The organism is Bradyrhizobium australiense, assembly GCF_013114825.1.
In the GTDB taxonomy this organism is placed as follows: Bacteria; Pseudomonadota; Alphaproteobacteria; order Rhizobiales; family Xanthobacteraceae; genus Bradyrhizobium; species Bradyrhizobium australiense.
On the sequence record NZ_JAAVLX010000005.1, the window covers coordinates 173,014 to 227,643 of the forward strand.

Annotated in this window: 61 protein-coding genes and 4 pseudogenes (2 of these 65 cut by a window edge); 41 read left to right on the forward strand and 24 right to left on the reverse strand. The window is 62.5% G+C overall.

Annotated features, from left to right (window positions below; all coding sequences use genetic code 11):
• A protein-coding gene (locus HCN58_RS16925) for an EAL domain-containing protein (protein WP_171580535.1) crosses the window boundary here: on the forward strand, positions 1–244 show its end. 2,159 nt of this gene lie to the left of the window's left edge; the window shows 244 of its 2,403 coding nt (coding positions 2,160–2,403); its start codon lies off the left edge, out of view; its stop codon occupies positions 242–244.
• 20 nt (positions 245–264) lie between these two features.
• Here the strand turns inward: HCN58_RS16925 and HCN58_RS16930 are convergent, their stop codons facing one another.
• A complete protein-coding gene (locus HCN58_RS16930) occupies positions 265–699 on the reverse strand; it encodes a hypothetical protein (protein ID WP_171580536.1) in 435 nt (144 codons plus the stop codon).
• 71 nt (positions 700–770) lie between these two features.
• Between HCN58_RS16930 and HCN58_RS16935 the strand changes: the two genes are divergently transcribed.
• Entirely contained in the window at positions 771–1,403 is a 633-nt protein-coding gene (locus HCN58_RS16935; protein ID WP_171580537.1) for a hypothetical protein, read from the forward strand.
• 73 nt (positions 1,404–1,476) lie between these two features.
• Positions 1,477–2,082, forward strand: a complete 606-nt coding sequence (locus HCN58_RS16940; protein WP_171580538.1) for a YdcF family protein — start codon at positions 1,477–1,479, stop codon at positions 2,080–2,082.
• Between the two features lie 2 nt (positions 2,083–2,084).
• On the opposite strand, the gene HCN58_RS16945 is transcribed toward HCN58_RS16940, so the two are convergent.
• Positions 2,085–3,425, reverse strand: a complete 1,341-nt coding sequence (locus HCN58_RS16945) for an aminotransferase-like domain-containing protein (RefSeq protein ID WP_171580539.1) — start codon at positions 3,423–3,425, stop codon at positions 2,085–2,087.
• A 179-nt stretch (positions 3,426–3,604) separates the two neighbouring features.
• Between HCN58_RS16945 and HCN58_RS16950 the strand changes: the two genes are divergently transcribed.
• Positions 3,605–3,841, forward strand: a complete 237-nt coding sequence (locus HCN58_RS16950; protein WP_171580540.1) for a DUF1127 domain-containing protein — start codon at positions 3,605–3,607, stop codon at positions 3,839–3,841.
• Between the two features lie 37 nt (positions 3,842–3,878).
• On the opposite strand, the gene HCN58_RS16955 is transcribed toward HCN58_RS16950, so the two are convergent.
• Both HCN58_RS16955 and HCN58_RS16960 read right to left on the reverse strand, forming a co-directional pair.
• The gene (locus HCN58_RS16955) at positions 3,879–4,304 is read right to left on the reverse strand and encodes a universal stress protein (RefSeq protein WP_171580541.1); all 426 of its coding nucleotides are present in this window, start codon (positions 4,302–4,304) and stop codon (positions 3,879–3,881) included.
• Between the two features lie 159 nt (positions 4,305–4,463).
• Positions 4,464–5,018, reverse strand: a complete 555-nt coding sequence (locus HCN58_RS16960; protein ID WP_171580542.1) for a SixA phosphatase family protein — start codon at positions 5,016–5,018, stop codon at positions 4,464–4,466.
• 94 nt (positions 5,019–5,112) lie between these two features.
• On the opposite strand from HCN58_RS16960, the gene HCN58_RS16965 reads away from it, so the two are divergent.
• The 12 genes from HCN58_RS16965 to flaF (HCN58_RS17020) all read left to right on the forward strand — a co-directional run bounded on the left by HCN58_RS16965 (position 5,113) and on the right by flaF (HCN58_RS17020) (position 17,800).
• Positions 5,113–6,597 (forward strand): NAD(P)/FAD-dependent oxidoreductase, encoded by a 1,485-nt coding sequence (locus tag HCN58_RS16965; protein WP_171580543.1) that lies wholly within the window; start codon positions 5,113–5,115, stop codon positions 6,595–6,597.
• 63 nt (positions 6,598–6,660) lie between these two features.
• Positions 6,661–7,161 (forward strand): peptide-methionine (R)-S-oxide reductase MsrB, encoded by a 501-nt coding sequence (gene msrB / locus HCN58_RS16970; protein WP_171580544.1) that lies wholly within the window; start codon positions 6,661–6,663, stop codon positions 7,159–7,161.
• 187 nt (positions 7,162–7,348) lie between these two features.
• Positions 7,349–9,154 carry a flagellar hook protein FlgE gene (locus tag HCN58_RS16975; protein WP_171580545.1) on the forward strand — a complete coding sequence of 602 codons (1,806 nt, stop codon included), beginning with the start codon at positions 7,349–7,351 and terminating at the stop codon, positions 9,152–9,154.
• 53 nt (positions 9,155–9,207) lie between these two features.
• The gene (gene flgK / locus HCN58_RS16980) at positions 9,208–11,064 is read left to right on the forward strand and encodes a flagellar hook-associated protein FlgK (protein WP_171580546.1); all 1,857 of its coding nucleotides are present in this window, start codon (positions 9,208–9,210) and stop codon (positions 11,062–11,064) included.
• 39 nt (positions 11,065–11,103) lie between these two features.
• Positions 11,104–12,591: a flagellin family protein gene (locus HCN58_RS16985; RefSeq protein ID WP_171580547.1), complete on the forward strand. Its 1,488-nt coding sequence runs from the start codon at positions 11,104–11,106 to the stop codon at positions 12,589–12,591.
• A 186-nt stretch (positions 12,592–12,777) separates the two neighbouring features.
• Positions 12,778–12,978 carry a hypothetical protein gene (locus tag HCN58_RS16990; RefSeq protein ID WP_171580548.1) on the forward strand — a complete coding sequence of 67 codons (201 nt, stop codon included), beginning with the start codon at positions 12,778–12,780 and terminating at the stop codon, positions 12,976–12,978.
• A 111-nt stretch (positions 12,979–13,089) separates the two neighbouring features.
• Entirely contained in the window at positions 13,090–14,340 is a 1,251-nt protein-coding gene (locus HCN58_RS16995) for a flagellin N-terminal helical domain-containing protein (protein ID WP_171580549.1), read from the forward strand.
• Between the two features lie 279 nt (positions 14,341–14,619).
• A complete protein-coding gene (locus tag HCN58_RS17000) occupies positions 14,620–15,879 on the forward strand; it encodes a flagellin N-terminal helical domain-containing protein (protein WP_171580550.1) in 1,260 nt (419 codons plus the stop codon).
• Between the two features lie 228 nt (positions 15,880–16,107).
• Positions 16,108–16,485 (forward strand): flagellar biosynthesis repressor FlbT, encoded by a 378-nt coding sequence (gene flbT, locus HCN58_RS17005; RefSeq protein WP_171580551.1) that lies wholly within the window; start codon positions 16,108–16,110, stop codon positions 16,483–16,485.
• 3 nt (positions 16,486–16,488) lie between these two features.
• A complete protein-coding gene (flaF, locus tag HCN58_RS17010; RefSeq protein ID WP_171580552.1) occupies positions 16,489–16,857 on the forward strand; it encodes a flagellar biosynthesis regulator FlaF in 369 nt (122 codons plus the stop codon).
• 35 nt (positions 16,858–16,892) lie between these two features.
• Complete coding sequence (locus HCN58_RS17015) at positions 16,893–17,258, forward strand: hypothetical protein (protein ID WP_171580553.1); 366 nt, start codon at positions 16,893–16,895, stop codon at positions 17,256–17,258.
• A gap of 176 nt (positions 17,259–17,434) precedes the next feature.
• On the forward strand, positions 17,435–17,800 hold the full coding sequence (gene flaF / locus HCN58_RS17020) for a flagellar biosynthesis regulator FlaF (protein WP_171580554.1): 366 nt from the start codon (positions 17,435–17,437) through the stop codon (positions 17,798–17,800).
• 10 nt (positions 17,801–17,810) lie between these two features.
• Here the strand turns inward: flaF (HCN58_RS17020) and HCN58_RS17025 are convergent, their stop codons facing one another.
• The 4 genes from HCN58_RS17025 to HCN58_RS17040 all read right to left on the reverse strand — a co-directional run bounded on the left by HCN58_RS17025 (position 17,811) and on the right by HCN58_RS17040 (position 20,326).
• Positions 17,811–18,176, reverse strand: coding sequence for a hypothetical protein (locus tag HCN58_RS17025; RefSeq protein WP_171580555.1), 366 nt, complete (start codon positions 18,174–18,176; stop codon positions 17,811–17,813).
• 165 nt (positions 18,177–18,341) lie between these two features.
• Positions 18,342–18,827 carry a hypothetical protein gene (locus tag HCN58_RS17030; RefSeq protein ID WP_171580556.1) on the reverse strand — a complete coding sequence of 162 codons (486 nt, stop codon included), beginning with the start codon at positions 18,825–18,827 and terminating at the stop codon, positions 18,342–18,344.
• Positions 18,828–18,845: 18 nt separating this feature from the next.
• A complete protein-coding gene (gene flgJ, locus HCN58_RS17035) occupies positions 18,846–19,202 on the reverse strand; it encodes a flagellar assembly peptidoglycan hydrolase FlgJ (protein ID WP_171580557.1) in 357 nt (118 codons plus the stop codon).
• Positions 19,202–20,326, reverse strand: a complete 1,125-nt coding sequence (locus tag HCN58_RS17040; protein WP_171580558.1) for a flagellar basal body P-ring protein FlgI — start codon at positions 20,324–20,326, stop codon at positions 19,202–19,204. Before HCN58_RS17040 ends, flgJ begins: the two co-directional genes overlap by 1 nt.
• A 264-nt stretch (positions 20,327–20,590) precedes the next feature.
• Here HCN58_RS17040 and HCN58_RS17045 point away from each other — a divergent pair, with 264 nt between their 5' ends.
• Positions 20,591–21,004, forward strand: a complete 414-nt coding sequence (locus HCN58_RS17045; RefSeq protein WP_171580559.1) for a flagellar assembly protein FliX — start codon at positions 20,591–20,593, stop codon at positions 21,002–21,004.
• Between the two features lie 65 nt (positions 21,005–21,069).
• On the opposite strand, the gene HCN58_RS17050 is transcribed toward HCN58_RS17045, so the two are convergent.
• The gene (locus HCN58_RS17050) at positions 21,070–21,459 is read right to left on the reverse strand and encodes a winged helix-turn-helix transcriptional regulator (protein WP_171580560.1); all 390 of its coding nucleotides are present in this window, start codon (positions 21,457–21,459) and stop codon (positions 21,070–21,072) included.
• 113 nt (positions 21,460–21,572) lie between these two features.
• Here HCN58_RS17050 and HCN58_RS17055 point away from each other — a divergent pair.
• The 4 genes and pseudogenes from HCN58_RS17055 (at position 21,573) to HCN58_RS17070 (ending at position 24,429) form a co-directional block, all read left to right on the forward strand.
• Positions 21,573–22,183 (forward strand): annotated as a pseudogene (locus HCN58_RS17055) (NAD(P)-dependent oxidoreductase).
• Positions 22,184–22,385: 202 nt separating this feature from the next.
• Entirely contained in the window at positions 22,386–22,751 is a 366-nt protein-coding gene (gene dksA / locus HCN58_RS17060) for an RNA polymerase-binding protein DksA (RefSeq protein ID WP_141686941.1), read from the forward strand.
• A gap of 69 nt (positions 22,752–22,820) precedes the next feature.
• On the forward strand, positions 22,821–23,606 hold the full coding sequence (locus HCN58_RS17065) for a 2-keto-4-pentenoate hydratase (protein ID WP_171580561.1): 786 nt from the start codon (positions 22,821–22,823) through the stop codon (positions 23,604–23,606).
• Positions 23,607–23,616: 10 nt separating this feature from the next.
• Complete coding sequence (locus HCN58_RS17070; RefSeq protein ID WP_171580562.1) at positions 23,617–24,429, forward strand: hypothetical protein; 813 nt, start codon at positions 23,617–23,619, stop codon at positions 24,427–24,429.
• A 4-nt stretch (positions 24,430–24,433) separates the two neighbouring features.
• On the opposite strand, the gene HCN58_RS17075 is transcribed toward HCN58_RS17070, so the two are convergent.
• A complete protein-coding gene (locus tag HCN58_RS17075) occupies positions 24,434–24,862 on the reverse strand; it encodes a ClpXP protease specificity-enhancing factor SspB (RefSeq protein WP_171580563.1) in 429 nt (142 codons plus the stop codon).
• A gap of 636 nt (positions 24,863–25,498) precedes the next feature.
• On the opposite strand from HCN58_RS17075, the gene HCN58_RS17080 reads away from it, so the two are divergent.
• Positions 25,499–25,771: a hypothetical protein gene (locus HCN58_RS17080; protein WP_171580564.1), complete on the forward strand. Its 273-nt coding sequence runs from the start codon at positions 25,499–25,501 to the stop codon at positions 25,769–25,771.
• A 565-nt stretch (positions 25,772–26,336) separates the two neighbouring features.
• Here HCN58_RS17080 and HCN58_RS17085 read toward each other — a convergent pair.
• The 5 genes from HCN58_RS17085 to flgF form a co-directional block, all read right to left on the reverse strand.
• Positions 26,337–26,696 carry a PRC-barrel domain-containing protein gene (locus HCN58_RS17085; protein ID WP_171580565.1) on the reverse strand — a complete coding sequence of 120 codons (360 nt, stop codon included), beginning with the start codon at positions 26,694–26,696 and terminating at the stop codon, positions 26,337–26,339.
• Positions 26,697–27,112: 416 nt separating this feature from the next.
• Entirely contained in the window at positions 27,113–27,865 is a 753-nt protein-coding gene (gene flgH / locus HCN58_RS17090; RefSeq protein ID WP_171580566.1) for a flagellar basal body L-ring protein FlgH, read from the reverse strand.
• 5 nt (positions 27,866–27,870) lie between these two features.
• The gene (gene flgA / locus HCN58_RS17095; protein WP_171580567.1) at positions 27,871–28,950 is read right to left on the reverse strand and encodes a flagellar basal body P-ring formation chaperone FlgA; all 1,080 of its coding nucleotides are present in this window, start codon (positions 28,948–28,950) and stop codon (positions 27,871–27,873) included.
• A 10-nt stretch (positions 28,951–28,960) separates the two neighbouring features.
• Entirely contained in the window at positions 28,961–29,749 is a 789-nt protein-coding gene (gene flgG / locus HCN58_RS17100; RefSeq protein ID WP_171580568.1) for a flagellar basal-body rod protein FlgG, read from the reverse strand.
• Between the two features lie 17 nt (positions 29,750–29,766).
• Positions 29,767–30,531, reverse strand: a complete 765-nt coding sequence (flgF, locus tag HCN58_RS17105; protein ID WP_171580569.1) for a flagellar basal-body rod protein FlgF — start codon at positions 30,529–30,531, stop codon at positions 29,767–29,769.
• A 383-nt stretch (positions 30,532–30,914) separates the two neighbouring features.
• Between flgF and fliL the strand changes: the two genes are divergently transcribed.
• The 4 genes from fliL to HCN58_RS17125 are packed head-to-tail and all read left to right on the forward strand — an operon-like array spanning position 30,915 to position 33,840.
• Positions 30,915–31,406 carry a flagellar basal body-associated protein FliL gene (gene fliL / locus HCN58_RS17110; protein WP_171580570.1) on the forward strand — a complete coding sequence of 164 codons (492 nt, stop codon included), beginning with the start codon at positions 30,915–30,917 and terminating at the stop codon, positions 31,404–31,406.
• An 18-nt stretch (positions 31,407–31,424) separates the two neighbouring features.
• The gene (gene fliM, locus HCN58_RS17115; RefSeq protein ID WP_171580571.1) at positions 31,425–32,627 is read left to right on the forward strand and encodes a flagellar motor switch protein FliM; all 1,203 of its coding nucleotides are present in this window, start codon (positions 31,425–31,427) and stop codon (positions 32,625–32,627) included.
• Positions 32,624–33,061 (forward strand): DUF6468 domain-containing protein, encoded by a 438-nt coding sequence (locus HCN58_RS17120; protein ID WP_171580572.1) that lies wholly within the window; start codon positions 32,624–32,626, stop codon positions 33,059–33,061. The genes fliM and HCN58_RS17120 overlap by 4 nt, the downstream gene beginning before the upstream one ends.
• Positions 33,058–33,840, forward strand: coding sequence for a MotE family protein (locus HCN58_RS17125; RefSeq protein WP_171580573.1), 783 nt, complete (start codon positions 33,058–33,060; stop codon positions 33,838–33,840). The genes HCN58_RS17120 and HCN58_RS17125 overlap by 4 nt, the downstream gene beginning before the upstream one ends.
• A 41-nt stretch (positions 33,841–33,881) precedes the next feature.
• On the opposite strand, the gene HCN58_RS17130 is transcribed toward HCN58_RS17125, so the two are convergent.
• Complete coding sequence (locus HCN58_RS17130) at positions 33,882–34,247, reverse strand: hypothetical protein (protein WP_171580836.1); 366 nt, start codon at positions 34,245–34,247, stop codon at positions 33,882–33,884.
• An 83-nt stretch (positions 34,248–34,330) separates the two neighbouring features.
• On the reverse strand, positions 34,331–34,552 hold the full coding sequence (locus HCN58_RS17135; protein WP_171580574.1) for a hypothetical protein: 222 nt from the start codon (positions 34,550–34,552) through the stop codon (positions 34,331–34,333).
• A 389-nt stretch (positions 34,553–34,941) separates the two neighbouring features.
• Here HCN58_RS17135 and HCN58_RS17140 point away from each other — a divergent pair, with 389 nt between their 5' ends.
• The 6 genes and pseudogenes from HCN58_RS17140 to HCN58_RS17160 all read left to right on the forward strand — a co-directional run bounded on the left by HCN58_RS17140 (position 34,942) and on the right by HCN58_RS17160 (position 43,032).
• Complete coding sequence (locus HCN58_RS17140; protein WP_171580575.1) at positions 34,942–38,715, forward strand: tetratricopeptide repeat protein; 3,774 nt, start codon at positions 34,942–34,944, stop codon at positions 38,713–38,715.
• Between the two features lie 351 nt (positions 38,716–39,066).
• The gene (locus tag HCN58_RS17145) at positions 39,067–39,528 is read left to right on the forward strand and encodes a hypothetical protein (protein ID WP_171580576.1); all 462 of its coding nucleotides are present in this window, start codon (positions 39,067–39,069) and stop codon (positions 39,526–39,528) included.
• Between the two features lie 92 nt (positions 39,529–39,620).
• Positions 39,621–39,977 (forward strand): annotated as a pseudogene (locus HCN58_RS37435) (adenylate/guanylate cyclase domain-containing protein); the annotation flags it as partial.
• A gap of 147 nt (positions 39,978–40,124) precedes the next feature.
• Complete coding sequence (locus HCN58_RS17150) at positions 40,125–41,321, forward strand: hypothetical protein (RefSeq protein WP_235983677.1); 1,197 nt, start codon at positions 40,125–40,127, stop codon at positions 41,319–41,321.
• Between the two features lie 104 nt (positions 41,322–41,425).
• A complete protein-coding gene (locus tag HCN58_RS17155; protein ID WP_171580578.1) occupies positions 41,426–42,742 on the forward strand; it encodes a hypothetical protein in 1,317 nt (438 codons plus the stop codon).
• Between the two features lie 44 nt (positions 42,743–42,786).
• Complete coding sequence (locus tag HCN58_RS17160) at positions 42,787–43,032, forward strand: hypothetical protein (protein ID WP_171580579.1); 246 nt, start codon at positions 42,787–42,789, stop codon at positions 43,030–43,032.
• 72 nt (positions 43,033–43,104) lie between these two features.
• Here the strand turns inward: HCN58_RS17160 and HCN58_RS17165 are convergent, their stop codons facing one another.
• Positions 43,105–43,806 carry a TetR/AcrR family transcriptional regulator gene (locus tag HCN58_RS17165; protein WP_171580580.1) on the reverse strand — a complete coding sequence of 234 codons (702 nt, stop codon included), beginning with the start codon at positions 43,804–43,806 and terminating at the stop codon, positions 43,105–43,107.
• A 32-nt stretch (positions 43,807–43,838) separates the two neighbouring features.
• Here HCN58_RS17165 and HCN58_RS17170 point away from each other — a divergent pair, with 32 nt between their 5' ends.
• Both HCN58_RS17170 and HCN58_RS17175 read left to right on the forward strand, forming a co-directional pair.
• Positions 43,839–44,891: an enolase C-terminal domain-like protein gene (locus tag HCN58_RS17170; protein WP_311966835.1), complete on the forward strand. Its 1,053-nt coding sequence runs from the start codon at positions 43,839–43,841 to the stop codon at positions 44,889–44,891.
• A gap of 142 nt (positions 44,892–45,033) precedes the next feature.
• A complete protein-coding gene (locus HCN58_RS17175; protein ID WP_171580582.1) occupies positions 45,034–45,417 on the forward strand; it encodes a DUF1488 family protein in 384 nt (127 codons plus the stop codon).
• A gap of 68 nt (positions 45,418–45,485) precedes the next feature.
• On the opposite strand, the pseudogene HCN58_RS35845 reads toward HCN58_RS17175, so the two are convergent.
• Both HCN58_RS35845 and HCN58_RS37440 read right to left on the reverse strand, forming a co-directional pair.
• A pseudogene (locus tag HCN58_RS35845) lies at positions 45,486–46,267 on the reverse strand (FAD-binding oxidoreductase).
• 139 nt (positions 46,268–46,406) lie between these two features.
• Positions 46,407–46,496: pseudogene (locus HCN58_RS37440) on the reverse strand (hypothetical protein); the annotation flags it as partial.
• A gap of 568 nt (positions 46,497–47,064) precedes the next feature.
• Here HCN58_RS37440 and HCN58_RS17190 point away from each other — a divergent pair.
• Entirely contained in the window at positions 47,065–47,451 is a 387-nt protein-coding gene (locus HCN58_RS17190) for a hypothetical protein (protein ID WP_171580584.1), read from the forward strand.
• 253 nt (positions 47,452–47,704) lie between these two features.
• Here HCN58_RS17190 and HCN58_RS17195 read toward each other — a convergent pair whose 3' ends face one another.
• The 4 genes from HCN58_RS17195 to HCN58_RS17210 all read right to left on the reverse strand — a co-directional run bounded on the left by HCN58_RS17195 (position 47,705) and on the right by HCN58_RS17210 (position 51,190).
• The gene (locus tag HCN58_RS17195; protein ID WP_171580585.1) at positions 47,705–48,028 is read right to left on the reverse strand and encodes a copper-binding protein; all 324 of its coding nucleotides are present in this window, start codon (positions 48,026–48,028) and stop codon (positions 47,705–47,707) included.
• Between the two features lie 188 nt (positions 48,029–48,216).
• A complete protein-coding gene (locus tag HCN58_RS17200) occupies positions 48,217–49,200 on the reverse strand; it encodes a GGDEF domain-containing protein (protein ID WP_171580837.1) in 984 nt (327 codons plus the stop codon).
• A 224-nt stretch (positions 49,201–49,424) separates the two neighbouring features.
• The gene (gene fliP, locus HCN58_RS17205) at positions 49,425–50,180 is read right to left on the reverse strand and encodes a flagellar type III secretion system pore protein FliP (RefSeq protein WP_171580586.1); all 756 of its coding nucleotides are present in this window, start codon (positions 50,178–50,180) and stop codon (positions 49,425–49,427) included.
• Entirely contained in the window at positions 50,177–51,190 is a 1,014-nt protein-coding gene (locus HCN58_RS17210; protein ID WP_171580587.1) for a flagellar biosynthetic protein FliO, read from the reverse strand. Before HCN58_RS17210 ends, fliP begins: the two co-directional genes overlap by 4 nt.
• A 436-nt stretch (positions 51,191–51,626) precedes the next feature.
• Here HCN58_RS17210 and flgB point away from each other — a divergent pair, with 436 nt between their 5' ends.
• From flgB to flhB, 6 genes are all read left to right on the forward strand, one after another.
• On the forward strand, positions 51,627–52,037 hold the full coding sequence (gene flgB, locus HCN58_RS17215) for a flagellar basal body rod protein FlgB (RefSeq protein ID WP_171580588.1): 411 nt from the start codon (positions 51,627–51,629) through the stop codon (positions 52,035–52,037).
• A 26-nt stretch (positions 52,038–52,063) separates the two neighbouring features.
• Complete coding sequence (flgC, locus tag HCN58_RS17220) at positions 52,064–52,489, forward strand: flagellar basal body rod protein FlgC (protein WP_171580589.1); 426 nt, start codon at positions 52,064–52,066, stop codon at positions 52,487–52,489.
• A gap of 16 nt (positions 52,490–52,505) precedes the next feature.
• Complete coding sequence (gene fliE / locus HCN58_RS17225; RefSeq protein ID WP_171580590.1) at positions 52,506–52,817, forward strand: flagellar hook-basal body complex protein FliE; 312 nt, start codon at positions 52,506–52,508, stop codon at positions 52,815–52,817.
• 139 nt (positions 52,818–52,956) lie between these two features.
• Positions 52,957–53,220 carry a flagellar biosynthesis protein FliQ gene (gene fliQ / locus HCN58_RS17230; protein ID WP_057860162.1) on the forward strand — a complete coding sequence of 88 codons (264 nt, stop codon included), beginning with the start codon at positions 52,957–52,959 and terminating at the stop codon, positions 53,218–53,220.
• 14 nt (positions 53,221–53,234) lie between these two features.
• A complete protein-coding gene (gene fliR, locus HCN58_RS17235; protein ID WP_171580591.1) occupies positions 53,235–54,005 on the forward strand; it encodes a flagellar biosynthetic protein FliR in 771 nt (256 codons plus the stop codon).
• A 10-nt stretch (positions 54,006–54,015) separates the two neighbouring features.
• Positions 54,016–54,630, forward strand: partial view of a flagellar biosynthesis protein FlhB gene (gene flhB, locus HCN58_RS17240; RefSeq protein WP_171580592.1) — the 5' portion only. The gene runs 459 nt beyond the window's last position; 615 of the gene's 1,074 nt are visible here — the first part of the coding sequence; its start codon is at positions 54,016–54,018; its stop codon lies off the right edge, out of view.

A 54,630-nucleotide genomic window follows, 5' to 3' on the forward strand; every position in this document is an offset into this window, starting at 1 on the left:
CCGCTCGTTCGTCACCGAACTGGCGACGCGCGATGATTCGATGGCGATCGTCCGCGCCGTGACCGGGCTCGGCAAGAGCCTAGGTATTGTTACCACGGCTGAAGGCGTCGAGACCGACGCACAGTTCGAGCTCTTGCGCCAGGAAGGCTGCACGCAGGTGCAAGGCTATCTGTTCAGCCCGCCGCGTCCCGCGGCCGAGGTGGAAACGATGCTGTCGAAGCCACGGGCGCTGGTCGTCGCCTAGTTTCGTCAGGCCTTATTTCATTAAGCCTTGCGCAACGCGAAATGCGCGCCGCAGAATGCCATCACGGCGCCGAGGCACAAGGCCGCAAGGCCGGCCAGCACGCCCGACACGGTCGGGACCGGGCTCGGCGCCGAGGCGGCCTGTCCGGCGCCGGCAAGGATCAGCACGCCGACTGCGATCAGGAACTGTCGCATCCGCTGCGGAATTTGGCCCGAGGCCGCGCTGTGCATCAGGTTGGCGGTAAAATAGCCGCCGGAAAAGCCCACGGTCGCGATCAGCCACCACGCGATTGCCGCGCCCGCGGGCATGAATTCGCCCGTATTTGTTCGCCACAGGCCGCCGAGATCGAGCCCGTAACCTGCACCCAGCATGTGCACGGCCAGCGCCAGCAGCACTCCGGAAACAATCGCGCCGGCCAGGATCAGGCGACGCGGGAAATAAGTCGTATCGGCCATGGCCCGCTTGTAAGGTAAAGCCGGCTCGCCGCGCAAGCAGGCCGGCCTCAACCGACAACGGGATTTTTGGATTGTCCACCGCACGACCGGAACAGCCAACGACAGCAGGCGAGAGCACGCTCGGGACTCGCTACGCCTACAAGGCATCGCTGATCGGATCGGCGCATGAATTTGAGCTGACTGAACAAGGCCTGTCGTGGGAGGCGAGGGGAAAATCGGGGATGTGGCCCTATGCCGACATCGCCGCCGTGCGCCTGTCCTACCGGCCGGTGTCGATGCAGTCGCGCCGCTTCCGTGCCGATATCGAGCACAAGAGCGGCCAGAGCATCGCGATTTTTTCGACGAGCTGGCAGACGGTTGCGCTGATGGCGCCGCAGGACCGCGATTACCGCGCCTTCATCGAGCTGTTGCACGCGCGCCTGAGGGCCGCACAGGGCAGGATCGCGCTGGTCGGCGGCATCGGGCCGCTGACCTATGCCGGCGGCTGTCTGCTGCTGGCGCTGGTCGCGATCGCGATCGCAGGATTGCTCGCGCGCGCGGTCGCTACGGGTGAATTCGCCGGCGCCCTGTTTCTGGTCGGGTTCGCCGCCCTGTTTGGGTGGCAGATGGGCGGCTTCATCTGGCGCAACAAGCCGCGGCTCTACACGTTCGATGAGCTGCCCGAGACGTTGTTGCCGGCGCCGCCTCGCAATCCGGCGAAATGAAATGTGACTTCGCCGGACGCGTGACGCACGGCATGATCACCGGACCGCTTCCGATGTCAGACGAACTGCCGTGATGGATCGAAACTGGCGATCGCCAACCGAGGCCGAAATTGCCGCGATCAACGCGCGGCATCTGATAGAGACACCGTTACGGCCGGCCGATCTGCTGTTCGTGTTCGGCACGCGCGAGGATGTTGAGGAGCGCGTCGATCAAGCCTGCAAGCTGTGGCGCGACGGATATTTTCGCTGGACGATCGTGAGCGGCGGCGTGACGCCGGGATCGGATCTGTCGGAATGCGAGGTCATTGCGGGTGCGATGATCGGGCGGGGCGTTCCAGCCGACATCATCCTGAGAGAGGACCGCGCGACGAACACCGGCGAAAACGTTATCTTCTCGCTGCCGATCATCGACGCCGCGCTAGGCCTCGCCAACATCCGTAGCGTGATCTGTCTCGGCAATACCTGGACGGCGCGCCGCTATCCGATGACGCTGCATCGGCACTGGCCGGAAGTGGAGAAGATGCTGGTCATGGTCGACAGTTTCGAAACGCCGCGGGCGCTTTGGCACACAGACGCCGAGTTCAGCCGCCGCATGCTCCACGAATGGGACAAGATCGAGCCGTACAAGGCGAAGGGCTTTATCGCGGAGTGGCCGGCAAGCGGGGCAGGCGACCGATAGTTCTATTCGGTCGTATCGACATCCTCTTTCGCCGTCAGCATTCCCGACAATGTTCGCAGCGCCAGATCGAGCTGTTCGGTGCTGGGGGCGCCGAGCGCCAGGCGGACGGCGTTGGGGGCGTGGCCTGGACTCACCGCGAAGGTGGTCGAAGGCGTCAGCGCGATATCGCGCCGGGCTGCGGCCGCGACGAATGTCTGCGAGCGCCAGTGGTGGGGCAAGGTCAGCCAGAGATGATAGGATTTGACGTTGGCCTGAACCTCGAATCCGGCGAGGTATTTGGCCGCCATCTGCTGGCGCCGTGCCGCGTCGATCCGTTTCAGGCGCGACAGTTCGGCAACGGTGCCATCTGCCATCAGCCGCTGTCCGGCGGCAAATGCGAATCCGGAAGCGGTCCATCCACCCGATCGAACTGCGGCCATGATGCGCTCGCGCAGCCGCGGCGGCGAAACGATGAAGCCGAGGGCCAAGCCGGGCGCTACCTTCTTTGACAGGCTGTCCAAGGTGATGCAGCTATCCGGCGCCAGCGCGGCCATCGGTGTTTCTTCGTCGAGAAAGCCGTAGACCGTATCCTCGATGACGGTGAGACCAAGCTTCTCGACAACGCGCAGCAAATCGGCGCGGCGCGCCGCTGGCATGGTCATGCCGAGCGGATTTTGAATCGTCGGCTGAACGTACAGCGCCGACAAATGCGCTTCGCGGTGGGCTTTCTGCACCGCGTCCGGGCGAACGCCGTTCTCGTCCATCGCAAGCGGCACCAGCGTAATGCCAAGCCGGGCGGCGATGTCCTTGATGAAAGGATAGGTCAAAGCCTCGACGCCGCAGCGGCCGCCGCTCGGCACCATCGCCGCAAGCGCGGAGGCGATGCATTGCCTGCCGTTCGCGGTGAAGACGAGTTGATCGGGGGCCGGAGACCAGTCTTCGCGGGAAAGAAACTCGGCGGAAATGGTCCGCGCCGCCAGCGTGCCGGTCGTGGTCGAGTGCCGCAAGGCGAGATCGAGCACTTCGGGACGCTCCAGCCCTGCAAGGCTTCTTGCGATCATCACCGATTGCGTCGGCAGTATCGGATAGTTCACTTCCAGATCGATACGCGCGCCGCGCGGCTCAGTCGGCATGGCGATACCGCGCCGCGTCTCGCCTGAAACGAATGTGCCGCGCCCGACTTCGCCGACCACGAGGCCGCGGCGCAACAACTCGGTATAGACGCGGCTCGCGGTCGAGACCGCAATCTTGCGCTGATAGGCGAAGCTGCGCTGCGGCGGCAGGCGGTCGCCGGGCTTGAGCGCGCCATTGGCGATCTCGGCCGCGACGGTATCGGCAAGCTTCAGGTACTCGAACTTCGACATTATTGCACCGAGAGCAATGTTTTCCTTGCACCGAGAAATGTATCGGATCATTTTGGGACCATCAAGCCAGAGATTGCACTGAGAGGGGTGCAAACAATCGGTCCATTAGGGTGCAAGCGCTCTCGCAAGCGTTTGGGCCGGCGGCAGCGGTTTGCCGCGTGAAAGCAAGGAGAAGAACGATGACGACGATATCCCAGACGGCAGGTCAGCCTGTTTCCCGGAAGGGCCCGGTCGGATTTTTCGGCCTGCTCGGACGCTGGGTGAACGGCGTCGTCACCTATTTTGCGCATCGAGAAGCCGTCAAAACGCTCAGCGAACTTGACGATCGCGCGCTTCGCGACATCGGCGTCGAGCGCAGCCAAATCGAATCGGCCGTGCGCGGCATGATCGATCCGATGTACGGGCGGATGATGTAAGATGGCGGCGTCGCGGTTAGGCGGCGCCGTTATCTCCTCAGTGCCGGACCACCAGCACCGAGCACTTGGCATAGCGCACGACATGGCCGGCGTTGGAGCCGAGAAAATAGGTCCGCATCGCCGGGCGATGCGAGGTCATCACGATCAGGTCGGCCTTGATCGCCGCCGCCTCTTCGAGGATCTCGTGATAGATGCCGCCTTGGCGCACTGCGATAGAAATGCGTGGCGCGGCGATGCCGGATTCCCTTGCCACGATTGCGAGCGCTTCCTCCGAGGTTGCGCGCTGCTGGGCGTCGAAATCGGCCGGGACATATTCCGCCAGCATCACCGGCGTCATCGGCAAAACGTTGAGCAGTCGTACCGAGCCGCTCCAGGTTTGCGACAGCGTTGCCGCGGTCGCGATCGCGGGCTTGGCCAGATCGGTATCGGCCAGATCGATCGGCACGAGAATCGACTTGAACATCGGAGCCTCCCGCTGCAACCCGTCCGGTTCTGATTTGTCAGAACCGGATTCCAGCCCATTGTTTTTGACACGTTTTCTTTTACGCGAACTTGTTCTTAATTCGCTCGAAAACAGTGTCGTGGCGAGCTTAGCATGGGCGAGCTTGGATGTCCGCGCGCCTCAATCGTCCAGCGCCTGCTTCAGCAATTTCGGGCTGGTGAAGCGTACGAGCTTGCCGCGGCGGAACGCCACCTCGCTCCAGTCGTCGGTCGCAAAGTCGAGGATCGCCAGTCCCGCGGTCGGCAGATTGTCCTCGAGCGCCTTCTTCGCCGCCCCGTCGCCGCTGCCGGCGAGCATCAACGCCAGCTCATGCATGCCGGGATTGTGGCCGATCAGCATCAGGCGCGCGGGGTTGGTGGCCTCGGCCATGCGGATGGTCCGCAGGAGCTGCGTCGGCTCGGCGCCGTAGAGCTCGTCGAGCAGCTCGACCTGCGGCTGCGGCCGCCGTTCCCGCACTGCGTCCTTCATCGCATCGCGTGCGATTTCCCAGGTCTGTTGCGCCCGCACCGCGGTCGAAACCAGAACGGCATCGGGAAAGGGCGGATGCCGGCCGATCCAGGTTCCGATTGCTGCGGCGTCCAGCCGGCCGCGCTCGTCGAGACGGCGGTCCTGGTCATGGCCCGAAGGCGCGTCGTGTTCGGTCTTGGCGTGACGCAGCAGCATCAAACGGCGCATGGGCGCGATCTCGATTCGGTCTTAGTCTGGACTAATCTACAAGCTCATGTCTGGGAAAGGGTGACAAGCGCTGCAGCCGCCCGTAAGAAACGCCATGCTCGAGACTTTCTCAAGTGCGACCAACGGTCCCCACGACGCCCCTTTGCGCTCGCGTCTTTCGTTCGACCTGGATGTCGACATTTGCGTGGTGGGAGCCGGACTTGCCGGTCTTACGGTAGCGTTGGAGGCCGCGCGCCTTGGCGCCAGCGTGGCCGTGCTGGAAGGCCGGCATGTCGGCTGGAACGCATCCGGCCATCAACTCGGCACGGTCATGCCGGGCTACAGCCTTCCGATCGGCGACCTGATCGAGCGCGTCGGCATCGAAGACGCGCGCGAATTGTGGGCGCTGTCGAAGGAGGGCGCCGATTATGTTCGCGCCGCCGCCACCGAAGAGGCGATGCCGGGAATTGCGCTCACTGAAGGCGCGCTGGAGGTCTCCAACGTCGATGTCGGCGAGACGCTGATCAGCCGGCTGCAGACGCTGAGCGAGGATTTCGAGACCGCAGTCGAGGGATGGCAGGTCGATCGCGTTCGCGATCAGCTCGGGACGGCACGCTATTTCCACGGCATTTATTATCCGCGCGCATTCCAGATCGACGGCTACAAATACATCCACGGCCTTGCCGCGCAGGCGAGGCGGGCGGGCGCGCGCATTTTTGAGGATACTCCCGTTGTCAGCATTGATCCGTCGGGCATTCGCAAGCGCATCGTAACGCCGTCGGCGCGGCTGCGTGCCTCGCACATTGTGCTGGCCGGCAATGTTCATCTCGGCGCGCCGTTGCGGCGCCTGTCGGAGACGCTGCTGCCGGTCTGGCGCTATGCCGCGGTGACGGAGCCGCTCGGCGAGCGCCTCGGCGAGGTGATCGCCTTCAAGGGCTCGGTGGCCGACAGCGACGGCATCGATCATTTCCGAATCGTCGACGGCGACCGGCTGATGTGGGCGAGCCCGGAAACCACCTGGGAAGCGCGGCCGCGCCGCTTTGCACCCGTCATTCAGCGCCGCATTGCCACGATCTTCCCAAGGCTCGGCAAAGTCCCGATTGCTGACGTGTTCGGCGGCGCGGTCGGGGTGACCGTGCACGGCATGCCGCAGATCGGCCAACTTCGCAAAGGGCTGTGGGTCGCCAGCGGCTTCGGCCGCCACGGGCTGAACACGTCGGCGATGGCGGGGCAGGTCATCGCGCGCAGCATCCTGTGGGGCGAGGACCGCTGGAAACTGTTCTCGCCATTCGAATTGGTCTGGGCAGGCGGCGCCACCGGCCGCGTCGCCGGCCATTTGATCGGTCTGTGGGGGCGGGGCCATTCCGCTGCAGCGGGCGCTCTGGCCCGTTACCGCGAAGGCGCCCGCGCCCGGGAACGTGTGCGCGAGGCGCGATTGGTGGAGGCCAACCGGCAGGCCGGAACCAGGCCGCCGCTCCGTCCGGCGGTCGCGCCGCGCGCCTTGCGTCCACAGCCACCGCGGCCGGCAGAGGCCCGGGACGGCGGGATGCCGGTCGCTCCCTCGCAGGAAAGTGAGAAAGTCCGAGACGGATCGGTGTAACTTCGGCGCTTCGGGGCCGTACTTGATGGCGAACCGTTAGGCCCGCCTCGCACGGAGACTTCCATGTTCGACCGCCGTATCCTGCTCGCATCCGTAGCCGGCCTGTTTGGCCTGGCCGCTTTCCGCTGGCTGCGCACCACGCCGGCGCAAGCCGCCGAGAAATTCGAGGTGGAAAAGACCGACGCCGAATGGCGTGCCCAGCTCACGCCGCAGCAGTATGAAATCCTGCGCAAGCATGGCACCGAGCGGCCGGGCTCGAGCCCGCTCCTGAAGGAAAAACGCAAGGGCATCTTCGCCTGCGCCGGTTGCGACCTGCCGCTGTTCTCCTCGGATACCAAATATGACAGCGGCACCGGCTGGCCGAGCTTCTGGCAGCCGCTCGATAATGCGCTGGGCAAGACCGAGGACCGCACTTTCGGCATGCTGCGCACCGAAGTGCATTGCCGCCGCTGCGGCGGCCACCTCGGTCACGTCTTCGACGATGGGCCAAAACCGACCGGCTTGCGCTATTGCATCGACGGGTTTGGGCTGGTGTTCCACCCGGCGGGGCCGTCGGCTTCGTAACGGCGCCGCTCGGCAATTGTTGCCCGCCCGGCAAATGTGCCCCGGTCTTTGGACCGGGGCTTTTTTCATAAAGGGCTGATTTCAATTGGTTTTGTAGTTTGGCACAACGCTTGCGACATCTTCTCCCGACGCGGCCTGGGCTTACGTGGACCGGCGAGCCGCCCGGATCGAATTTGGAGAAAATGTCATGGGTATCTTCGGCGCTCTTACGACCTCTGTCGCGGGCCTGCGCGCGCAGTCCTATGCGCTGGAAAACATCTCCGGCAACATCGCCAACTCGCAGACCACTGCCTTCAAGCGGATCGACACCAGCTTCCTCGATCTGATCCCGGACACCGGCGTCAACAATCAGCTCGCCGGCAGCGTCACCACCGCATCGCGTGAGACCAACACCGTGCAGGGCGACGTGCAGGCCGCGTCGGTCTCCACCTATATGGCGATCAACGGCAACGGCTTCTTCGTGGTGCAGAAGCCGGGCAGCTTCAGCGACAACCAACCGGTGTTTTCGGGCGTCGACAATTACACCCGCCGCGGCGACTTTGCGCTCGACAAGAACGGTTACCTGGTCAACGGCGCGGGCTATTATGTCGAGGGCGTTCCGATCGATCCGGCGACCGGCAACATGACCGGCAGCGTGCCGCAGGTGCTGAAATTCGCCAACGACTTCCTGCCGGCTGTGCCGACATCGGTGGTGAGCTATCGCGCCAACCTGGCGAGCTATCCGCTGACCACCAAGCACGACAATTCGATTCCGGGGTCGGAACTGCTGCAGCCGGCGGATTTCGCGTCCGGCAATCCGCGCACGCTCGGCACGCCTGCCACGCCTTATGGCGACGCAACGATCACGGGCGCCGCCAAGAACAACAAGCTGAGCACGCCAACCCCCATCACGGGATCAACCCTGCTGAACGGCGGCACAAACACGGATTCGCTCACGACCAATTTCGTCCTCGGAGATACGATTACGGTGGACGGCACCGCGATCACCATCGTCAACACTCCAACCAATCTGGCCACCAACGAAATCAATCTCACCACCGGCACCATCCAGGATCTGTTGGCAAATATCCAAGCAATCACTGGTGTGGCGCCGACGATCAGCGGCGGTGCGATCACGCTGCATAGCGGCACCGCCGCCAACCTCACGGTCACCACCTCCAATACTACTGCATTTGGGGCCCTCGGCCTGACCGCGCCCGTGAATGTGCCGCGCACCGGAGGCGGCACTGCCGGCACCGGACAGGTGCTCGGCAGCGATCTGCAGGCCTTCATCAACGAATCCGTCAGCGGCGGAGCCGTGACGGCCTACGACATCTCCGGCTCGCCGGTCAGTCTGCAACTGCGCTGGGCCAAGGTTGACAGTTCATCGCTCGGCGCCGGCCACACCGATACCTGGAACATGTTCTACCAGGTCAACTCCAGCGCCACCGGCACCGACCTCGCCTGGCAGAACGTCAATACCGACTTCACCTTCTCGCCGAACGGCCAGATGACGCCGGCGATCGCCGGCATCACCCTGACGGCGCCGACCATTGGCGGCGTGCCGCTCGGCAATATCTCGATCAACTTCGGCGCCGGCGGCGTCACCCAGTTCGCCGATGCCAACGGCAACGTGAAGGTCAACCAGATCCAGCAGGACGGCTTTCCGGCCGGATCGCTGCAGACCGTGTCGATCGGCCAGAACGGCCGGGTGGTCGGCAACTATTCCAACGGCCGCAACATCGACCTTGCGCAGATATCGGTCGCAACCTTCAACGGCACCAACTTCCTCAAACGCATCGACGGCGGCGCGTTCGAGGCGACGGACCAGTCCGGCCAGGCGCTGTTCGGCAGTGGCGGGACGATCGTCGGCTCGTCGCTGGAAAGCTCCAACACCGACATCGCCGACGAGTTCACCAAGTTGATTGTCACCCAACAGGCTTATTCAGCCAACACGAAGGTGATCACCACATCCAACTCGATGGTTCAGGATCTGCTGAACGTGCTGCGATAGGTCGCGCACATGGACGGTCTGATCCGACAGGGAATTGAAACGAGCAGTTTGTCATGAGTCTCAGTCAAGCCCTCTCAATTGCCATGTCGGGGTTGCGCGCCAACCAGCTCGCGCTGTCGCTGACCTCGTCGAACGTCGCCAATTCCGACACGCCGGGTTATATCCGCAAGACCGTCAACCAGGTCCAGACGTCCTCCGGTTCGATCGGCGCCGGCGTCAGCATCACCGGTGTCAATCGCGAACTCGACCTGTATCTGCAGCAGCAGATCCGCACCGAGCAGTCCGGGGCGTCGTACGCCGACCTGCGCTCCTCGATCCTGAGTAGCCTGCAGTCGATCTACGGCACCCCCGGCGGCACCGGAACGCTGGAAATCGCGTTCAACAATCTGGTCACCGCGGTGCAGGGCCTATCGACCAGCTCCGACAGCCAGTCGGCACGGATCGGCGTGCTCAATGCCGCTCAGTCGCTGACGCAGCAGCTCAACAGCATGTCGGGCGGCATCCAGTCGCTGCGCAGCCAGGCGGAATCCGGGCTCAATTCGGCGGTCAACACCGCCAATACGGCGATGCAGCAGATCGTCAATCTCAACACCCAGCTTGCTAGCGGCGATACCACCGATGCTGCGGCCGCAGCCCTGAAGGACCAGCGCGACCAGTATGTCGACCAGTTGTCGCAACTGATGGACATTCGCGTCATCGACAGCGGCAACAATCAAATCCAGGTCTTCACCAATTCGGGCGTGCAACTAGTCGGTGCCGAGGCCTCGACGCTGTCGTTTAATCCGCAAGGCACGGTGACACCGAACACCCAGTGGGACGCCGATCCGACCAAGAGCACACTCGGTACCCTCACGCTCCACTTCCCGAACGGCGGTTCGCTCAACCTGATTCAGACCAATTCGATCCGCTCCGGCACCATCGCCGGCTATCTCGAGCTGCGCGACAAAACGCTGGTGCAGGCGCAAACCCAGCTTGATCAGTTTGCCGCCAACATGTCGAGCCTGCTGTCCGACAAGACCACGGCGGGAACTGCGGTGAGTTCGGGGGCGTCGAACGGCTTCGATCTCGATCTGTCCGGCCTGCAGACCGGCAATGTAATCCATCTCACCTACACGGATGTCGGCAACGTCCAGCATCAGCTGTCGCTGGTGCGGGTCGACGATCCGTCGGTGCTGCCCTTGTCCAACAACGCCACCACCGATCCCAACGATCAGGTGATCGGCATCGATTTCTCCGCCGGCATGGCTTCGGTGACGAGCCAACTCAATGCGGCACTCGGCTCGGCCGGCCTGCAATTCTCCAACGCTGGCTCGACGCTGCGGGTGCTCGACAACGGCGTCGGAACCGCGACCGTGAACGCCGCCTCCGTGACGTCGACCACATCATCGCTGCTGGGCGGCAGCGGCGAGGTGCCGTTGTTCACCGACGGCAACAGCCTTTATACCGGCGCGATCACCGCGGCGGGCCAGCAGTCGGTGGGGCTCGCGGCTCGCATCCGGGTGAACAGCCAGATCGTGGGTGATCCGGCGAAGCTGGTGCAGTACAACGCGACGACGCCGTCCGGCGACACCAAGCGACCGGATTTCCTTTACCAGCAGCTCACCGCCGGCAAGTCGCTGTATTCGCCGTCGACCGGCTTCGGTACCTCGACGTTACCGTTCCAGGCGACGCTGTCGAATTTCTCGCAGCAGATCGCCAGCGCCCAGGGCCAGGCGGCGGACACCGCCAAGCAGATCGCCGACGGTCAGGACGTGGTGCTGAGTACGCTGCAGCAGAAGTTCAACAGCCAGTCCGGCGTCAACATCGACGAAGAGATGGCGCATTTGCTGTCGTTGCAGAATGCGTATGCGGCAAACGCGCGGGTGATGTCGACTGTCAAGCAGATGTTCGACGCGTTGTTGCAGGTCTAGCGTTATCGGTTTGGCGCGACGGTTCTGGAGTAGGTCATCATGACGGTTAGCGGTGTAGGCATCAAGACGTCGATTCTGGCATCGCGAATCCTGGATCTGCAAAGCCAGTTCGACAATCTTCAGACTCAGCTTGCCACCGGCAAGAAATCGAACACCTATGCCGGCATGGGCACCAACCGCGGCTTTGCCGTCGCGCTGCGCGCACAGGTCAGCAGCATCGACGCGTTCGCGGATACGATGACCAACGTCACCACGCGCATCAACGTGGCCAACGCAGCACTGACGCGGATTGTCGCGATAGGAACCACGGTGCAGGGCGCGGCGGTGACGTCCTCGACCCAGATCACCAGCAACGGCCAGACCATTGCCCAGGGCACGGCGCGCAGTTCGCTCGACGAGATGCTGAGCCTGCTGAACAGCCAGTCGGGCGATCGCTATCTGTTTTCCGGACGTGCCACCGACACACCGGCGACGGCGGCGACCGATGACATTCTCAACGGCGTCGGCGCGCAGGCGGGCCTGAAGCAGCTGATCGCGGAACGCAAGCAGGCCGATGTCGGCTCCGGCACCGGCCGGCTGACACAGGCGACGCCGACGGCGACGTCGATATCATTGACCGAAGACACAGGTCCGTTTGGCCTGAAGCTCGCCTCGATCACCTCGTCGGCCGCAAGCGTCACGACCACCGGGCCGACCGGCTCGCCGGCCACCGAGTCGTTCGATCTTGGCGCGACCAACCTGAACACCGGCGATACCATCACACTGGCGTTCAATCTACCGGACGGCACCTCGGAAAACGTGCAGTTGACCGCGACCACCACGACGCCGCCGCAGGCCGGCCAGTTTCTGATCGGCGCCAACTCGACTGCGACCGCCGCCAACATCAACGCCGCGTTGTCCACCGCCGTCGGCGGCCTCGCCAACGGCGCGCTGGTCGCAGCGTCCGCGCTGAAGGCGTCCAGCGAATTCTTCAGCGGCAGCCCGGTGCCGCGCGTCAGCGGTCCGCCGTTCGCCACCGCGACGGCGCAGGTGCCCGGCACGGCTGCGAATACGGTCTCCTGGTATACTGGTGAAACCGGCACCGACCCCGGGCGCGGCACCGCGGTAGCACGCGTCGACGACGGCATCACCGTGCAATATGGCGCCCGCGCCAACGAGCAGGCGCTGACGGCGCAATTGCAGACCATCGCGGCCATGGCCGCCATGACCACCACGGCCGGCGACCCGAACGCCAGCGCCCAGATCGGCGCGCTCTACCAGCGGGTGGCGACAAAACTTCTGGCGCAGACCGGCCAGCAGAGCGTGCAGGACATTCAGGCGGATTTCTCCGGCGCGCAGGCCGCGATGAAGTCGGCAACCGATCGCCAGACCCAGACCAAGAACACCGCGGAGACCATGCTGCAATCGATCGAAGGCGTTACTGACGCGGAGGTCACGGCGAAACTCCTCGCCGTGCAGAACAGCCTCAACGCATCGTACCAGACGACGGCGATGCTGTATCAAACCACGCTGCTGAAATTCCTGTAAGGCGCGCTGCGCGATCTAGATTTGTTCAACACGTCTGGCTGGCTGATAGGCGTCGGCGCGCTGACCAGCGCATCCAGCTCTTTCCGCATTTCAATGGCAAGCAAGCCGAATTGCATTCTTCTTCAGAGGCCGAAGTCTTAAGAGTCCCAAGTCGGATAAATCCGACTTTGGCTGTCAAGCCCGGTAATGACGAAGAACAAGATCGTCCGCGTTTTCCCGCGGATTGAAAAGTACGACACGTTTCCAGCCGGGGCCGAAGTGCGGCGCCCCACGCGCAATGTTCAGATTTGCGTAAGACCTGGACGCCGGCTCGCCCGCCCGATCGCTTCGGATATTTCCCGCCATCTTCAGCCTTTTTTAACCATGATTTTGAAGCCGGCGCGGTAGCACCGCATCTGCCTGGTCCAATTTATTTTTCATTGATCATTTGCTTTCAGGGTCCTCCCCGGGTTCGGCCAAGAAGGCCGAGCTGTTGCGTACACCAGAAAGGTTGTTTCCATGTCTCTCTCCAACATCACCCTCTCGGCTTCGGTTCGCCAGAACCTGCTCTCGCTGCAGGGCACCGCCGATCTGCTCTCGACCACGCAGACCCGCCTCGCCACCGGCAAAAAGGTCAACAGCGCGCTCGACAACCCGACCAACTTCTTCACCGCCGCCGGCCTCGACGCTCGCGCCAGCGACATCGGCAACTTGCTCGACAGCATCGGCAACGGCGTGCAGGTGCTGCAGGCTGCCAACACCGGCATCACCTCGCTGTCGAAGCTGGTCGACACCGCGAAGTCGATTGCCAACCAGGCACTGCAGCAGCCCGGCGGCTACAGCACTAAAGCCAGCCTCGTCACTGACGGGCCGACCGGTGCCGGTGCGCTCGCCGTCGCAGGTACAGCGACCGATCTGACCAACGCCGGCACGAACTCGCTTCAGGGTAAGACGCTGGTCTTCAAGACTTCGGCGACCGCTACGACCACACTGACCATCGACAACACGGCCGGCGCCGGCAAGGTCAACTCGATCGACGCGATCAACACGGCGCTTGCGACTGCCGGCGTTCAGCTTACCGCAAGCCTCGGCTCTTCGGGTGCGATTACCTTCACATCGACCAACGATGCGGCTTCGCAGACGATCACCAAGACTGGCACCTACGCTGCGCCGGGCGCTGGTTCGTCGACCTCGGTGGATATTTCCGGCACTGTTGGCACCACCGCGTCGGTCACCGCGGCCGTTGTCGACGTCAACTCGCAGAATACCCGTGCAAGTCTGGTTGCTCAGTACAACCAGATCATCCAGCAGATCACGACGACGGCGCAGGACGCGTCCTTCAACGGCGTCAACCTGCTCAACGGCGACACGCTGAAGCTGGTGTTCAACGAAACCGGCAAGTCGACCTCGACGATCACGGGCGTGACCTTCAATCCGAATGGTCTCGGCCTGGGCTCGGCCACCGTGGGCACTGACTTCATCGACAACGCTGCCACCAACAAGGTGCTGACCGCGCTCAACACCGCCAGCACCACGCTGCGGTCGCAGGCGTCGGCCTTCGGCGCCAACCTCTCGATCGTGCAGATCCGTCAGGACTTCTCGAAGAACCTAATCAACGTGCTGCAGACCGGGTCGTCCAACCTGACCCTGGCCGATTCCAACGAGGAAGCGGCCAACAGCCAGGCGCTGTCGACCCGCCAGTCGATCGCGGTCTCCGCGCTGGCGCTGGCCAACCAGTCGAACCAGAGCGTTCTCCAGCTCCTGCGCTGATTTCGGCGAACCATTCGATCCATCACGGCGGCGGGGCTTCGGCCCCGCCGTTTTTTTTGTGTCTGGAGGTCCGGAACGGCATCGCAACAGGAGGATCAGATCGCTCGAAAACAGCGCCTTAAACCGTCGTGAGCAGGGCACCAGTTGTTAACCATGCCCAATAAGGTACCGTTAACCACATTTTAAAAGCTTTTGTTCATAACGTACTCGGGTGAAGTCATGTAGCCCGTCGGCGCGGGAGAAGGTGCCGGCGACGCACACTTGAGGAAGGCGTTGAATATGTCCGATATCGTCCTGACGGCGGCAGTCCGCCAGAACTTGCTCTCGCTGCAGGGCACCGCCGATCTGCTCTCGACCACGCAGACCCGCCTCGCCACCGGAAAGAAGGTCAACAGCGCGCTCGACAACCCGACCAACTACTTCACCGCGGCCGGCCTCGACGCCCGCGCCGGCGACATCAGCAATCTGCTCGACAGCATCGGCAACGGCGTGCAGGTGCTGCAGGCCGCCAACACCGGCATCACCTCGCTGCAGAAGCTGGTCGACACCGCCAAGTCGATCGCCAACCAGGCGCTGCAGCAGCCCACGGGCTACAGCACAAAGTCCAGCATTAAATTCACCGGCACGGGCACCGGGGTTGCCCCCGCAGGTCCAGCAACTGCCGCCGACCTCACGACCAGCAAGCTCAACGGTGGTGTTTTCACGTTCACCAATTCCGCGGGCACCGCTGTGACCATCACGATCGGCACGGCTGCCGCGGCCTTCGATCCCACGACCAAGACGGCGACTGTCAAAACTCTCGACCAACTCAATACGGCGCTGGCAGTGGCGGGCGTCAACCTGTCAGGCTCGATCACCGGCCCGGACGATCTGACCTTCACGTCGACCAACGACGGTGCAGGCCAGGTGATCACCGGCACAGCGTCAGCGACTGCGCCGACGGCGCTGGACGCGATCAACATCAGCGCCAACGCGTTCGGTGGCGGCGCCGGCGGTGCGGTCGTTGCAGCGATCCCCGACGCGGTGTCGCAAACCGCGCGCGCCACCCTGGTCAGCCAGTACAACCAGGTCATTGAGCAGATCAAGACCACGGCGCAGGATGCATCGTTCAACGGTATCAACCTTTTGGACGGCAACTCGCTGAAGCTGATCTTCAACGAAACCGGCAAGTCGACATTGACGATTGCAGGGGTGAGCTTCGACCCGAATGGCCTCGGCCTCGCACCGCTCGCCGCCGGCACCGATTTCATCGATAACGTGTTGACCGGCAAGGTGCTGACGGCGCTCAACAACGCCAGCAGCACGCTGCGCTCGCAGGCCTCCGCGTTCGGCGCCAACCTCTCGATCGTGCAGATTCGTCAGGATTTCGCGAAAAACATCATCAATGTGCTGCAGACCGGGTCGGCCAACCTGACCTTGGCCGACTCCAACGAGGAGGCGGCCAACAGCCAGGCGCTGTCGACCCGCCAGTCGATCGCGGTCTCCGCGCTAGCGCTCGCCAACCAGTCGCAGCAGAGCGTGCTCAAGCTCCTCCAGTAAGTGGAGAAACGTTTCGAGCCATCAAAACGGCGGGGCAGGGCCCCGCCGCTTTTCCTTGAAGCCGCGATGGAGCCGACGGACGACGCCCCAAACCCGCTCCGTTGATGAAGCAAAAGCCATTTTTTTGATGCAGTTTGCATTCGAATGTTCGGGTATTGTTCATGGTGATTCGTGTAATTGTTTCCGGACACGCGCGCCGCGACGCGGCGGTTTGCAGGGGATTAGGCGATGGCGCTGAAGGTTGAATTGAAGCCGTTCGAACGGATCATCATCGGCGAAAGCGTGATCACCAATTCGGAGACGCGAGCCCACTTTTTGATCGATGGCGCAGCGCCGATCCTGCGCGAGAAGGACATCCTGACGGCGGAGACAGCCAATTCTCCGGTGAAGCGGCTCTATCTCTGCGTGCAGATGATGTACCTGGAGAAGGACATCCCGAAGTACCAGGAGCTTTATATGGGCTTCGTCAAGGATTTACTGGAGGCGGTGCCGAGCTTCAGGCCGCAGATCGAGGCCGCAAGTAAGCTAATTTTAAGCGGCCAGCTCTACAATTCGTTAAAGGAAATCCGCAAGCTTGTCAGAATGGAAGAGGAGTTGCTGAGGTGACGAATGTCTAGTGCTGCCGCCAAGGCCTACGCGCGTGTTGCGACCACTACCTCCTCCCCCCGTGATATCGAAGCCCAGGCCTTGCTGAAGGCGGCGAACAAGTTGCAGGTCATCGTCACCGATGAAAATGCGACGATCGAGCAGATCTCCGAAGCGCTGATGTTCAATCGCAAGCTGTGGGCCATCTTTCTCAGCGACGTCTTGCGCGACGACAACCAGCAACCCTTGGAAGTGCGACAGAACATCGCCAACCTCGGTATCTTCGTTCTGAGCCAGACAATGGCGCTGCAGATCAGCCCGCAGGTCGAGCACATCAAGCCGCTGATCGAGATCAACCGCAATCTCGCGGCCGGCCTCAGCGGCCGCGCCTGAATGGCAACGAGGGCATCAAGCAGGAAGGTTGAGCTATGGGTGATATCTACAGCGTTCTTGCAGCCGGCTACACATCCAAACCCCCGACGCCTCCGTCGCATACGAAGTATGTCCCTGTCGATGCCACGCAGTGGGAAGGGACCTGGAAGGGGACCTATTCGACGGGCGAGAAGTTTTCCTTCTCGGTGTCCAACGTGGAGGGATTTCGCGCGAAGGTGAGATATCAGAGCGGCAATGGTCCGATCAAATACCAGGACATCCTGATCAAGGACAACGCCTTCAGGATGGGCGACTCTAAATTCTTGCTGTCGAAGGAGGGCCACGGCACGATCAAGACCGTGGTCACCAATCCCGCCACCGGGCAGTCGACCCTGAACTCGGCGCCAGTCGATCGGGTCTGATTGTCGTAGACTTTGCTTTTTGCTTCACGCAGTCAGCGAACAAAGCCAGGTAATGCCCAGACTCCGTCACATTTGGTAACCGTTGCTAACCACATTTAAAGGCACGGACTGTATGAAAGTTGGGCAGTCTTGAAGTCCCCCTGCGGTCCTGCGAACCGCTCCCATCGAGGTCGTGAATGTCCCATGCAGCCCAGGCCTACTCGCGCACGTCACATACAACGGCATCCCCGCGTGAAGTCGAGGCGCAGGCGCTGCTGAAGGCTGCGAGACAGCTTCTGGATGTCCAGGCCAACTGGGCGGGCCCCGACAAGAACATGCACAATGCGCTGCTCTTCAATCGCCGGCTGTGGTCGATTTTCATGAGCGCGGTGGAAGGCAACGACAATCCGCAGCCGCTGGAAATCCGTCAGAACATCGCCAATATCGGCGTGTTCGTGATGAAGCAGACGATCGACATGCAGCTGAATCCGGATCCGGCGAAACTGAAGTCGCTGATCGATATTAATTGCAACCTCGCCGCGGGCCTGTCAGGCAAGGCTTGACGGTTCGCGATCAAGCCTTGCGATCGGTGGCAAGAGCGCGCGTCGGCGCGCCGTTGGTCAGGTCGAGGGCGCGGAAATAGGCGCGGCGGCGCAGCACGGCTTCATCGGGAAATTGCTGCACCACCACGCTCGTCCTGGTATCGACGACCTGATAGACGATCGAGGCCGCGGCGCGGTCGAGAAACACCTGACGTGATCTGGAAACATTCACCGCATCGGACTCTGCGCGCGCGCGTGCGCTCGCGTCCGCCGCCGTGACGCTTTGCGTCACCGGCAGTTCGGTCGCGACTGCCTTATGCGCCGCTTCGCTCACGGGCTGCACAATCGGCGCGGCAACCGGTGCCCCCACCGGCTTGATGCTGAAATCTGTACTCACGGCAGCCTCCTGGCTTGCTTCGAGTCAAATCCCAACCCCTCTCGAATCGCAACTATGCCGCGGACCCCTCAATACAATGTTAGAGAATGCGCTGAATTTCGCGCTGAAATTGACGCGAAGTTTCTATTAAGATCGTTGGTATTTTAGGGAAGCGCCGAAAAACGCTTAGAGCGAGCGGCTGACCGAGAGCGGCTTGATGTGCCGCGGTCCGGGGACGGCGCGCTGGCCGGCAGCGGTGTAGGTGCTCGGAATATTGCGACGCTGGATCTCGGTGTTGACGCCGCGCACGATGCCCTCCGACACCGCGTGGGCGGTTGCAAGGACCGTGAGATTGATCTGCAGCATGGCACGGAAGGTGTCGTGATGGCGCCGCAGCGTGGTCAGCAATTCCGGCGAGACCTGAGTGAGATATTTTTGCGCGTTCTTCAGGCTTTCGACTGCGACCATGTAGCGGCCCGACAACTCGCTTTTCTGCTCTTCCAGCTGCATTGCTTCGCGGATCCAGCCGGCGCGAACCAGTTCGGTTTCGCGCTCGATGATGCCGAGCAGCGCGCTCATCACATTCATCAGTTCTTCCGCGAGCTTGCGCGCCTCGACCGGGGTGGAGATCGCCGGTGCCGGTGCGGGCTTGGCTTGAGGACGCTGATTCATGTCGGATTCCCTTTTGGATCAGCCGGCGCGGTTGGCTTGCTGCAGGATCAAGGTGCGGAAGACGTCGTTGGAAATGCCGATGCCGCCCGACTTGGCGAAGGATTTCGAATATTCGTCCGTCAGCATCGAGCGCCAGACGCCGGTGCCGGTCGTGTCGCCGAACGGCCCTTCGCCTTTGACGCCGGTGGTCATCTGCGAAAACATCGAGTTGAGGAACATCGCCTCGAACTCCTGGGCCTTGGCGCGCGTCTTTTTCTGCGCCTCGGGTGAAATCTTTTTCAGCGCGTCGGCAAGCTGCGGATCGTTGCGGCCGTTGATCAGCGAAGTCTTTTTCGTCGAATATGCGCCGATGCCATTGATAAGGCTCGTGTCCATCACATCACCTCGATGTCGGCCTGGATCGCGCCGGCGGCCTTGATCGCCTGCAGGATGCCGATCAGGTCGCGTGGACCGATGCCGAGACTATTCAGGCCGTCGACGAGTTGCTGCAGCGAGACGCCGTCCTTCACGACCGCGAATTTCTTGCCGTCCTCCGAGACGCTAACGCCGGTGCGCGGCGTGACGACAGTTCGGCCGCGCGACAGCGGATTGGGCTGGCTGACCTGCGGGCTTTCCGTAATCGTCACGGTAAGATTGCCCTGCGCCACCGCCACGGTGGCGACGCGAACGTCGCGGCCCATCACGATTATGCCTGAGCGCTCGTCGATGACGATCTTGGCGGCGAGATCAGGATCGACCTGCAATTGCTCGATCTCGGTGAGAAAGGCGACGACGTTGCCCTTGAATTCGGCGGGGATCGCGAGCTGCACCGTAGACGGGTCGATCGGCTCGGCGGTCTTGACGCCTAGGAAGTCGTTGACCGCCGCCGCGATGCGCTTGGCGGTGGTGAAGTCGGCGTTGCGCAGCGCGAGCCGCACATTGGGCAGGCGATTGAGCGCGAATTCGATTTCGCGCTCGATGATGGCGCCATTGGCGATGCGGCCCACGGTCGGCACGCCGCGCACGATCTTGGCGGCTTCGCCTTCGGCCTGGAAGCCGGAGATCGCGAGCGAACCTTGCGCGACCGCATAGACGTTGCCGTCGGCGCCGAGCAGGGGGGTAACGAGCAGGGTGCCGCCCTGCAGATTCTTGGCATCGCCGAGCGCGGATACCGTGACGTCCATCCGCGTACCTTGCGTGCCGAATGCCGGCAGGTTGCCGGTGACCATGACCGCGGCGACGTTGCCGGTGCGGATGGTCGCGCCGCGGATGTTGACACCCATGCGCTCCAGCATCGCCTGCAGCGATTGCTTGGTGAAGGGGATGTTGTTCAGGGTGTCGCCGGTGCCGTTGAGGCCGACGACGAGGCCGTAGCCGATCAACTGGTTCTGCCGCACGCCTTCGATATTGGCGAGATCCTTGATCCGCGACGTCGCGCCTGCGGACGAGGGCGATAGCGCCAGCGCCAACAGCGCGGCCCAGGCCACCCAAATCACTCTTGCCGAACGGATGCCGGGCATCCTGTGCTCCCCTCGAGGTATTCCACCGGACCGCAGGCGTCACTCCCATGACGGCGGTCCGGCATTAACTATGCGAGCAGCGTGCCATGTTGCGTTTCGGGTGCAACGCGCTGATATTGCTGGATGTTCGTTGGGGCCGATATCGCGACGGCTTCACCATGATGGGCGAAACTGCCGTGCGTCGGCAGATTCTGCCGGGCCGTTTACGTGTCATTAACCATAAGAAGGCGAAGGTCCCGCCATTCTCATCGCGAGATCACCACGATGCGCATCTACGGACCGAACGGCACCACGCTAGGATCGCCCGCGAGCCACGCGCGACGAACCAGTTCGACCGGCTTCTCGCTGCCGGAGACGCCGGCTACGCCCGAAGAGCCGCGCTCGGCAGCAGCGCCCAAGGCCGCCGGCAACATCGACGCGCTCCTTGCGCTGCAGGGCGTCGAGGATCCGACCGAGCGCCGCAAGCGTTCGGTGGCACGGGGCAGGGGCGCACTCGACGTGCTCGACGAACTCAAGCTCGGACTGCTCTCCGGCAATCTCGACGCCTCGACGGTGAGCCGGCTGCGCGATGCCGCTGCCAATCTGAAGTCGTCCTCCGGCGATTCCGGCCTCGATGCGGTGCTGGCCGAGATCGAGCTGCGCGTCGAAGTCGAACTGGCGAAGGCCGGTCGGTTCTAGCGCTAGAGCTTCGGCGCGCGTACTGGATGCCCTGCTTGAAGCCAGGCATGGCAGTGGTGGATGGCTCAGGCCGCTATGTCCTTGCGCGCCGCATCATAGCGGCGCTGCGCGTTCAGCACCTCCTTCAGGTTCATCTCCGCCCACTCCCGCAACGGATCGACCGCGTCGGCGAGCGTCGCGCCGAGCGGCGTGATCGAATACTCCACCGTGACCGGCACCGTCGCGATCGCGCGGCGTCTAATCAATCCGTCGCGTTCAAGCGATTTGAGAACCTGGCTGAGCATCTTCTGCGAGATGCCTTCAATGGTGCGGCGTAACGCATTGAAACGCATCGGCTCGTCGCGCACGAGAAGCAGGATGAGCACGGCCCATTTGTCGCCGACCCGATCGAGAATCTGGCGCGTCGGGCAATCGGCCGAATAGGCGTTCGGGGTTTTCGAATTGGCGGCCTTCACGGCGGTTACTCCGGCGTAATCAGGTGACCCAAAAGTGCTCTCTTAACACCTACCTTCTTTCCGCTATCTAGTCACCACTGGATACCAGATTGGCGTATCGCAAGGGAACCTCCATGAAAATCGCCGTCATCGGCGCGTCCGGCAATGCCGGTTCGCGCATCACCGCCGAACTCGCCCGCCGCGGCCACAGTGTGACCGCCATCGCCCGCCATCCCGAAAAGATCGCCGCCCAGCCCAACGTCACGCCAACCACGGGCGATGCCATGGAGCAGGCGGAACTGGCTCGGCTGATCGCCGGCCACGACGTCGCCATCAGCTCGGTTCATTTTCTTGCCAGCGACCCGGTCAAGCTCATCGGGGCGGCGAAGGATTCGAAGATCGGACGCTATCTCGTGGTCGGGGGCGCCGGCAGCCTTGAAGTGGCTCCGGGCGTTCGGCTGGTCACCACCCCGGGCTTTCCCGTGGCATACAAGGCGGAGCCGAGAAGGGCGCCGCCTTCCTCGATCTGCTCCGGGCCGAGAAGGAACTCAACTGGACCTTCCTGTCGCCCTCGGCCCTGTTCGCCGCCGGCAAGCGAACCGGCAAGTTCCGTCTTGGGACCGACCAGCTTTTGACCGCTGCCGACGGCAAAAGCTCGATTTCCTTCGAGGACTTCGCAGTTGCACTCGCCGACGAAATCGAGCGTCCGGCCCATATCCGCCAGCGCTTCACGGTCGGCTACTAGCGGGCGGAGGCGGTGCCGATAACTTTGCCTGTGCAAGGTCTTGGGGGAGGTCCCCCCTAAGGCATGGCCTATATTGTCTGTCACAACCCGCCGCTATATAAGGCCCGCGCGGACGGACAATTTTCCGCCCCGCCTTGCACGTGAAGATGGGCTGGCCTTGGAAAAGTTGAAGAATTATCGACCCTCCGAAAAAGAGCCTTTCATGAACGACCGCCAGCGCGAGTATTTTCGCGCCAAGCTGCTGGCATGGAAGGACGAGATCCTGAGGGAATCGAAGATCACCCTGCAGACCCTTCAGGAAGAGAACGTCAATCATCCCGATCTCGCTGATCGCGCCTCTTCCGAAACCGATCGCGCCATCGAACTGCGCGCCCGCGACCGCCAGCGCAAATTGATCTCCAAGATCGATGCGGCGCTGCAACGCATCGAGGACAACACCTACGGCTATTGCGAGGAGACCGGCGAACCGATCTCGCTCAAGCGGCTGGAGGCCCGTCCGATTGCAACGCTGTCGGTGGAAGCGCAGGAACGTCACGAGAAGCGCGAGAAGGTTTATCGGGACGAGTAGCGCAGAGCCTGGCGGCTGACCGCGGCCTGCGGTCAGCGCTGCAGGCTGCAACCATGAAAGCCGCCGCTGATGGACAGGATTCTCGCGGCCGCACAGACCATCGCTACCGCCCGCCGCAATCGCGCGCCGCTGGCCGCGCTGGCGCCTGAGCTCGCGCCTAGCGATGAAGCCGAAGGCTATCGGATACAACGCGCCGTCCACGACCTGCTGCTGCCGCAGACCGGCACCCTGATCGGCTACAAGATTGGCTGCACCAGCGCGGTAATGCAGGAATACCTCGATATCCCCCATCCTTGCGGCGGTGGCGTGTTCGCCAAGGGCGTGCATGACTCCGGTGCCAAGCTGCGCCACGGCGATTATGTCCGGGTCGGCGTCGAGTGCGAGATTGCGGTGCGGCTCGCACGTAGTCTCGCGCCGTCAGAAGCGCCGTTCACCGCGGAATGGGTGATGGAGGCAATCGAGGCGTATCACCCTGCAATCGAGATCGTCGACGACCGCTACGTCAAATGGGAGACCATGGGCGCGCCGACGCTTGTTGCCGATGATTTCTTCGCCGCCGGCTGCGTGCTCGGTAAGGCGGTGCCGCGCACCAAGGCGCCGGACCTGCTCACCGTCAAGGGCCGTGCCATTGTCAACGGCAAGGAGGCCGGTCGCGGCACCGGCGCGGACGTGCTCGACCATCCCCACAACGCGCTAGCCTGGCTTGCCAATCATCTCGCCGAAGAAGGCAAGGGGCTGCATGCCGGGCAGATCGTTCTCACTGGCAGTCTCGTGAAAACCGTGTGGCTCGACGCGGGCGATGCCGTCAGAATGGAGCTCGACGGGTTGGGTATGGCGGAAGCCAAATTCACATGAAATGACAGTTATGGCTGAGAGCGTTCCGTCGATTCTCGAATCCGAAGCGAGAGGCGAAATCGCCGACATCTATGCCGACATCCGCAAGGTGCTCGGCACCAGCGTGGTCAACCTGATCTGGCGCAACCTCGCGACCATGCCGGGCGCGCTGGAATGGACGTGGGCGACAGTGCGGCCGCTCTATCTCGGCGACGCGCCATTGCATGCGGAAGCCGTCAGGCGAACGATCGCACTGCCGGATTGGCCCGGCTTCTCCGCCGATACCCTGCTTGCCGCCGGTATCGACGAGACCGAACAGGCGCTCATTCGCAACGTGCTCGACAGCTATCAATACACCAACGCGCTCGCACTCGTGGTCGTGTCGGCGCTGCTGGCGCGTTACGAACCGCACCCGGCCGATGCGGTTGCGCCCGCCGATACCGCGCCAAAGCCGCCCGGCACGAAGATCCCTGAACTGCCGCCCATGGATGCACTGGACCCCGAGGTAGCGGCGCTGGTTATGGAGCTGAACACGTTCGGCGAAGACACCGAACCGCAACTGATCGCGAGCATGTACAGGCATCTCGCTTACTGGCCGTCGTATCTGGCGCTGGTGCGAACCTCGCTGGCACCGCTGCAGCGAGAGGGACGATTGAACGCACTCACGCAATCCACCCGCGCGCTGGGGCATGCCCATGGTGCGATGCTGGCTGCGCAACTGAAGCCGCCGGCGCCGCCGGACACGCTGAACGGCGCGCTCGCTTCCTGCCGCCTGTTCGTCGAACATCCGATCGCACGGATGACAGGACTCTGCGCCCTGATGCTGCGCGCGACGCCGGAGTGAGGCATCAGCCGTCGGAGCACTTCAACTCGGACTTATCCCAGAATGACTTGATTGCACTGAAGGGGACGGTGACCCGTTCCCGAGCCCCCCTTAATCGCAGCAGGACATCGAAGCGGTCGTCCTTTACGTTCAACTGCTCGAAGTCATTCTGCAGGATGATGGTCATGTCATCAGGATATTTTGACTTGAGGCCAAGTGACAGTTTCACGCCCTCGGCGCCGGTGCGGAACGTGAGATTAACCGGCCGCTGCTCAGAGGCGAGGCGGAGCGTCTCGGCAATCTTGGAGCGCGCCGTCGGCTTGCTGCACGGCTCGGCGAATACAGGGGAGGCTGGGGTGAGGGTCGCGAGGAAGAGAAGCAGCATTGCTCCACAAGAGATGGTCCCACCCTGCACCTGCGGAGTAGCCAGTACGCCGCGACCTGTCGTTTCCATCACTGCGGTCTCTGGAATACTCGATCGCCTGCTGTTCGGGCGAATGACAACTGGGGGGTGTTCGCGTTTCCGCGGCTCGCTTTGCCCGGGTCATGCTAACGGGTTCCCTCAAAAAAGAAAGAGGGCGCAGGGAGCGCCGGATGCCCGCAGCACCCGCAGTCCGTGTGTATTAGTAGTAAGCACACGGTAATCATTGCAGGTGTGTGCCGATCAACCGACGGTGCCTGCGCAATGAGTTTAACAGCCTATGTCGTGCCTTCCCCCGGTCACGATCCGTCTTGCCGTCATCGCCAGCGAGTTAATGGTTAATTGAAATCTTTGCCGGGCTCAAAAGACCTTCGTCCGCTTGACGCCAGCCGCGGGCGCCGGGGACTACGCGATGTCGTCCCCGCAGTTAACCAGTCGCATCGGCTGGCCCAGCGCCGCCGGCCGAAGGTCCGGCGAAAGTATTTGAGCGCCGTTCGTCTGCGCGCCGTTGCTCGTGGGCTGGGGCCGTCCTGCGACAAACTTGCACCCGCCGCCGCCGCGCCCAGCGCATTCTGTGCCGGTGTTTGTGGCGGATGCGGCTTACGAGCAGGAACGTAGTGCAGTAGCCGCAATTGGATTGGTGGGGCGTGCACCAGACGGGAAGCCACCATGAAGATGAAATCCATTTCGCTCGCAGCAGCCTTCGCACTCGCCTGCACCCCTGCGTTCGCGCAGGGCAATGCCGCGGGCGGCAGTTCCCAGGTCGGCGAACCGGCCGCGAAGGCGACCGGCGGAGCCGACATGAAGAACGGCGCAACGGGCACGACGACCAGCAATTCCAGGCCTTCATCGAAGGATTCCAGCACGCAAGGCGCGGGGACTGCAGGCGCCGTGGACAAGAAGGGCGAAGCTGCTTCTCCGGGAGGAACCATGAAGAAGTAAGGTTCGGGCGGGAACGATTCCTGGTCGGGAAAATTATGCAATCGTGTTTTCAGACACGCGGCAACCTTTCAGGCTCTGGCGCAATCTTCCCCCCGAGAGGCGCCGGAGCCTGCTTTTTGGCCGACCATTGTCCCCTTGTGGCGGGGACGCGAAGGCGTCCATCGAGCCCATGGCGCAGCGACGGCCACCTCCTTGAGACGGGCGCTCTTGAGAACCAGGTATCGAGACGGATGGCTTGGAGCGATTGAACCTGCGGTGACCGGAAGCAACCGACGTGCCGGTGGCCGATTACACGCTCGGCGCTATTTGATCGAGTTGTTGACAAGCCGCATCGCTGTCACAGGCTGATGACGTAGGCGCTCATTGCCAGCAGAACGGCGACGCTGATAGCGATGATGATCAAGAAGAATTTTCCCATTGCTCCGCCTTTCGCAGATCACAACGCAAAGCAGCAGGAATAGTTCTCGGCTGACTGGCGGCCGCAGGCCTGCGTTCGCAGTCGCTCCGGCCAAGCGTAAGGCCCGCCATGAAGGCGGGCCTTACGGAGGTTAGGGCGTGACCGCGATTACATCGCGATCCCGTAATAATCGTTGACGGCGCGGGCCCTGGTCGGGTCGCTCCAGTTCCAGGTATTGTCGTTGCCGTAATGCGGCGCGCCCTTGAGCTGCGATTCCGTCACGCCGGTAACATAGCCGCCGAGCGAGGTGTCGTATTTCAGCGATTGCCAGGGCAGCGGATAATGGTCGTCGCCGATGCCGAGAAAGCCGCCAAACGACAGCACGGCGTAAGACACTTTGCCGCTCAGCTTGTCGATCATGACGCGTTCGATCGAGCCGATCTTGTTGCGGTCGGCGCCATACACCGCAGTTCCCTCAACCTTGTCGCTGCCGATCAGGTTGCCGGTCTCGTTTGCTTCTAAGGCCATGGTTTTCCTCCAGTTGGGATTGAAGAACGGAAAACGAAGGCAGGAAGCGAACGTTCCGGGATGGAGAGCTACCCATCGACGCAGCGCAGGCGGATGATTCCCTCGAGCATCGGGTTCCTGTGTTAGGTTTTACCAGAAGGTTCTGCGCGCTGACGGGAAGCTTCGGATCGTCAGGTTGCCGATCTGCCGCCGTGCAGCATGTCTTCGCTATACAGCATGTCGCAGCCGGACTCGATAGCGACGATGAAGGCGTTTTAGAGTACCAGCCCCGGTATTCACGCGAGCCCTGGCGCGCGGTGCTTGCAGGTCGCTCCGGCGCGAAAACGACCACGGCCTCCGCCAGGGGAGCTGACGGAGGCCGTGTTGATACACTTCATCACGCCTAGGTTCGCAATGCAGTGTGGGAGCTCGGAGAATTAGAACGGCAGCAGCACGTCCATTACCTGTTGCCCGTAACGGGGTTGCTGCACGTCGGTGATCTGGCCACGGCCGCCATAGGCGATGCGGGCCTGGGCGATCTTCGAGGAATCGATTGTGTTGTCGCTCTGGATGTCTTCGGGGCGGACAATGCCGGCGACGATCAATTCGCGGATTTCGAAGTTGACGCGGATTTCCTGTTTTCCCTCGACAACGAGATTGCCGTTCGGCAGCACCTGCGTCACAACCGCGGCAACCGTGGTCTGCAGGGCTTCCTGGCGGTTGACCGAACCTTTGCCGTCACTCGACGACGTCGAGTCCGTGGTCAGGATGCGGCCGGGGAGGATCTTGTTTGCTTGCGTGATCGTCTTGGAGCCGACGAAGTCGGTGATTCCGGAATCTTCCTTGCTCGAGCGGCTGCGCTGGGTCTCGTTGGCGATGTTGGCCTTGTCGGTGATGTTGACGGTTACGGTCAGCAGATCGCCGACGCGGGCGGCGCGCTGATCCTTGAAAAAGGCGCGGGAGCCGTTCCGCCACAGCGAGTTGGCGTTGTAGGAAGCCTGCTCGGGCTTGGGCATCGGCATCTGCACCGGTTTGTAGCCGGGCTGCGTAGTCGGATTTTCGATCTCCGTCAGCTTCGGTTTTTCGCCGATCTGCGACAGACGGTCGATCGAGGAGCAACCGCTCGCCAAGGCGGCCAGCGACAGGATGGCGCCGGAGAGAACGATGCGGTTGAGACGGGTGACTGACATTTACATTACTCGGCTTTTGAAGCGGCTGGCGAATTGACGATGGCGACGGCAACGGGAGCGGCTGGGCCGAGCGAGGAGGTGGCGTCGCTGGTCTGCGCCGGGCGGGGCGCCACCGGCGTAATCGAGACCTGGCCGCGACCGGTCACGGTGCCTGATACCGTCCGCTTGGACTGCAGATTCATGATATTGACGACGTCACCCTCGGTACCATTGTCCAGCGCCTTGCCGCGCATGGTGAGATAGAGCCCGGCCGCCTCATAGATCAGCGTGACGTTCTGGTCGCGCTGCACCAGATCGGGTTTGGCGAGATCGGCGGTCCTGATCGCCTGGCCGGCGCGGAGTTGGCGGCGGGCCTGCATCCCCACCGCGCGATCACGCGCGGCGGCATCAGGACCGACTTCCGCTTTCGGGCGGCGCTCGATAACCACGTCGGACGATTTCAACACCTCATTGCGCTCGATGTTGCGCGCCAGCACCGCGGCCTCGACGGTCTCGACCGCTGTGCCGGTAAAACGCAGTTTGGCCGGGGCGGCGGCGTTCTCGTTGGCGATCTCAAAAGTGACGTCGAAGCGGCCGTTGCGATTGTCGTAGCGCGAGATGGTCGCCTGCAGGCTGCCGCTGAAGCCGGCGTCCAGCCTGACGTCGCCGGGATCGCGGTCGAAGGTCAGCGACAGATTGGCGGCGTCGCCGAGACCATTGCGGCGCTCCAGCGCGCGCGCGACCTGCAGTTCGATGTCCTTGCCTTCGAGCGTGCGGGCCAGACGCGTCACCGAAATTTCCCTGAGGTCGCGGGTATCGATGCCGATCACATGATGGGCGCGCAGGGTGTTGAGCACCTGCGCGACCGGGAGCGAGCCCGTGGTGCCCAGATCCGGCGCGCGGTAGATCGCGATCTGCCCGGCGCTGCCGGCATTATCGATGACATCGCCGATCCGCACCAGATCGCCCGATACCTGCACGTTGGCGCGCAGCACCGGCGCGGCGATCACGTTGCGGTTCGCGAAGGTTTCCTGAGTCTGCGCGACCGCGGCCGCGCTCGATGCGGCGATCAGGGCTGCGGCCAGGAGGTGGGCGCGGACGATCATGACCAGTCCTTTAGCGGAACATGTTGGAGGTGGATTGCAGCATCTGGTCGGCCGCGCTGACGACCTTGGCGTTCATCTCATAGGCGCGCTGGGCGGCGATCAGGTCGGAGATTTCGGTGACCACCTCGACATTGGCCTGTTCGAGGTTGCCTTGCTGCATGTCGCCGAAACCGTCAGTGTTGGCGACGCCGTCCTGCGGCGTGCCGGAGGCTGGCGTATCCGTGAACAGATTGTCGCCGATCGGGTTGAGGCCGGCCTTGTTGATGAAGCGGGTCAGGCCGATCTGGCCGACCAGGGTCGGCGTGGTGGAGCCCGGCAGCATCACGGTGAGCTGGCCCTGCGCGTTGATGGTGATCTGCGAGGAATTTTGCGGGATCGTGATCGTCGGCTGCACCGGATTGCCCTGCGCGGTGACGACGCGGCCCTGCGCGTCCATCATGAACGAGCCGTCGCGGGTATAAGCATAGGTGCCGTCGGGCACTTGGATCTTGAAGAAGCCTTCGCCGCGGATCGCGACGTCGAGGTCGTTGCCGGTCGGCGACAGCGTTCCCTGGCTCATCAGGCGCGGCGTGCCGACCGTCTTGACGCCGCCGCCGATATCGACGCCGACCGGCAGGATGGTGCCCTGGTCGGAAGCCTGCGCGCCGACGCGGCGCACATGATCGTAAATCAAATCCTGAAACGCCGCGCGCTGCTTCTTGTAGCCGGTGGTGCGCATGTTGGCGATGTTGTTGGAGATCACCTGAACGTTGAGTTCCTGTGCCGCCATGCCGGTCGCTGCTGTGTAAAGGGCGCGCATCGATCAATGCCTTACGGTTATGCCGGAACGTCGGCGAGTTTCTCGACTGCGGTTCGGTGCAAATCGTGCTGCTGCTGCAGCATCGCCGAGATCTGCGTGTAGGTGCGCGTGATCTCGATCATGCGGCTCATTTCGTGGACCGAATTGACGTTCGACTTCTCGATAAAACCCTGGCGGACCCGCGAGTTGGTGTCGGGCTGCGCGGCGCCGCCCTGGCCCGCGGAGTAGAGGTTGCCGCCTTCCTTGACGAGCTTCTGCGGGTCGGCAAACGAGACCAGCCGCAGCTTGCCGCGAACCGAGTCGGTGCGGCCGGTGCCCTCGAGGACCGTGATATTGCCGTCGGCTGCGATGTTGATCGCCTTGTCAGTCGGCTGGAATACGATCGGGCCGGAGTTGCCCAGCACCGGATCGCCGCTCGCGGTCACGAGCTGGCCCTGATTGTTGATCTGAAGGCCGCCGTCGCGGGTGTAGCCTTCGCCGGCGGCCGTCTGCACCACCAGGAAGGCGTTGCCGTCGATCGCGACGTCGAGCGGGTTTTTGGTCTGCTCGGAGGGGCCGGCCGCGAAATCGTGGAAGGTGGCGCGGTCGTGCACGAAGGAGACGCGGCGGTCGGCGCGCACGAAATTGTCTTCATGCGCCGGCGAGCGCAGATATTCCTCGAACAGCGAGCGGTCGGCCTTGAAGCCGGTGGTGTTGATGTTCGCAACATTGTTGGCGACGACATCTAACTGCCGTTCCAGCGTCATCTGCCGCGAAAGTCCGACGAGAAGCATATTCTCCATCGGTGGTTCTCCCCTTGATCGATCCGAAGCAGGCTCTCCCAAGCCCGTGGTCCGGATCCGTAAACCTTTGGGCTCTCCCAAGCCGGCAGGTCACGCCAGTTACTCAGCGAAAGCCGTGCCAAGTCGGGAAATACTGATTTTCTAATGGGTTAAGCGTTTTTCGGAGCGCAGGGCGGGCGGCAGAAAGGTCTTGTTGACCATGTTTGCCCGGCAGATTTTTCCTACTTGGGCGCTAATGGAAAGGTTCCGTTAACCATTATTACCCTAGCGTTGCACGTGTAGAGGGCGCGTGTGCGCTGGCGGCTTTTGTTTCGCGTTGTGGGGGCATCGTTACCCAGGCTGGTGGCAACCGCGTTCGTTCCCAGATGGAAGCGGGCGGGGCAATGGCTGACAATGAGCAGGCGGAAGGCGCAGACGGCGCAGAAGCCGCATCATCGAAAAAAGGTAAGCTCAAGCTAATCATTGCGGTCGCCGGATTCGTCGCTATCCTTGGCGCCGGTGCCGGCTGGTTTTTCCTGATGCGCGGCCATGGCGAAGAGAAGCACGCCGAAGCGCCGCCGCCGAAACCGCCGTCCTTCGTCGAAGTACCCGACATGATGGTCAACCTGGTCGGCGCGCCCGGCGAGCGGGTGCAATATCTCCGCGTCAAGGTCGTGCTCGAGATCAAGGAAGAGAAGCAAGTGGAGGCGATCAAGCCGAACCTGCCGCGCGTCACCGACCTGTTCCAGACCTACCTGCGCGAATTGCGCCCCTCCGATATCAACGGTTCGGCGGGCCTGTTTCGCCTCAAGGAAGAGCTGACTAAACGCGTCAACAACGCGGTGGCGCCGCAGCAGGTGAGCGCCGTGCTGTTCAAGGAAATCGTCGTGCAGTGATGGGGCGGATCTAGCATCATGGCCGGCAACCAAGACCAGATGGACCAGGACGCCATTGCCGCGCAATGGGAAGCCTCGCTCGATTCCGAGGATCCCGCGGCGGCCGCGGAGGAGGCTGCCGCAAATGAACTCTCCGAGAGCATGGCGCTGCAGTGGGCAGCCATGGTCGAGGATGGCGGCCGCGAATTCGGCAACAAGAATTCCGGCGAGCGGGTTCTGTCGCAGGAAGAAATCGACAATCTGCTCGGCTTCACCGTCGGCGATGTCAATCTCGACGACCATTCCGGCATTCGCGCCATCATCGATTCGGCGATGGTGTCCTACGAGCGTCTGCCGATGCTCGAAATCGTGTTCGACCGCCTGGTGCGTCTGATGACCACGAGCTTGCGCAACTTCACCTCCGACAACGTCGAAGTCTCGCTCGACCGCATCACCTCGGTTCGCTTCGGCGACTACATGAACTCAATTCCCTTGCCGGCCGTGCTCAGCGTGTTCAAGGCCGAGGAGTGGGAAAATTTCGGTCTTGCCACCGTCGATTCCAGCCTGATCTATTCGATCATCGACGTGCTGCTCGGCGGCCGCCGCGGCCAGACTTCGCTGCGCATCGAGGGCCGGCCCTACACCACGATCGAAACCAACCTGGTCAAGCGGCTGGTCGAGGTCGTGCTGGCCGATGCCGAACAGGCGTTCCGGCCGCTGTCGCCGGTGACGTTCTCGATCGACCGGCTGGAAACCAATCCGCGCTTCGCCGCGATCTCCAGGCCCGCCAACGCCGCGATCCTGGTGCGGCTGCGCATCGACATGGAAGACCGCGGCGGCAATATAGAACTGCTGCTGCCCTACGCTACCATCGAGCCGATCCGCCCGGTTCTGCTCCAGATGTTCATGGGCGAAAAGTTCGGCCGCGATCCGATCTGGGAAGGGCATTTCGCGACCGAAGTGGCGCAGGCCGAGATAGCCGTCGATGCTGTGCTCTATGAGGCCGACATTCCGCTCAAGCATTTGATGAAGCTGAAGGTCGGCGACACCCTGCCGCTGGAAATGCGCCCCGACGCGCTGGTGCAGGTCCGCTGTGGCAACGTGCTCCTGACCGAAGGGCGGATGGGCCGGGTCGGTGACCGCGTCGCCATCCGCGTAACCAAGCAGTTGCGTAAACCCAATACCACCTTCGCGATGTTCGAGAAGGCCGACGAACAAACCAAGTTGATGGAGGCACAATGAGTCATTCCCTTGGCATTGTGATCGAGAGTTTGGTGGCGGTGCTGCTGATGCTCACGATCGGCTATTGCATGCTGCTCAACAAACGCTTGAAGCGGCTGAAGGCGGACGAGCATTCGCTGAAAGCCACGATCGCGGAACTGATCACCGCGACCGAAATCGCCGAGCGGGCGATCGGCGGCCTCAAGCACACGGTGCGCGACGTCAACGAGAATCTCGGCAGCCAGCTCGCCGCTGCGACCCAGATGGCGGGGCACCTGAAGAACATGCTGGCCGAAAGCGACGGCGTCATTCGCCGGTTGTCCAAGATCGCGATCGCGGCGCGGCCCTCGCAAGAAGCCGAAACCGCAGCACCGAGGGTATCTACAGCCAAGGCGGTAGCCGCGGCGGCTGAAGCATTCTCCGAACGCCGAAGGGCCAGTGGCCTCGCCGCATGAAGTCGTTTCGCGACATCCGCGTCATTCCGGTCGTGCTGGTCGCGATCTTCGGCCTTGCTGTGCTGAAGGTCGCCGGCCTCGTGATCGATGGCGGATACGTATTCGATTATCAGGTCAGCCAGCCGGCCAAGCGCTCCTGGGCGCAGGACAATCTGGGCTACCCCGGCGGCCCCAGGTCTGAGCCCGCCGACATCACCGGTTCGGTCAAGAAGGAAGAGAAAAAGGAAGAGGCGCCGAAACCGGCCGCGCCGGCTACCGAGGCGCCCAAGTCCGACGGCGTCGTGGTGTTTCCCGACCCGAATCCGCAATCGGTGTCGCCGTCGGAACGCGCCATCCTGGAACGGCTGCAGGCGCGGCGCCAGGAACTGGAGCAGCGCGCGCGTGAAATCGAAATTCGCGAAAGCCTTCTGAAATCAGCCGAGAAGCGCATCGAGGGCCGCGTCGAGGAAATGAAGGCCACCGAGGCCCGGATATCGACAGCGAGCGGGCAAAAGGCCGAACAGGACGCTGCGCGCTTCAAAGGCATTATCACGATGTATGAGGGCATGAAGCCGAAAGACGCCGCCAAGGTGTTCGACCGGCTGGAAATGTCCGTGCTCTACGAAATCGCCTCGCAGATTGCGCCGCGCAAGATGTCGGACATTCTGGGCCTGATGCAGCCGGAAGCGGCCGAACGGCTGACAGTCGAACTGGCCCGCCGCGCCGGCACCGATAAGTCCACGTCCACAGCCGAGTTGCCGAAAATCGAAGGCAAGATCCTGCAGCAAAAGCTGAATTGACGCAGGATGGCGGCCCGGCAAAGGGTATTGACGCCGTCCGGTCAGAACCTGCGCGGTCCTGACGAGACGAACGAGCGGTGGGCTACGGCAAGCGCGCCGCGCTCGTTGGTTTCAAGGGCGATTTTCTGCGCCAGCATGACATCGCCGGCGACGAGGTCGCCATCGGGAACAAAGCACCATTTGCAGACATGCTGGCCGGTGCCGCTGATTTCCTCGATGTTCGTCTGCGTCCCATGATGGATCCGATAGCGCGTCCCGGTGTGGCTGCCGGTGACGTCGAAATATCGGAAACGCTCATAAGAGGCGCGCTGCTTCGGCGAGAGCCAATCCTTCAAGAGCGTCAGGGCTCGCGCCTCGGTCTCGAAGCGAAACGATTTGCTGCAGGAACCGGACCGCGCCACTGCCAGCGAAAGCGCTGACAGCAGCACCGTACCGAGCAACGCCAGGACGAACGAGCATATCGCAAGTACGATCTGCTGGGTCACTGCCGTCAGCCGCCAACAAGACGCGGATAAAACAGCGTTTCCTCCGCCGTCGGATCAAACGAGCGGATTACCCGTTGCTCGCCGGGCCCCGTTCGGACCGCGGCCGTAAAACCTGCACCGGTCAATTCCATAAAGCGCCGCTCGGCCTTTTCGACCTCTGCGCGGTCATGGATGTCGAATGTATGCCGGGTGTCGCCGGTACGATCCATCACGATCTGGGTTGCCATTTCACGCACTCCGAATTTGGCTGCCTGAGGAAGGTTGGCAGACCCGGGAGCTTTGGTTGATCGATTGGTGGCCGCACATCCCGGGTCCATGCCTCTCCTAAAACGGGACGGCCGAAGTTGGTTCCATTCATCGCGCGATAATGATTCTGATCATGGGCGTGGGGCAGTGTGATCACGATTACTGCAGCCGCGAGCCCCGCGACTGTCCGCGGGATGAGGCCGAAAAGAGACGCATCCCAATGTGCGACGCTCCGCCTGGGTCCGCGCCGGCGCCTTCAGCGAAATCAATGAGTTGACGTTAACAAAGCCTTAAGTCGGCCAATTCAAGATTCAAAACCGCAGGCGAGAGCGCTTCGCCGCAGAATCATTGAGGCCACGAGATTTCCGGGATGGGGCAAACGGCTGCCGCTGGAACTGGATCGCAGGGCCGCGCTTTGGCGCGGATGGCCCGGCTTTGCCTTGGCTGGCCGCTCGCTGTTGTCCTGTTGCTCGCCGGGTTCGCTATTTCGCAGCCCTGCCGGGCCGATGATCCCGTGAGGGGGGAGGCCACCTTCACGTCCGGAGGCGGCTTCGCGCGCCTGGTATTGAAGCTGGCCGAGGACGTCGAATCCGACGTTTCGACCGCGGGTTCGATCATTATCATCCACTTCAAGCGCCCGGTGGATATTCCCGTCGACAAATTGTCGGATGCCGTCCCCGATTATGTCGGCTCGGCGCGGCGCGATCCAGACGGCACGGCGATCCGGCTATCGCTGGCGCGGCGGGCAACCGTCAACACCATGACGGCGGGGGAGCGGATTTTCGTCGATTTCCTGCCTGATAATTGGACCGGTCCGCCGCCCGCGCTTCCTGCCGCGGTCGTTCGCGAACTGGCGGAGCGGGCGCGGGCCGCCGAGCGCGCGCTTCGCGCGCAGCTTGCGGTCGCATCCGCGAAAAAGAAGCCGCCGGTGCGTGTCCGCGCGTCGGTGCAGCCGACCTTCGTCCGCTTCGTGTTCGAAATGCCCGAGGGCGTCAACGTCTCGTCGGTGCTGAACGATCAGAAGCTGACGCTGCAGTTCAACAGCGTGCTCAATTTCGACCTGGCGGATGCTAAGGTGGCGGCGCCGCCGAACATCGCCTCGATCAACCAGCGGGCCGACGTCGACTCGTCCGCCGTCGACATCGTGCTGATCGGCGAGGTCGACGTGCATTCGTTCCGCGAGGAAAAGAACTATGTGATCGACGTCGCCTTCCAGCAGGTTGAAAAGCCCACTCTGGCCGAAACGCATGCAGCCAAACCGGTCGTGCCGGCCAAGCCGGGACCCGCCTCGCGAATTTCGCGCGACGAGGCGCTGAAGGAATCGCCGCCACCGCAGCAGCCGGCCGAGATTCCGCCAGTTACTTCGGAGATGATTGCCGAACAGGCCAGGATCGAAATCAAGCCCGCGCAGGTGAACGAAGCACCAGCCGCTGCGCAGGCCGCAATCCCTGCCATCGAAAAGGCGTCTCCGGTCAATGGCAACGCAATTCCCGCGACCGAGAAGATGGCTGCTGCACCGGAACAAACGTCGTCTCCGGCGGAAGCTGCGAAAGCGGCGCAGCCCGCCGAACCGATTCAGGCCGCCGCGGGAGCGCCAAAGCCCGTGGCTCCCAAGCAGGCTCAGCCCTCCGCGGAGCCGCCGACGAAGGCCGCGCCGGCAGCGTCCAGTCCGTCGCCGGAAAGTGGTGCCAAGGACAAGACGCCAAGCGTTGAGGCGAGGCGTGACAGCGACGGACTGCGCGTGACGTTCTCCTTTGCCGCGCCGACCCCGGCTGCGCTGTTCCGCCGTGCCGACACGGTGTGGCTGGTGTTCGATCAGACCAAGCCGGTCGATATCGAACCGATTCGTAGCAAGGGTGGGGCCATCATCGGCGATGTCAGCCGGCTGCCGCTGGAAAAGGGCCAAGCCATCCGTATCCGCCTCAACCGGCCGCAGATCCCTTCGCTCGACAGCGAAGGCCGCGCCAACGGCGCCGAGTGGACGCTGACTTTCGCCGACCGCGGCCAGACGCCGCCGCTCCCGCTGATGGTGCTGCGGAACATTACCGATCCCGCGCTCGCCAATCTCACCGTGCCGCTGGCCAATCCCGGCGCGATGCACCGGCTGGTCGATCCCGACGCAGGCGATACGCTGTGGGTCGTGACCGCGCCGCCACCGACCCGCGGCCTCATCAAGCGCCAGGATTTCGTCGAACTGTCGCTGCTGGAATCCGTGCATGGCGTGGTGGTGCATCCGAACTCCGACGATATCACCGCCGAGGTCGGCGCCGACAAGGTGATGCTCGGCCGGCCCGGCGGATTGACGCTGTCGTCCGCCGACGTCGCGGTCGAACGCGCCACCGCGGCAGTGAGGCCGCTGTTCGACGCCGATGAATGGCGCAAGAACCGGGAAGAAAAGTTTCTTGCCCGGCTGGATGCGCTGACCAAGGCCGCGGCCGCCGCGGGGCACGAGCAAAAGACGCACGCCCGCCTCGAACTTGCGAACTTCTACATGTCGCGCGGCATGTATCAGGAGGCGAGAGGGGTGACCAACCTCATCCTCTCCGAGACCGTCCCAGGGAACGAAGATGCCGCCGTGCTGATGGTGCATGCGGTGGCCAGCATCCTGATCGGCCATCCCGAGCACGCGCTGAAAGATCTTGCCAATCCGGCGGTCGGCAACGGCTACGATTCCCAATTGTGGAAAGGGTTCGCGTTCGCCCGTCAGGAAAAATGGGCGGATGCGCGTGAAAAGTTCAAGAACGCCGAATTCTCGATCGCCGCGCTGCCGCCGGAACTGCAGCGCATCGTTACGGCAGACGCAATGCGGGCTTCGCTCGAGGTGAAGGATTATGCCAGTGCCTCGCGGCGGCGCAGCGAACTCGAGGTGATCGGTATTCCAAACGAGATGAAGCCCGAAATGGCGGTGCTGCGCGGGCGCCTCGCCGAGGCGCTGGGACACGAAAAGGACGCGCTCGACGCCTACAGGTTTGCGGCGCAGTCCCGCGACCGGCAGGCGTCTGCGGAGGCGAGGCTGCTGGAGGCTCTGCTGCGGTACCGGCGCGGTGAAGTCGGCCGGACCGAATTGATGCGCGAAATGGAGACATTGTCGGTCATCTGGCGTGGCGACGAGATCGAGTTAAAGGCGCTGAACAAGCTGACCCAGATCTACGGCGAAAACGGCCGCTATGCCGAGGCGCTCGCCGCCGCCAAGACCGCGACGAAGCTGCAGCCCAACTCCGAACTGTCGCGGCAGGGTCAGGATGTCGCGTCCGCGCTGTTCATCGAACTTTATCTCGGCCAAAAGGCCGACGACATGAAGCCGATCGATGCGCTCGCCATGTTCTATGAGTATCGCGAATTGACGCCGATCGGCCGGCGCGGCGATGAAATGATCCGGCGCCTCGCGGACCGGCTGGCAGCCGTCGACCTGCTCGACCAGGCCGCCGAACTGTTGCAATACCAGGTCGACAAACGCCTCGAGGGCGCCGCGCGCGCGCAGGTGGCGGCCCGGCTGGCTATGGTCTACCTGGCCAACCGCAAGCCGGACCGGGCGATTACGGCGCTGCGCCTGACGCGGATCGCTGATCTTTCCGGCGAATTACGGCAGCAGCGGCTACTCCTGGAGGCACGGGCCCAGAGCGATGTCGGTCGCCACGACCTCGCGCTCGACATCATCTCCAACATCACCGGCCGCGAAGCGATCCGGCTGCGCTCCGACATCTATTGGGCGTCGCGGCAGTGGCGGGAGGCTTCCGAACAGATTGAACTATACTACGCCGACCGCTGGCGCGATTTCAAACCGCTGAACGCCGCCGAGAAGAGTGACGTGATCCGCGCCGTGGTCGGCTATGCGCTGGCCGAGGATGCGATCGGCCTGGCTCGTTTTCGCGAGAAATACGCGCCCCTGATGACCGGCGAGGCCGACCGGTTCGCGTTCGAGACCGCGAGCAAGCCGGCTGCGTCCAACAGCACCGAATTCGCTTTGATTGCCAAGATGGCCGCCAGCGTCGACACGCTCGACGGCTTTATCCGCGAAATGAAGATCCGTTTCCCGGATGCCACCGCCCGCGCGCCGCTATCGCCGGAAATCTCCAGGGGCGAGCCGGTCCACACCGGCGCGCTCCCTGCGATTATCGGCAAGAGCGCCAGCGCGGCGAGGTAACGGAAACCAAGCCTGCACCTCCGGTGAGAGCCGCAGCGGTTGCGCTAAACCTCCACGCGTTCATAATTCGTGAATTGAATTTGCCGCCGACCGGATCATGCTTGGGTCATCGATCGGTTCGCGTGTGACCGAATTTGACATCCAGATAATGGATGCCGGTTACCATCTCGGCGCCCCGAGTCGCCGTAATTGCACGCAACTTTCGAGCCGAGCTGACGCGGTCCCCTAGGTTATCAGTCAGCCCCACCTTCCTCTTTTTTGCGACGCGGAGATGCGTGCTAAATCGCAGCTATTGGCTGACTCGCGAAGTGCATTAATTTCCTCAGGTTTCTGCGGTCGCGCGACGCCGCGATGGCTATCGATGTCTCGAACTCCGGGACGAAAAACATGCTGAAACGATCACGTATCTTTTTCTTCGCGACTGCCGCGAGCTTCATCTTCATATCGCCGGTTATCTGGTTTGTTATGGATGCTGACCAGTATTTGAAGAACGCGAGCGCCGCTACATCAACCGTCGTGCGATCGGAGGCCGTAGCTCCGGGGTCTTTCAAGGTGGCCCACGCCGCTAACCAAACGACTACGAAGATACTTGAAATGGATCGGGCCAAGCATCGCGCTTTTTGGACCTCCGTTCTGAAAAATAAAAAGTTGGCTTGTGATGTTGTTGTTCGGAGCACCTACCAAGGCAGTGAATCCGGATTCGATAACTGGAGCGTCAGCTGTCAGGACGGTCACAGATATTCGATGAATATCAGCCCGGACGCGCAGGCCCCAGCCTGCACTCGAAACACCTTTGCCGGAATCTCTGAATAGCGCTTGGGAGGCCTGCTCCAGTGGCCTCAGATCAGACCAAACGCAAGCTCGCCGCTATTTTCGCCGCCGATATTGCCGGCTACAGTCAGCTGATGGGTGCGGACGAGGAGGGCACGCTGGCGCGCCTCAAGCAGCTCCGCAGCGAGCTGATCGATCCGAAGAACAAGCAGCATCGCGGCCGCATCGTGAAAACCACCGGTGATGGAATTCTAGCTGAGTTTCCAAGCGTCGTGGATGCAGTGCGTTGCGCGATCGAGGTCCAGCAGGGCATGGTCGAACGCAATGCAGACGTGCCGCAGGAGAAACGAATTGAGTTTCGCGTCGGGGTCAATCTTGGGGACGTCATGATCGAAGGCCGCGACCTCTTTGGCGACGGCGTCAACATCGCGGCGCGACTTGAGGGGATCGCCGAGCCCGGCGGCATCTGCATCTCTCAGACGGTTCTCAATCACGCGCGCGACAAGGTAGCTTTCGACGTCGAGGATGCGGGCGAGCAAAAGCTGAAGAATATTGCCCGGCCTGTCCACGTTTATCGCATCATCGTCAATCCCGGCCGGCGGCTTCCGACGCCCAAGGCTGAGGCTCCGGCGCTCGCATTGCCCGACAAGCCATCCGTCGCCGTGCTGCCATTCACCAACATGAGCGGCGATCCCGAACAAGAGTTCGTTTCCGACGGTATTGTCGAGGATGTGATCACGGCGTTATCGCGCTATCCCTCGCTGTTCGTTATCGCCCGGAATTCGTCGTTCACTTACAAGGGGCGAACGGTCGACGTGAGACAGGCCGGGCGCGAGCTAGGCGTGCGCTATGTGCTCGAAGGTAGCGTGCGCAAGGCGGGTAATCGCATCCGCGTCACCGCGCAACTGATAGAGGCGGAAACCAGCAATCACGTCTGGGCGGAGCGCTACGACCGCGATCTCGCCGATATTTTTGCTGTGCAGGACGAACTCACCGAAGCACTGACCACCGCGCTGGCCCCCGCGATTGCAGATGCCGAGCTGCGTCGTGCCATGCGCAAGCCGCCGGGGAGCCTTGATGCCTGGGCGGCCTATCAGCGCGGTCTGTGGCATCTGAGCAAAGCCACCGCGGATGATGATCCGAGGGCAGCGGAATTTTTCAGGCAGGCAATCGATCACGACCCGAATTTTGCCGGCGGCTACAGCGCGCTCGCACTGTATCAGCTGCAAGCGGCCGCAATTTACCAAACCCTGGAGCTGGCAGAGGCGCAACGTTCGGCCGAAGGCTTGGCCCGCCGAGCGGTCGCTCTCGATGGGGCTGATGCGGAAGCCCGTTCATGCCTCGGCTGGGCCTTGCATTCCCGCGGCGAGGCAGAGGGTGCGTTGGCGGAGATCGAGCGAGCTCTCGCCATGAGTCCCAACCTGGCGATCGCGCACGGCCACCGAGGCGCGACGCTGATCTTCGCGGGACGGCCGAAGGAGGGAATTACGGCTCTCGAAAAGTGTATCAGGCTCGATCCGCGCGATCCCTATCTGGCAGTACGTTTATTGCACATTGCGTGCGGTCTATATTTCTGCGGCGAATACGAGGCTTCGCTTGAGGCCTCGAAGCGGCTGTTGCGGTCGTATCCCGATTTTCCGATGATCTACCGCTGGTTCGCAGCGGCGCTGGGCCAGCTTGGGCGCACGGCGGGCGCGAACGAAGCATTGGAGCTGGCCGTTTCCCACGCACCGGCGGCCTTCGATATGTATGTTCGCAACAGAGTTCCGTGGTTTCGGCCGGAAGACCACGCCCATCTGGTCGAGGGTTTGCGCAAGGCCGGCTGGAAGGGTTGAAGCTGCGTTGAAGGGGCCAAATGCGAGCCCCAAGCACGTCCTATGGCGTGGACCCAATGCCTTCCCGACACGTTATCGCAACGCAGGGCCGATCGAAGCCAGCCATGGAAACATTTGAGGCTTATCTCGACAGGAAATATGAGGAAATCACGTTGCTGAACGATTTCCTCGGCACCCCTTTGGCGCTGCGGCGTCCGACCTCTGTGGCCGAGGTGATTGAGCACAAATTTCACATCGCCGCCGCCCTGAAGGCCGATCATGCGCTACACGATTGGGCGCTTACGGAAACGGCTTGGGCACATCCGGGCCGGCTGCGCGCCGGGCCGTTCGAGTTCAGCTACGACTATCAGCGCGCAGACCTCGAAGTACGCGGCCCATCCTTCTACCAGTTCGACCATTCGACATCGGCGAACCAGACCATCTATACGTCCTCGGGGATGGCGGCAATATCGGCACTGCTGCTGGCCTTCGCACGCTTGGTGTCTGAGGCGGACATCCTGGCTTTGCCCAGTGCCTATGGTGAGACCCTGGAGCTGATCGAAAATCATGCACGTCAGTTTCACCTAGTCCCGCTGAAAAGCTCTCCCGACGAGGTCGCCCCTGGTGCCGGCCAACCGCGAATTCTTCTGTTCGATTCATGCACGCCCGCCGCTGCATTCGAGGCGACCCTCCATTGCGCAAGGCCGCGCCTCGATCTCGTCATTTTCGACACGACCTGCTTCTCGACCGGCTCAGGGCGGATTCGACGGGTTGTGAACTGGGCGCGACGTTGGGAAGTCCCGATCGCGCTGGTGCGTAGCCATACCAAGCTCGACTCCCTCGGGGTGGAGTACGGCCGGCTCGGCTCGGCGGTTTTCGTCGCCTGTGAAAAGCACGTCGCCTCGGCCAAGCAGGAACGGCTGGAGGACCTCGCCAGCGAAATGCGCAATGCCGTGCGACTGTTTGGCGGCGCGGCCGTGCCTGCGCATTTCCCGCCCTATGTCGGAACGAAAGCGTATCGGGCTCTCACTGACAGGCGAATGGCCGCCATTTTGCGCAACAGCAGGCGGACGGCGCGCTGTTTTGCATCCGGGCTCGCCGGCTCGTCGGCGGAGCTGCATTTCGCGCACGGTCTCTATGTCACACTGGCGCCGAAGCGAGTGCTCGACGAGAAGCAGACGAAGCAAATGGCGGCGGATTTGTGCGACGACCTGAGAAGAGCCGGATTGCCGTTGCGGCATGCGGGGAGTTTCGGCTTCGATTTCGGCGCAGCGGAGTGGTTCCGCGATACTGCACGCAATCGCCACGTGGTCAGGATCGCGGTGCCCGATCTTCCGACGCCGCTGTGGGACCGGGTCGCCGGAGCCGTGGCGGAGTGGTGGTCAGCGCACGAGGAGGAAAAGTTTCAGCCCGCTGGCTTGCCCACGACTGCGCCCGTATAGGCAAATGGTGGGGCGACGTTCGTGGCTTTCTGCGGAGCGCGAACGTGATGGATGAAATCCTGCGCTGGGTGGCGACCGCCGGCACGATCGGCGCCGGGCTGATCCTGGCTGCCCGGGCGCGGCCACGAATTACCGGCTGGGCCTTCGTGGTGCTCGCCGCAGCATCGATAATCTGGATCGTCGTCGGCTATCTAACTGCGGAGTATGCGCTGATGGTGCAAAACGTCGTGGTGACGCTCATCAATCTGTTCGGCATCTACCGATGGCTGATCTGGAAGGGAAAGGTATGAAGTGGCCCGGCTCCGCCGAGTCGCGTACGAAAACGACTGCTCTCGGCCCGCCTGATTTCGTGTGACCACGATCTAGCCGCTCCGGGCCGCGAGTAACCTTTTCGCTGCGACAGCTGCTGCCGCTGCGTATTTGCGGTCGCCATGAACCAGGATCAGGGAGATTGCGCCCTCCGACAGCAGCCATATTTCACGCGCCAGTTCTCTCGGCTGTCGAGCGCCAGCCTTTCTCAAGCGATCTGCGAATTGAGCTTCGAGCACAGCCTTATGCCGGCGCGCGATGACGCGCGCCGGGTGTCCTGGCAAGTCCGCAAGCTCGATGACGAGCCGCGTAAATCCAGATCCCGCCCAACGCGGCCTGTCCGCCCAGACAGCTAGTTCGCGAAACAGCTCGTCAACGATCGCTTCCGGAGAGCCTGAAAGCGCGTCGCCGAAGGTTTTGAAGGCCGCCAACGCCAGGGCATGCTGCGCCTTGAGAACTGCGGCGAGCAGTTGGTCCTTACTTTCGAAATGATTGTAGAGCGTTCGTTTGGTGATGGCTGCGGCTGAAGCAATCTCGTCCATGCTCACCCGGCTATAGCCGCGACGGCGAAATAATACGTAAGCCGCGTCGAGAATGCGTTGTCGCGTCGCTTCGGCGGACCTGGGCATGAGGACAATCCCAACGAATGTATACCGTACAGTGAAACTACACCCGATTGCGGCCTGCTTAAATCCGCCGGCCTGGCAATTCCGCCAGCCGTCGACTCCGGAGGGCTGTCGTGCAGGGAGCGACATTGAAGCTGAGGGGCATCAGAGCGCGCGCTGTCGTGCTCAAACTCAGGCGGCCGGTCGTGGTGCGAATCGCTACGATATCCGAATGGCCGCTCGTGCTGATAGACTTGGAGACTGAGGAGGGCATTGTCGGCCGCAGCTATCTGGAGCCCTATGTCGTCAAGTCGATGCGTTACCTGGTCCCGGCGCTGCACGATCTTGGGACGATGCTCAAGGGCCGGCGTGTAGCGCCGCTCGAGCTGTTCGATGCTGCGAGGAAGTCGCTTCATTTTGTCGGCTATGAGGGACTGTCGATGATCGCGGCCTCCGGCCTTGATATGGCCGCATGGGACGCCTTGGCGAAGGCCGCGCAGCAGCCGCTTTGTGTGCTGCTCGGCGGTTCGGTCGGGCCGGTTAGGTCATACAACAGCAATGGACTATGGCTCGTTGATCCCGAGGCCGCCGGGGCCGAAGCGCTTGAAATTCGGGACGAAGGCGGTTTTGAAGGCATCAAGCTGCGGCTTGGGCGAAACCGGCTGCGGGACGATACCGCCGCGCTGGAGGCTATTCGTAAGGCAGTCGGTGACGAAGTGCACCTGATGGCCGACTTCAACCAGGGACTGAATTTCGCCGAGGCTCTCGAGCGGTGCCATGCCATCGATGATTTTGGGCTGGCGTGGATCGAGGAGCCGATTCTGTATGACAATTTCGACGGATACGCGCGGCTTGCCGCCGAACTGAAGACACCGCTGCAGATAGGCGAAAACTTCTACGGACCGCGCGATCTTCACAAGGCGCTGCAGATGCGGGCATGCGATCTTGTGATGCCGGACTTTATGCGCATCGGCGGCGTTACAGGATGGCTGAGGGCGGCCGCGATCGCTGGTGCGGCCGGCACACCCATGTCCACGCATCTTTATCCCGAGGTGGCCGCACACGCGATGCGAGCGACAGAAACGGCTCACTGGCTCGAATGGCAAGACTGGGCGGACCCCATTCTGCAAAAGCCTTTCGAATTAAGGAATGGCTTGCTGCACATTCCGGACGTGCCCGGAGTTGGAATCGCGTGGGATGAGGACGCTGTTGCCGCCCACCAGGTCGATCTGTAGCAAACGTCCTGTCTTAGCGGTGATCCCAGCTTCGACGTGCTGCAGCCCAATTTTTGACGAGTTGGCCCACTAGCGAAGGCTTCAGCGTCTCTCTGGCGCCTCTTGCAATCGTCTATAGCCAACCGCCCAAGACGGCCGTCCGATGCCACTGACCCGGGACCGAATCATAGGACACGACAACGATCGCTTGGCGTTCAGGTTCACCATGCTGAACGACGCGGATACGGTCGAGTGCCAGATCAGCGACGCCGCGATGGACGAACTTGGAGGCGTCAAGGGTACGGAGAGCATGGCAAGACAGGCGCAGTTCTTGTCGTTGAGGGATACTGTCGAGAGCATCGCATCGGATATTTTCGACAAGGGGCCGTGCGTGAAGGGCCAGATCGTCAGGATCTTCACCAAGCACATTCAGAAATTGTCGGTATCATCGGTAGACCCGATCGGGACCGGCTCGGAGGCCGACGCGGACCAGGCCGCTTCGCTGCGGATCATTGCCGAAACCAGGCCGGCAAGCGCGGCACAGTAACGCGGCGTCCTTCCGTCGGCCTCGATAACGGCTGCATGACTTTCTGAGAATGAGGGGCAATCGCCCCTTCACGTCGTAAAAATTCGCCCAGGGTTGAGAATGTTCTTCGGGTCGAGCGCGCGCTTGAGCGTGCGCATGGTTTCGATTTCCTCTTCGGTGCGGCTCATTTTAAGGTAGGGCCGCTTCAGGATGCCGATGCCGTGTTCGGCCGAGATCGAGCCGCCGAATTCGCCGGTGATGTCGTAGACGAGCTTCTCGAATTCATCGTGCTTGTCTGGCGTGTGCTCGTGATGCAGTTGACATGCAGATTGCCGTCGCCGGCATGGCCGAATACGATGGCGAACGCTTGCGGGTCAATCGCCCTGATACGTGCTCCGATCGTGTCGACATATTCCTCCATCCGGTCGACGGCGAGGCTGACATCGAAGCCGACGCGAGCGGTGTGAGGGAAGGTGCGGCGCAGTTCGATGCTGGAATCGCGGATGCGCCAGATCGCGGCGGCGGATGCATGCGAGGTCGAAATCGTGGCGTCGAGGATCAGGTTGTCTCCCATAGCCGTATCGAGCAGTTTCTCGAGATCGGCATGAATGCGCTCGGGATCGCCGCCGGAGGCCTCCAGCAGAATACAGAACGGATGATGGGTCGGCAGCGGTCCGGCCACGCCCTTCACGCGCTCGACGGTGAGGCGGTAGTAGGCATTCCACATCACCTCGAATGCGGTCAATTCGCCGCCGAGACTTTGCCGCGCCAGCTTCAGGAATGTCGTGACCTGTCCGAACGAGGGCAGGGCGCACAGCGCCACCTGCCGCTCCGCCGGCGCCGGAAAGACGCGTAGCGCGGCACTCGTCACGATGCCGAGGATGCCTTCGCTGCCGATGAAAAGCTGCTTTAAATCTGCCGGTGTTGTTCTTGATGTATTTGCGCAGGCCCTTCAGAACGGTGCCGTCGGCGGTGACCTCGAGGCCGAGAATCAGGTCACGCGTCATGCCGTAGCGGATGACGCGGTTGCCGCCGGCATCGTTCGAGATGTTGCCGCGGATGGTGCAACTGCCGCGCGCGCCGAGGTCGAGCGGAAACATCAGGCCGTCCTGCTCGACCCGAGCACCGGATTGCCGGCGAGCTCGTGGTGATAGCGCGCGTCGATGTCATTGCCTGATAGCACCGCGCCCTAGCCGAGCGCGTTGTGCAGTTCGTCGACGAAGTCCTCGGACATGCCCCTGCCTCTTCCTTACGCGGAGTTTGGCTGAAGCTTTACATGCGGCATGACCGGCAAGAAACCCGGTCCGGCGAGGGGACTAGCGTTTTTGAAGGCTATCGTGATCCGTGCCGGTATGATTGTGGCCGACGTGTCACCTTCAGCGACGATGGTTCGCTTTTTTCCCGCCGCTCCGGCTCAATCGACGTGATCTGGTTGCAGGCGTCGCACTTGTAGACGTAGACGAGTGGGCGCAATCCGATCCGGGGCAGCTTTCCGATCCTGACGGTGCCCACGCCGCAAATCTCGCAGCGCGGCGGCAGACCGGTCTCTGAATGCGGAACGGGCATATCAAGCACTGAGCAAAAAATGAAAGTACCAGCGAGAGTGGCTCTTGATTGCATCTTAATCGTGGATAATTGACTCCGTAAGACTACGAGGTTAGCGGCGAATTGACCGTCGGTGTCGATCTTTTGCCACCAAATCGGCCCCGACCGGGCATCCAAACAACACACTGCGCAGTGCAAAGTGGGGGCACCAGCGCGCTACCACACGAAATCTATCCGGGATCGAATCGGGCCGGATCCTACATTTGTGAGGCGTGCAAAATGTCTTCCACCAATGGTCACGATACATCGATGCGAGCAGCGCTGGCAGCCGCAGAAGCTGCGGCGTCCCGTCCATCGCCTGCCGACACATTCAATATCGACCGGGAAGGGCCGGCGAAAAGTGCCGGAAAATTTCGGGCGCTGCAGCAAAGATTCGAGAAACTGAACGAATATTGCGATGAGACGGTTGCCGAAATCCGCGCGTCGCTTGAGCGGGCGCCGCCGGGCTAATACATGATCCGAAAGAGGGGGCAGCGGTTTTCTTGGAGCAGCGCAAAGTGCTTGCCAGGAGTCGAATCGTGCCAGCGTTTGCGGCAGATCGAGGCGAGGCGGGCGGGTTGCCCTAAAGTGAATTCCATACCGAGCGGCCCCTTGCACCGGAGGGGGTAATTCTGGTTAGAGGCCCGGGGTCCTCGGCACTCCGGGCCTCACCTTTTTTCGATCGAAACAGACATCACGAGGCGGATGGCGCTTCGGCAATGCCTCACTTCTTCTCGATCTTGGTGACGGCGTCCGCCTTTTCGATTTTCGTGATGGTCTTGGTTCCCGGCGTTTCGCTCACGGCGAAGCTGACTCTGTCGCCGGCGTGCAGCGCGTTTAGCCGCGCACCATCCTGAATCTTGAATTCCTCGGTCGCGGCGCCGGCGTTCGCCCCTGTGGTGCCTTCCGGCATATCCTTGATCGAGATGGTGCCGCTGATCCGATCTATTTTGGTCACCATCCCGGTTCGCGTTTGCTGGGCAAGAGCCGACGTCCCGGCGATGCTGAGGGCCGCGGCGGCAGCCATAATCATCCCTGCGATTTTCATGGAAACACTCCCGGCTGTAGGGCGTCTACCATAAGCCGGGATTGTGGCTTTAGTTCCACGCCGGAGCGGCATTGCGGCTTTTCCTTCTCGGAGCACATTAGGGCAACGACGGCTCGCCGAGCGAAGCCGCGGCGGGCCCGCGCAACGAAGGCGATGGCCGGTTGTGATGAATCGGAACGGAAAAAATTTTAGGCCGCGCCGGCCTCGGGCTCGAGCTCGGTTTCCGTCACCGTGCGGTTGCGGCCGAGCCGCTTGGCTTGATAAAGCCCGCGGTCGCAGCGCTCGACCATGGCTTCCGCGGATTCGGCGAGGCGGAATTGGGCCACCCCGATTGAAACGGTGATGCTGCCGATTTCCTTGCCCGTCGCGCGACGCGTCAGGCGTGCTTCGGCGATGCGGCGGCGAATGCGCTCGGCGACGGCTGTGCAAGCCTGCAGATCGGCTCCCGGAAGCACCGCGATCAATTCCTCGCCGCCGTAGCGGGCGGCGAGATCGACTTCGCGAACCCCTTCCTGCAAGACCTTGGCGACCAGCCGAAGCACCTGATCACCGACCTGATGGCCATAATCGTCGTTGAATTTCTTGAAATGATCGATGTCTATGAGGAAGACGCTGAGCGGCTCGTCCTTTTCCATCGCCGCGATCTGGGCGAGGCGAAGAAATTCATCCATCGAGTGCCGGTTGGCGAGCCCGGTCAGCGCATCGGTGTTGGAGCGTTGCTCGGCCGCCTTGAGCGAGTCGCGGATGCTGTCGAGTTCCTCCGAGGTGGCGGCGAAGTTTGCCTCCAGCGTTGCGGCTCGCGCCGTCGCCTTTGACAATTCGTCCACCAGCTTCGCAATGATCGTTCGGGGATCGCTGGTGATAGCGGCTTCGGAGGACACTTCGCCGAGCGCCTTGATATGGGTGCGATTGTCGGTGACGGCGGCGTTGAGGAATTGCTGGGCAGTGGCGATCAGGCCGCTCAACTGATCGGGAAGGTCGCCCAGCGGGTCGACGCCAGACTGCGGCGCCACATAGGTAATATACAATTCGTGGTTGATAGCCGGGTCGAACTTGCGCCTGCCCGCGACCAGAATGTCGATCGTCTTTCGCAGCGCCAGCGAGCTGCCCAGGGAATATTCGAACCAAACGGCGAAATTGGTCGGAGTCGGAGGGACCGATTGCTGCGACATCAACCGCATAGCCCGGTCGGCAATTGTCGTGGCGTATTCGACATCCATGTCGCCGATCGGCTGGCCTGCCATTTCTGATCCGGTGATGCGTTTGGTAGGTCTGTTCCCTGGCATCCATTGTGCACGAAGGAACTAATCTCAGCTTAAATTCCCTGGGAAACTCCGCAGCAAATACGTAATGAATGTTGACCTATTTGGTCGGGACCTCTGGAATCGGCCGTCAGCTAGCTGCCGCCGTAGCTCTGCACCAAGCTACCCGCCACCAGTGACCAGCCGTCCACCAGTACGAAAAAGATTAACTTAAAAGGTAGCGACACCACGACCGGCGGCAGCATCATCATACCCATGGACATCAGCACGGATGCGACCACGAGATCGATGATCAGGAAAGGGAGGAACAGCAGGAAGCCGATTTCGAACGCGCGTTTCAATTCGGAGATCATGAAGGCCGGGACCAGAATCCGCAGCGACAGGTCTTCCGGCGTCGCCGGTGGCGGCTCGCCGGAAAGGTCCACGAACAGCTTTAGATCCTTTTCGCGGACATTCTTCTGCATGAAGCCGCGGAGCGGCACAGAGGCCTTTTGCAGCGCTTCCTCGACCCCGATCTGATTGGCGACTAGGGGCTTGATGCCGTCGTCATAGGATCTCTGCAGCACCGGGCCCATCACGAATGCGGTCAGGAACATCGCAAGCGCAATGATCACGGAGTTGGGCGGGGCGGTCGCGGTGCCCAGCGCGGTGCGCAGCAGCGACAGCACGACGACGATCCGCGTGAACGACGTCATCATGATCAGGATCGAGGGCGCGATCGACAGCACCGTCAGCAGCGCGATCAACTGGATCGCGCGCTCGGTCACCCCGCCGCCGCCCTGGCCGAGATTGATGCTGATGTCCTGCGCCAGCGCCGGATCGGCGAGCGACCCGGCGACGGTCAGGATTAAGAAGAATAAAACTCTACGCGGAGAAGTCGCCGGCCTCACGAAGGGTTCTTCGGACGGCCCAGCAATGACGCCATCTCGTCTTCGAGATTTTCGAAGCCGCTCTTCTGCGGAGCGGGTGCAGGAGGCGTGGGGGCGGGAGACTCGCTGCGAGAATTAGAGTTACGGGGAGCGGGCGGCGTTTCCGGTGCAACCGGCGGTGCCACCGGCTCGGCCGGTCTGCGCAAGGCGGCTTCAAGCCGCTGCGCCATCTCGGCGAGATTCTGGTCGGCGCTCGACGGCGCGGGGGCAGGCGGGGGCGGAGGTGCGGCGGCGCGCTCGGGTGCGCGAACCGGCGTCTCGCGGGCTACAGGAGCCTCACGCACGGGCGGTACGTCGCGGACCGACGCTGCCTCGCGGATCGGCGGCGCCTCACGGACTGGCGGTGCCTCACGCGGTACCTTGGGCAATTCGCGCTGGGGCCGCGGTATCAGCGGTTCGTTGCGGGTCAGGCGCGGCGGGGCCGGTTCGGGACGACCGCTGATCGATTCCGGCGCAAAGCCTGTCAATGGATCGCTGCGACGCTCCGGCATCGGCGGCGGCGCGGGCCGGCGGAGATCGTCTGCGAAGGAGGGACGTGCGGGGCGCGGCGGCGGCTCCGGCATTTGCGGTTCGGCGTGCTCGAAGGCGTCCGTCGATCGCAAATCGGATCTTGCCGCCTCATCGCTCCAGGCCGTATCGGGAAGCGGCGCAATCCGCGGCGGCTGCTCGCCGACGGCCGGGCGCGGCGCCATCTGATCGCGATTGGGCATTGCGCGCACGATGTTGGGTTCGACCACGATGTCGCTCGGACCGCCGATCATCAGGAGATGTTCGACATTGTCACGCCGTACCAGCACGAGACGCCGGCGGCCGTCCACGGCGGCGGCGTCGATCACGGCGAGCCGCGGCATCCGCCCGCGCTGGGTGTTGGCGCCGAGGCGGTTATTGGCGAAGCGGCGAACCAGCCATGCGGCCACGCCGATCAGCGCCAGAACGGCGATGAATGCGAAGAGGAATGTCAGTGTCTGCATTCTTTAGTCCCCGGCCACGGGCCGTTCTCTTGATGCTGGCTTCGACGAGTGCGGTCTTAGGTCTTCCTGTCCAAGCATGTTCCCCGGGAACATGATTCCCGCCACCCAGATCATGCTCCGGAAGCGATCCGCAGACGGCGAATCACGCCCGAGATCAGCCTTATTTCTTAATTCCCCGCGGCGAACGCCGCCGCCCCGTTAATTAATAGACCAAGAATCGTTTGAGCCAAAACGACTTCTGAGCGCCCTAAGCCGCGTTGGTGGCTGCTGGTTAACGCAGTTTTCGTGGCGAAAATGCGCTCGTTTCGTCGCAGCAGCCGGACATTTGCCGATCTCCGAGGTCGCCGCGAGCGATTTTAACCAGCCGTTAACCATACACCGGGCAAATTCTGCCTACCTCGGGGCGTCTGCCAAGAGGTTAACGGGGAACAGCTCGATGGCCATCAATGATCTTCCGATCCTGTCGGCGCTGCGTACCAAGATGCAGTGGCACCAGGAACGCCAGCGCGTGCTCGCCGAAAACGTATCCAATGCCAACACCCCGAATTTCAGGCCGAGCGACCTTGTCGAGCCGAAGTTCGCCAACAACGGCGCGAATATCGGCGGCGCGATAGACTCCCTCACCATGATGCGCACCAGCGCCACCCATATCGGCGTCTCCGGTGGTGGGCAGAGCTTCAGGGGTGACGGCGGCAGGAGCGGCTTCTTGACCAAGCCTGCCGGCAACTCGGTCAATCTGGAAGACCAGATGCTGAAGGTCTCGGCCAACCAGATGGATTACGCGGCGGCCACTTCGCTCTACACCCGCAGCCTCGGCCTGCTGAAAACCGCGATCGGAAAGCGCTGACGCGCCCCGATTAGGAGGACCGAATCATGGCAGATGATGGAAGCGATTTCGCCCGCTCGATGAGCATCGCGACCTCCGGCCTGCGCGCGCAGGCGGGGCGGATGCGGGTGATCTCGGAAAACATCGCCAATGCGGACTCGACCGCGCCGAGCGCAGGCGGCGATCCCTACCGCCGCAAGGTGCCGACATTTTCGTCGGTGCTCGACCGCACGCTCGACGCCCGGGTGGTGACGCTCGGCAAGATCAGGGCCGACCAGTCGGCGTTTCGCGTCAAGAACGAGCCGAGCAATCCGGCAGCGGACGCCGCCGGTAACGTCAAATATCCGAACGTCAACCCGCTGGTCGAAATGACCGACATGCGCGAGGCGCAGCGGTCCTATGAGGCCAACCTCAACATCATCAGCGCCACGCGCCGCATGATTCAACGCACCCTCGACATCCTCAAGGCCTGAACAGGAACCATAGAAAATGGCTTCACCGACCGTTGCAGCAAACGCCTACGCCGCGCTTTCGCGCATCATGGAATCCGGCGGCGCAGAGAAGGGCAGCCAGTCCACCGGCGGCCCGTCCTTCAGCGCACTACTCAAGGACGCGGTGGGAAGCGTGCTGGACGCCGGCAAGAAATCCGACGCCCAGACCATGGCGATGACTGCGGGCAAAGCTAACGTCATGGATGTGGTGACGGCGGTCGCGGAAACCGACGTCGCAGTCTCGACGCTGGTATCGGTGCGAGACCGGGTGATCCAGTCCTACGAAGATATCATGAAGATGCCGATCTGACGTCGCTTGGGAATCATCCCGGAGCGGTAGTTTCGTCATTGCGAGCGCAGTGAGCAATTCATCGAGCGCAGAAAGATGGATTGCTTCGTCGCTTCGCTCCTCCCAATGACAGTCGAAAGTTCGAACAAGGAAGCTTGCAATGACCGGTGCTGAAACCCTCGACGTGGCGCGTGATGCGATCTGGACCATCGTGGTGGTGTCGTCGCCCTTGATGGTGATTGGACTGGTGGTCGGCGTCGTGGTGTCGCTGTTCCAGGCGCTGACCCAGATCCAGGAACAGACGCTGATCTTCGTACCGAAGATTCTCGCGATCTTCGTCACGCTGCTGCTTGCCCTGCCGTTCATGGCCGATTCGCTGCACGGTCACATGATGCGGATATCGTCGCGAATCATAGGCGGTTGATGCATTGTGAATAAATGCGCGTCGACATATCGCTGCTGCCGGCCCTTGCCGCCACCTTCATGCTGGTGTTCGCCCGCGTGGGCGCCATGGTGATGCTGTTGCCGGGGTTTGGCGAGAGCAATATCCCGGTACGCATCAAGCTCGCGATCGCGCTGCTGTTGACGTTGATCATCCTGCCGCTGCACCGCACCGCCTACCAGGTCGACCTGACCTCGATGACCGCGCTCGGGGTGCTGCTGGTGCACGAGATTGCGATCGGCATCGTGCTCGGCGCCACGGCGCGCGTGACGCTGGCGGCGCTTGCGGTGGCGGGCTCGGTAATCGCCCAGCAGCTCGGCCTCGGTTTCGTTACTGCCGTCGATCCGACGCAAGGGCAGCAGGGTGTGCTGATCGGCAATTTCCTCTCCATGCTCGGCATGACGCTGCTGTTTGCCACCGACACCCATCACCTCGTCATCGCGGCGCTGAACGAGAGTTACCGGATCTTCTCGCCGGGCGAGCTGATGCCGAGCGGCGATGTGGCCGCGCTTGCCGCGCGTGCCTTCGCGACCGCATTCAAGATCGGCATACAGCTCTCCGCGCCTTTCCTGGTGTTCGGCCTCGTCTTCAATATCGGCCTTGGCGTGCTGGCGCGGCTGATGCCGGCGATGCAGGTCTATTTCGTCGGCGTGCCGCTGTCGATCATGGTGGGCTTTCTGATCTTCGCCCTCGTGCTTGCCGGAATGATGGCGACTTATCTCAATTACTTCATCGGCGTGATGCACGAGTTGACGCCGCTGAAATGAGGAGGCCAGGGTGGCCGACGATACCGACGACAAAACAGAAGACCCTACGCAAAAACGTCTCGACGATGCGCTTGCCAAGGGCGACGTCGCCAAGAGCCAGGAGGTCAACACTTGGTTCATCATCGCGGGCGGCACGCTGATATTATCGGCATTCTCGGGATCGATCGGCGGCGGCATTCTGATGCCGCTGCGCAACCTGATCGCCAATGCGGGCCAGCTTCGCACCGATGGCGCGGCGCTGCTCGCGCTCGGCAACACGCTCGGCTATGCCGTGCTCGGCGTGATCGGCGTGCCGTTGCTGATGCTGGCGCTTGCCGCGATCGCCGGCAACATGATCCAGCACCGGCTGGTGTGGTCGTCGGAATCGCTGAAACCGAAGTTCAGCAAGATATCGCCCGGCGCGGGACTGAAGCGCATCTTCGGCAAGCAGGCGGTGGCGAATTTCGCCAAGGGCCTGTTCAAGCTGATTGCGCTCGGCTCGGTCATGATGGCAGTGCTTTGGCCCGAGCGTCATCGGCTGGAATCGTTCCTGATGTTCGATCCTTCGGCGATCCTCGATGTTACCACCAATCTGACACTGCAGTTGATGGGCGCGGTGGTGGCGATGTTGGCGGCCGTCGCGATC

Excerpts from the sequence above, each read along its gene's own strand:
- fliM (WP_171580571.1), top strand. The coding sequence starts at position 31,425 with ATGGCCGGCAACCAAGACCAGATGGACCAGGACGCCATTGCCGCGCAA.
- HCN58_RS16985 (WP_171580547.1), top strand. The coding sequence starts at position 11,104 with ATGACGGTTAGCGGTGTAGGCATCAAGACGTCGATTCTGGCATCGCGA.
- HCN58_RS16965 (WP_171580543.1), top strand. The coding sequence starts at position 5,113 with ATGCTCGAGACTTTCTCAAGTGCGACCAACGGTCCCCACGACGCCCCT.
- HCN58_RS17210 (WP_171580587.1), bottom strand. The coding sequence starts at position 51,190 with ATGCAGACACTGACATTCCTCTTCGCATTCATCGCCGTTCTGGCGCTG.
- flbT (WP_171580551.1), top strand. The coding sequence starts at position 16,108 with ATGGCGCTGAAGGTTGAATTGAAGCCGTTCGAACGGATCATCATCGGC.
- flaF (WP_171580552.1), top strand. The coding sequence starts at position 16,489 with ATGTCTAGTGCTGCCGCCAAGGCCTACGCGCGTGTTGCGACCACTACC.
- HCN58_RS16940 (WP_171580538.1), top strand. The coding sequence starts at position 1,477 with ATGGATCGAAACTGGCGATCGCCAACCGAGGCCGAAATTGCCGCGATC.
- HCN58_RS17135 (WP_171580574.1), bottom strand. The coding sequence starts at position 34,552 with ATGGCAACCCAGATCGTGATGGATCGTACCGGCGACACCCGGCATACA.
- HCN58_RS17045 (WP_171580559.1), top strand. The coding sequence starts at position 20,591 with ATGCGCATCTACGGACCGAACGGCACCACGCTAGGATCGCCCGCGAGC.
- HCN58_RS17175 (WP_171580582.1), top strand. The coding sequence starts at position 45,034 with ATGCCACTGACCCGGGACCGAATCATAGGACACGACAACGATCGCTTG.
- HCN58_RS16930 (WP_171580536.1), bottom strand. The coding sequence starts at position 699 with ATGGCCGATACGACTTATTTCCCGCGTCGCCTGATCCTGGCCGGCGCG.
- flgH (WP_171580566.1), bottom strand. The coding sequence starts at position 27,865 with ATGTCAGTCACCCGTCTCAACCGCATCGTTCTCTCCGGCGCCATCCTG.
- flgG (WP_171580568.1), bottom strand. The coding sequence starts at position 29,749 with ATGCGCGCCCTTTACACAGCAGCGACCGGCATGGCGGCACAGGAACTC.
- HCN58_RS17155 (WP_171580578.1), top strand. The coding sequence starts at position 41,426 with ATGGAAACATTTGAGGCTTATCTCGACAGGAAATATGAGGAAATCACG.
- HCN58_RS16960 (WP_171580542.1), bottom strand. The coding sequence starts at position 5,018 with ATGCGCCGTTTGATGCTGCTGCGTCACGCCAAGACCGAACACGACGCG.
- HCN58_RS17030 (WP_171580556.1), bottom strand. The coding sequence starts at position 18,827 with ATGAATCAGCGTCCTCAAGCCAAGCCCGCACCGGCACCGGCGATCTCC.
- flgC (WP_171580589.1), top strand. The coding sequence starts at position 52,064 with ATGGCAGATGATGGAAGCGATTTCGCCCGCTCGATGAGCATCGCGACC.
- flgA (WP_171580567.1), bottom strand. The coding sequence starts at position 28,950 with ATGATCGTCCGCGCCCACCTCCTGGCCGCAGCCCTGATCGCCGCATCG.
- flgB (WP_171580588.1), top strand. The coding sequence starts at position 51,627 with ATGGCCATCAATGATCTTCCGATCCTGTCGGCGCTGCGTACCAAGATG.
- HCN58_RS17065 (WP_171580561.1), top strand. The coding sequence starts at position 22,821 with ATGGACAGGATTCTCGCGGCCGCACAGACCATCGCTACCGCCCGCCGC.
- HCN58_RS17000 (WP_171580550.1), top strand. The coding sequence starts at position 14,620 with ATGTCCGATATCGTCCTGACGGCGGCAGTCCGCCAGAACTTGCTCTCG.
- HCN58_RS17085 (WP_171580565.1), bottom strand. The coding sequence starts at position 26,696 with ATGGCCTTAGAAGCAAACGAGACCGGCAACCTGATCGGCAGCGACAAG.
- HCN58_RS16975 (WP_171580545.1), top strand. The coding sequence starts at position 7,349 with ATGGGTATCTTCGGCGCTCTTACGACCTCTGTCGCGGGCCTGCGCGCG.
- HCN58_RS16950 (WP_171580540.1), top strand. The coding sequence starts at position 3,605 with ATGACGACGATATCCCAGACGGCAGGTCAGCCTGTTTCCCGGAAGGGC.
- HCN58_RS16955 (WP_171580541.1), bottom strand. The coding sequence starts at position 4,304 with ATGTTCAAGTCGATTCTCGTGCCGATCGATCTGGCCGATACCGATCTG.
- HCN58_RS17140 (WP_171580575.1), top strand. The coding sequence starts at position 34,942 with ATGGGGCAAACGGCTGCCGCTGGAACTGGATCGCAGGGCCGCGCTTTG.
- flgJ (WP_171580557.1), bottom strand. The coding sequence starts at position 19,202 with ATGGACACGAGCCTTATCAATGGCATCGGCGCATATTCGACGAAAAAG.
- HCN58_RS17075 (WP_171580563.1), bottom strand. The coding sequence starts at position 24,862 with ATGGAAACGACAGGTCGCGGCGTACTGGCTACTCCGCAGGTGCAGGGT.
- flgF (WP_171580569.1), bottom strand. The coding sequence starts at position 30,531 with ATGGAGAATATGCTTCTCGTCGGACTTTCGCGGCAGATGACGCTGGAA.
- msrB (WP_171580544.1), top strand. The coding sequence starts at position 6,661 with ATGTTCGACCGCCGTATCCTGCTCGCATCCGTAGCCGGCCTGTTTGGC.
- flgK (WP_171580546.1), top strand. The coding sequence starts at position 9,208 with ATGAGTCTCAGTCAAGCCCTCTCAATTGCCATGTCGGGGTTGCGCGCC.
- HCN58_RS17070 (WP_171580562.1), top strand. The coding sequence starts at position 23,617 with ATGGCTGAGAGCGTTCCGTCGATTCTCGAATCCGAAGCGAGAGGCGAA.
- HCN58_RS17080 (WP_171580564.1), top strand. The coding sequence starts at position 25,499 with ATGAAGATGAAATCCATTTCGCTCGCAGCAGCCTTCGCACTCGCCTGC.
- HCN58_RS17125 (WP_171580573.1), top strand. The coding sequence starts at position 33,058 with ATGAAGTCGTTTCGCGACATCCGCGTCATTCCGGTCGTGCTGGTCGCG.
- HCN58_RS17145 (WP_171580576.1), top strand. The coding sequence starts at position 39,067 with ATGGCTATCGATGTCTCGAACTCCGGGACGAAAAACATGCTGAAACGA.
- flaF (WP_171580554.1), top strand. The coding sequence starts at position 17,435 with ATGTCCCATGCAGCCCAGGCCTACTCGCGCACGTCACATACAACGGCA.
- HCN58_RS16945 (WP_171580539.1), bottom strand. The coding sequence starts at position 3,425 with ATGTCGAAGTTCGAGTACCTGAAGCTTGCCGATACCGTCGCGGCCGAG.
- dksA (WP_141686941.1), top strand. The coding sequence starts at position 22,386 with ATGAACGACCGCCAGCGCGAGTATTTTCGCGCCAAGCTGCTGGCATGG.
- HCN58_RS16990 (WP_171580548.1), top strand. The coding sequence starts at position 12,778 with ATGACGAAGAACAAGATCGTCCGCGTTTTCCCGCGGATTGAAAAGTAC.
- HCN58_RS17040 (WP_171580558.1), bottom strand. The coding sequence starts at position 20,326 with ATGCCCGGCATCCGTTCGGCAAGAGTGATTTGGGTGGCCTGGGCCGCG.
- HCN58_RS17200 (WP_171580837.1), bottom strand. The coding sequence starts at position 49,200 with ATGTCGCAGCAATCGGTCCCTCCGACTCCGACCAATTTCGCCGTTTGG.
- fliL (WP_171580570.1), top strand. The coding sequence starts at position 30,915 with ATGGCTGACAATGAGCAGGCGGAAGGCGCAGACGGCGCAGAAGCCGCA.
- HCN58_RS17120 (WP_171580572.1), top strand. The coding sequence starts at position 32,624 with ATGAGTCATTCCCTTGGCATTGTGATCGAGAGTTTGGTGGCGGTGCTG.
- fliR (WP_171580591.1), top strand. The coding sequence starts at position 53,235 with ATGCGCGTCGACATATCGCTGCTGCCGGCCCTTGCCGCCACCTTCATG.
- fliE (WP_171580590.1), top strand. The coding sequence starts at position 52,506 with ATGGCTTCACCGACCGTTGCAGCAAACGCCTACGCCGCGCTTTCGCGC.
- HCN58_RS17165 (WP_171580580.1), bottom strand. The coding sequence starts at position 43,806 with ATGTCGCTCCCTGCACGACAGCCCTCCGGAGTCGACGGCTGGCGGAAT.
- HCN58_RS16995 (WP_171580549.1), top strand. The coding sequence starts at position 13,090 with ATGTCTCTCTCCAACATCACCCTCTCGGCTTCGGTTCGCCAGAACCTG.
- HCN58_RS17195 (WP_171580585.1), bottom strand. The coding sequence starts at position 48,028 with ATGAAAATCGCAGGGATGATTATGGCTGCCGCCGCGGCCCTCAGCATC.
- fliQ (WP_057860162.1), top strand. The coding sequence starts at position 52,957 with ATGACCGGTGCTGAAACCCTCGACGTGGCGCGTGATGCGATCTGGACC.
- HCN58_RS17015 (WP_171580553.1), top strand. The coding sequence starts at position 16,893 with ATGGGTGATATCTACAGCGTTCTTGCAGCCGGCTACACATCCAAACCC.